Annotated in this window: 67 protein-coding genes and 1 pseudogene; 64 read left to right on the top strand and 4 right to left on the bottom strand. The window is 37.3% G+C overall.

Annotated features, from left to right (window positions below):
• Nucleotides 1-127 precede the first annotated feature (127 nt).
• Genes K0R93_RS06835 through gspM form a run of 4 tightly spaced genes read left to right on the top strand, consistent with a single transcriptional unit; the run spans nucleotide 128 to nucleotide 3737 of the window.
• Complete coding sequence (locus K0R93_RS06835) at nucleotides 128-886, top strand: prepilin peptidase (protein ID WP_300299308.1); 759 nt, start codon at nucleotides 128-130, stop codon at nucleotides 884-886.
• A gap of 22 nt (nucleotides 887-908) precedes the next feature.
• Nucleotides 909-1988 carry a type IV pilus assembly protein PilM gene (pilM, locus tag K0R93_RS06830; protein WP_300299306.1) on the top strand — a complete coding sequence of 360 codons (1080 nt, stop codon included), beginning with the start codon at nucleotides 909-911 and terminating at the stop codon, nucleotides 1986-1988.
• A gap of 14 nt (nucleotides 1989-2002) precedes the next feature.
• A complete protein-coding gene (locus K0R93_RS06825) occupies nucleotides 2003-2551 on the top strand; it encodes a PilN domain-containing protein (protein WP_300299304.1) in 549 nt (182 codons plus the stop codon).
• A 1-nt stretch (nucleotide 2552) separates the two neighbouring features.
• Nucleotides 2553-3737, top strand: coding sequence for a type II secretion system protein GspM (gspM, locus tag K0R93_RS06820; RefSeq protein WP_300299302.1), 1185 nt, complete (start codon nucleotides 2553-2555; stop codon nucleotides 3735-3737).
• A gap of 45 nt (nucleotides 3738-3782) precedes the next feature.
• Here the strand turns inward: gspM and K0R93_RS06815 are convergent, their stop codons facing one another.
• Nucleotides 3783-6017, bottom strand: coding sequence for a PAS domain S-box protein (locus K0R93_RS06815; protein WP_300299300.1), 2235 nt, complete (start codon nucleotides 6015-6017; stop codon nucleotides 3783-3785).
• Between the two features lie 207 nt (nucleotides 6018-6224).
• Here K0R93_RS06815 and K0R93_RS06810 point away from each other — a divergent pair, with 207 nt between their 5' ends.
• From K0R93_RS06810 to K0R93_RS06645, 34 genes are all read left to right on the top strand, one after another.
• Nucleotides 6225-6602, top strand: a complete 378-nt coding sequence (locus K0R93_RS06810; RefSeq protein WP_300299298.1) for a type IV pilus modification PilV family protein — start codon at nucleotides 6225-6227, stop codon at nucleotides 6600-6602.
• Nucleotides 6603-6616: 14 nt separating this feature from the next.
• Nucleotides 6617-7186 carry a hypothetical protein gene (locus K0R93_RS06805; protein WP_300299296.1) on the top strand — a complete coding sequence of 190 codons (570 nt, stop codon included), beginning with the start codon at nucleotides 6617-6619 and terminating at the stop codon, nucleotides 7184-7186.
• A 16-nt stretch (nucleotides 7187-7202) separates the two neighbouring features.
• A complete protein-coding gene (locus tag K0R93_RS06800; protein WP_300299294.1) occupies nucleotides 7203-7646 on the top strand; it encodes a pilus assembly FimT family protein in 444 nt (147 codons plus the stop codon).
• Complete coding sequence (locus K0R93_RS06795; RefSeq protein ID WP_300299293.1) at nucleotides 7627-8169, top strand: PulJ/GspJ family protein; 543 nt, start codon at nucleotides 7627-7629, stop codon at nucleotides 8167-8169. The genes K0R93_RS06800 and K0R93_RS06795 overlap by 20 nt, the downstream gene beginning before the upstream one ends.
• Before the next feature lie 127 nt (nucleotides 8170-8296).
• Nucleotides 8297-8560: a late competence development ComFB family protein gene (locus K0R93_RS06790; protein WP_300299291.1), complete on the top strand. Its 264-nt coding sequence runs from the start codon at nucleotides 8297-8299 to the stop codon at nucleotides 8558-8560.
• A gap of 169 nt (nucleotides 8561-8729) precedes the next feature.
• Nucleotides 8730-9791 carry a M24 family metallopeptidase gene (locus K0R93_RS06785; protein ID WP_300299289.1) on the top strand — a complete coding sequence of 354 codons (1062 nt, stop codon included), beginning with the start codon at nucleotides 8730-8732 and terminating at the stop codon, nucleotides 9789-9791.
• 87 nt (nucleotides 9792-9878) lie between these two features.
• Nucleotides 9879-10436, top strand: a complete 558-nt coding sequence (efp, locus tag K0R93_RS06780) for an elongation factor P (RefSeq protein ID WP_300299287.1) — start codon at nucleotides 9879-9881, stop codon at nucleotides 10434-10436.
• 42 nt (nucleotides 10437-10478) lie between these two features.
• Nucleotides 10479-10919, top strand: a complete 441-nt coding sequence (locus K0R93_RS06775) for a CD1247 N-terminal domain-containing protein (RefSeq protein ID WP_300299285.1) — start codon at nucleotides 10479-10481, stop codon at nucleotides 10917-10919.
• A gap of 123 nt (nucleotides 10920-11042) precedes the next feature.
• Complete coding sequence (spoIIIAA, locus tag K0R93_RS06770; protein WP_300299283.1) at nucleotides 11043-12050, top strand: stage III sporulation protein AA; 1008 nt, start codon at nucleotides 11043-11045, stop codon at nucleotides 12048-12050.
• Between the two features lie 32 nt (nucleotides 12051-12082).
• On the top strand, nucleotides 12083-12601 hold the full coding sequence (gene spoIIIAB, locus K0R93_RS06765; protein WP_300299281.1) for a stage III sporulation protein SpoIIIAB: 519 nt from the start codon (nucleotides 12083-12085) through the stop codon (nucleotides 12599-12601).
• Between the two features lie 28 nt (nucleotides 12602-12629).
• Nucleotides 12630-12833, top strand: coding sequence for a stage III sporulation protein AC (gene spoIIIAC, locus K0R93_RS06760; protein WP_300299279.1), 204 nt, complete (start codon nucleotides 12630-12632; stop codon nucleotides 12831-12833).
• Between the two features lie 19 nt (nucleotides 12834-12852).
• Nucleotides 12853-13239: a stage III sporulation protein AD gene (gene spoIIIAD / locus K0R93_RS06755; RefSeq protein ID WP_300299277.1), complete on the top strand. Its 387-nt coding sequence runs from the start codon at nucleotides 12853-12855 to the stop codon at nucleotides 13237-13239.
• Between the two features lie 12 nt (nucleotides 13240-13251).
• Nucleotides 13252-14433, top strand: coding sequence for a stage III sporulation protein AE (spoIIIAE, locus tag K0R93_RS06750; RefSeq protein ID WP_300299275.1), 1182 nt, complete (start codon nucleotides 13252-13254; stop codon nucleotides 14431-14433).
• Nucleotides 14434-14447: 14 nt separating this feature from the next.
• The gene (gene spoIIIAF / locus K0R93_RS06745) at nucleotides 14448-15080 is read left to right on the top strand and encodes a stage III sporulation protein AF (protein WP_300299273.1); all 633 of its coding nucleotides are present in this window, start codon (nucleotides 14448-14450) and stop codon (nucleotides 15078-15080) included.
• A 20-nt stretch (nucleotides 15081-15100) separates the two neighbouring features.
• Nucleotides 15101-15685, top strand: coding sequence for a stage III sporulation protein AG (gene spoIIIAG, locus K0R93_RS06740; RefSeq protein ID WP_300299271.1), 585 nt, complete (start codon nucleotides 15101-15103; stop codon nucleotides 15683-15685).
• Nucleotides 15686-15702: 17 nt separating this feature from the next.
• Nucleotides 15703-16389, top strand: coding sequence for a SpoIIIAH-like family protein (locus tag K0R93_RS06735; protein ID WP_300299269.1), 687 nt, complete (start codon nucleotides 15703-15705; stop codon nucleotides 16387-16389).
• A 77-nt stretch (nucleotides 16390-16466) separates the two neighbouring features.
• Entirely contained in the window at nucleotides 16467-16862 is a 396-nt protein-coding gene (locus K0R93_RS06730) for an Asp23/Gls24 family envelope stress response protein (RefSeq protein ID WP_300299267.1), read from the top strand.
• Nucleotides 16863-16927: 65 nt separating this feature from the next.
• On the top strand, nucleotides 16928-17464 hold the full coding sequence (gene amaP / locus K0R93_RS06725) for an alkaline shock response membrane anchor protein AmaP (RefSeq protein WP_300299265.1): 537 nt from the start codon (nucleotides 16928-16930) through the stop codon (nucleotides 17462-17464).
• Nucleotides 17465-17467: 3 nt separating this feature from the next.
• Entirely contained in the window at nucleotides 17468-17707 is a 240-nt protein-coding gene (locus K0R93_RS06720; protein ID WP_300299263.1) for a DUF2273 domain-containing protein, read from the top strand.
• Nucleotides 17708-17796: 89 nt separating this feature from the next.
• The gene (gene nusB, locus K0R93_RS06715; RefSeq protein WP_300299261.1) at nucleotides 17797-18195 is read left to right on the top strand and encodes a transcription antitermination factor NusB; all 399 of its coding nucleotides are present in this window, start codon (nucleotides 17797-17799) and stop codon (nucleotides 18193-18195) included.
• Between the two features lie 6 nt (nucleotides 18196-18201).
• Complete coding sequence (locus tag K0R93_RS06710) at nucleotides 18202-19143, top strand: O-sialoglycoprotein endopeptidase (protein WP_300299259.1); 942 nt, start codon at nucleotides 18202-18204, stop codon at nucleotides 19141-19143.
• Between the two features lie 22 nt (nucleotides 19144-19165).
• On the top strand, nucleotides 19166-20011 hold the full coding sequence (gene folD, locus K0R93_RS06705) for a bifunctional methylenetetrahydrofolate dehydrogenase/methenyltetrahydrofolate cyclohydrolase FolD (protein WP_300299257.1): 846 nt from the start codon (nucleotides 19166-19168) through the stop codon (nucleotides 20009-20011).
• Entirely contained in the window at nucleotides 20008-21249 is a 1242-nt protein-coding gene (gene xseA, locus K0R93_RS06700) for an exodeoxyribonuclease VII large subunit (RefSeq protein ID WP_300299255.1), read from the top strand. The genes folD and xseA overlap by 4 nt, the downstream gene beginning before the upstream one ends.
• Nucleotides 21224-21496, top strand: a complete 273-nt coding sequence (locus tag K0R93_RS06695; RefSeq protein WP_300299253.1) for an exodeoxyribonuclease VII small subunit — start codon at nucleotides 21224-21226, stop codon at nucleotides 21494-21496. The genes xseA and K0R93_RS06695 overlap by 26 nt, the downstream gene beginning before the upstream one ends.
• On the top strand, nucleotides 21486-22376 hold the full coding sequence (locus K0R93_RS06690; RefSeq protein ID WP_300299251.1) for a polyprenyl synthetase family protein: 891 nt from the start codon (nucleotides 21486-21488) through the stop codon (nucleotides 22374-22376). Before K0R93_RS06695 ends, K0R93_RS06690 begins: the two co-directional genes overlap by 11 nt.
• 17 nt (nucleotides 22377-22393) lie before the next feature.
• Complete coding sequence (locus K0R93_RS06685) at nucleotides 22394-22837, top strand: divergent PAP2 family protein (protein WP_330685064.1); 444 nt, start codon at nucleotides 22394-22396, stop codon at nucleotides 22835-22837.
• A 585-nt stretch (nucleotides 22838-23422) separates the two neighbouring features.
• Nucleotides 23423-24067, top strand: coding sequence for a hypothetical protein (locus K0R93_RS06680; protein ID WP_300299249.1), 645 nt, complete (start codon nucleotides 23423-23425; stop codon nucleotides 24065-24067).
• The gene (gene dxs / locus K0R93_RS06675) at nucleotides 24060-25940 is read left to right on the top strand and encodes a 1-deoxy-D-xylulose-5-phosphate synthase (RefSeq protein WP_300299247.1); all 1881 of its coding nucleotides are present in this window, start codon (nucleotides 24060-24062) and stop codon (nucleotides 25938-25940) included. Before K0R93_RS06680 ends, dxs begins: the two co-directional genes overlap by 8 nt.
• 12 nt (nucleotides 25941-25952) lie before the next feature.
• Nucleotides 25953-26765, top strand: a complete 813-nt coding sequence (locus K0R93_RS06670) for a TlyA family RNA methyltransferase (protein WP_300299245.1) — start codon at nucleotides 25953-25955, stop codon at nucleotides 26763-26765.
• A gap of 194 nt (nucleotides 26766-26959) precedes the next feature.
• A complete protein-coding gene (locus K0R93_RS06665; RefSeq protein WP_300299243.1) occupies nucleotides 26960-27409 on the top strand; it encodes an arginine repressor in 450 nt (149 codons plus the stop codon).
• A gap of 14 nt (nucleotides 27410-27423) precedes the next feature.
• The gene (recN, locus tag K0R93_RS06660; RefSeq protein WP_300299241.1) at nucleotides 27424-29157 is read left to right on the top strand and encodes a DNA repair protein RecN; all 1734 of its coding nucleotides are present in this window, start codon (nucleotides 27424-27426) and stop codon (nucleotides 29155-29157) included.
• 243 nt (nucleotides 29158-29400) lie between these two features.
• Nucleotides 29401-30714 (top strand): SpoIVB peptidase, encoded by a 1314-nt coding sequence (gene spoIVB, locus K0R93_RS06655; protein ID WP_300299239.1) that lies wholly within the window; start codon nucleotides 29401-29403, stop codon nucleotides 30712-30714.
• A 164-nt stretch (nucleotides 30715-30878) separates the two neighbouring features.
• Nucleotides 30879-31691 carry a sporulation transcription factor Spo0A gene (spo0A, locus tag K0R93_RS06650; RefSeq protein WP_300299237.1) on the top strand — a complete coding sequence of 271 codons (813 nt, stop codon included), beginning with the start codon at nucleotides 30879-30881 and terminating at the stop codon, nucleotides 31689-31691.
• A 581-nt stretch (nucleotides 31692-32272) separates the two neighbouring features.
• Entirely contained in the window at nucleotides 32273-32818 is a 546-nt protein-coding gene (locus tag K0R93_RS06645) for a site-specific integrase (protein WP_300299235.1), read from the top strand.
• Nucleotides 32819-32948: 130 nt separating this feature from the next.
• Here K0R93_RS06645 and K0R93_RS06640 read toward each other — a convergent pair whose 3' ends face one another.
• Nucleotides 32949-33128 carry a hypothetical protein gene (locus K0R93_RS06640; protein ID WP_300299233.1) on the bottom strand — a complete coding sequence of 60 codons (180 nt, stop codon included), beginning with the start codon at nucleotides 33126-33128 and terminating at the stop codon, nucleotides 32949-32951.
• Nucleotides 33129-33521: 393 nt separating this feature from the next.
• Between K0R93_RS06640 and steA the strand changes: the two genes are divergently transcribed.
• The 16 genes from steA (at nucleotide 33522) to scpB (ending at nucleotide 47899) form a co-directional block, all read left to right on the top strand.
• Nucleotides 33522-34643 (top strand): putative cytokinetic ring protein SteA, encoded by a 1122-nt coding sequence (gene steA / locus K0R93_RS06635; protein WP_300299231.1) that lies wholly within the window; start codon nucleotides 33522-33524, stop codon nucleotides 34641-34643.
• 15 nt (nucleotides 34644-34658) lie between these two features.
• Entirely contained in the window at nucleotides 34659-35546 is an 888-nt protein-coding gene (locus K0R93_RS06630) for a copper transporter (protein WP_300299229.1), read from the top strand.
• A gap of 11 nt (nucleotides 35547-35557) precedes the next feature.
• Nucleotides 35558-36238: a glycosyltransferase family 2 protein gene (locus tag K0R93_RS06625; RefSeq protein ID WP_300299227.1), complete on the top strand. Its 681-nt coding sequence runs from the start codon at nucleotides 35558-35560 to the stop codon at nucleotides 36236-36238.
• A gap of 4 nt (nucleotides 36239-36242) precedes the next feature.
• Nucleotides 36243-37055 (top strand): glycosyl transferase, encoded by an 813-nt coding sequence (locus tag K0R93_RS06620; RefSeq protein WP_300299225.1) that lies wholly within the window; start codon nucleotides 36243-36245, stop codon nucleotides 37053-37055.
• An 88-nt stretch (nucleotides 37056-37143) separates the two neighbouring features.
• Complete coding sequence (locus tag K0R93_RS06615) at nucleotides 37144-38241, top strand: DUF3866 family protein (protein WP_300299223.1); 1098 nt, start codon at nucleotides 37144-37146, stop codon at nucleotides 38239-38241.
• Between the two features lie 172 nt (nucleotides 38242-38413).
• Nucleotides 38414-38962 carry an NUDIX hydrolase gene (locus K0R93_RS06610; RefSeq protein ID WP_300299221.1) on the top strand — a complete coding sequence of 183 codons (549 nt, stop codon included), beginning with the start codon at nucleotides 38414-38416 and terminating at the stop codon, nucleotides 38960-38962.
• Nucleotides 38963-39053: 91 nt separating this feature from the next.
• Entirely contained in the window at nucleotides 39054-39689 is a 636-nt protein-coding gene (spoIIM, locus tag K0R93_RS06605; protein WP_300299219.1) for a stage II sporulation protein M, read from the top strand.
• Nucleotides 39690-39706: 17 nt separating this feature from the next.
• Complete coding sequence (locus K0R93_RS06600) at nucleotides 39707-39949, top strand: hypothetical protein (protein ID WP_300299217.1); 243 nt, start codon at nucleotides 39707-39709, stop codon at nucleotides 39947-39949.
• 76 nt (nucleotides 39950-40025) lie between these two features.
• Nucleotides 40026-40913: a site-specific tyrosine recombinase XerD gene (xerD, locus tag K0R93_RS06595; RefSeq protein WP_300299215.1), complete on the top strand. Its 888-nt coding sequence runs from the start codon at nucleotides 40026-40028 to the stop codon at nucleotides 40911-40913.
• Nucleotides 40914-41001: 88 nt separating this feature from the next.
• Complete coding sequence (locus tag K0R93_RS06590) at nucleotides 41002-42171, top strand: phosphopentomutase (RefSeq protein ID WP_300299213.1); 1170 nt, start codon at nucleotides 41002-41004, stop codon at nucleotides 42169-42171.
• A 13-nt stretch (nucleotides 42172-42184) separates the two neighbouring features.
• Complete coding sequence (locus tag K0R93_RS06585) at nucleotides 42185-43018, top strand: purine-nucleoside phosphorylase (protein WP_300299211.1); 834 nt, start codon at nucleotides 42185-42187, stop codon at nucleotides 43016-43018.
• Nucleotides 43018-43836, top strand: coding sequence for a purine-nucleoside phosphorylase (locus K0R93_RS06580; RefSeq protein ID WP_330685062.1), 819 nt, complete (start codon nucleotides 43018-43020; stop codon nucleotides 43834-43836). Before K0R93_RS06585 ends, K0R93_RS06580 begins: the two co-directional genes overlap by 1 nt.
• Complete coding sequence (locus tag K0R93_RS06575; RefSeq protein ID WP_300299209.1) at nucleotides 43836-45161, top strand: pyrimidine-nucleoside phosphorylase; 1326 nt, start codon at nucleotides 43836-43838, stop codon at nucleotides 45159-45161. Before K0R93_RS06580 ends, K0R93_RS06575 begins: the two co-directional genes overlap by 1 nt.
• Nucleotides 45162-45255: 94 nt before the next feature.
• Nucleotides 45256-46431, top strand: coding sequence for a D-alanyl-D-alanine carboxypeptidase family protein (locus K0R93_RS06570; RefSeq protein WP_300299207.1), 1176 nt, complete (start codon nucleotides 45256-45258; stop codon nucleotides 46429-46431).
• A gap of 153 nt (nucleotides 46432-46584) precedes the next feature.
• Nucleotides 46585-47337, top strand: a complete 753-nt coding sequence (locus K0R93_RS06565) for a segregation and condensation protein A (RefSeq protein WP_300299205.1) — start codon at nucleotides 46585-46587, stop codon at nucleotides 47335-47337.
• Nucleotides 47338-47341: 4 nt separating this feature from the next.
• Entirely contained in the window at nucleotides 47342-47899 is a 558-nt protein-coding gene (gene scpB / locus K0R93_RS06560; protein ID WP_300299203.1) for an SMC-Scp complex subunit ScpB, read from the top strand.
• 21 nt (nucleotides 47900-47920) lie between these two features.
• Here the strand turns inward: scpB and speB are convergent, their stop codons facing one another.
• Together speB and speE are read right to left on the bottom strand one after the other, a co-directional pair.
• The gene (speB, locus tag K0R93_RS06555; protein WP_300299201.1) at nucleotides 47921-48772 is read right to left on the bottom strand and encodes an agmatinase; all 852 of its coding nucleotides are present in this window, start codon (nucleotides 48770-48772) and stop codon (nucleotides 47921-47923) included.
• A complete protein-coding gene (speE, locus tag K0R93_RS06550) occupies nucleotides 48759-49613 on the bottom strand; it encodes a polyamine aminopropyltransferase (protein ID WP_300299199.1) in 855 nt (284 codons plus the stop codon). Before speE ends, speB begins: the two co-directional genes overlap by 14 nt.
• Nucleotides 49614-49962: 349 nt before the next feature.
• Between speE and K0R93_RS06545 the strand changes: the two genes are divergently transcribed.
• From K0R93_RS06545 to K0R93_RS06500, 10 genes and pseudogenes are all read left to right on the top strand, one after another.
• Nucleotides 49963-50625, top strand: a complete 663-nt coding sequence (locus K0R93_RS06545; protein ID WP_300299197.1) for a DUF2953 domain-containing protein — start codon at nucleotides 49963-49965, stop codon at nucleotides 50623-50625.
• Entirely contained in the window at nucleotides 50606-51055 is a 450-nt protein-coding gene (gene ytfJ / locus K0R93_RS06540) for a GerW family sporulation protein (RefSeq protein ID WP_300299195.1), read from the top strand. The genes K0R93_RS06545 and ytfJ overlap by 20 nt, the downstream gene beginning before the upstream one ends.
• 134 nt (nucleotides 51056-51189) lie before the next feature.
• Nucleotides 51190-51588 (top strand): MazG nucleotide pyrophosphohydrolase domain-containing protein, encoded by a 399-nt coding sequence (locus K0R93_RS06535; protein WP_300299193.1) that lies wholly within the window; start codon nucleotides 51190-51192, stop codon nucleotides 51586-51588.
• A gap of 91 nt (nucleotides 51589-51679) precedes the next feature.
• Nucleotides 51680-52789: a D-alanyl-D-alanine carboxypeptidase family protein gene (locus K0R93_RS06530; protein WP_300299191.1), complete on the top strand. Its 1110-nt coding sequence runs from the start codon at nucleotides 51680-51682 to the stop codon at nucleotides 52787-52789.
• Nucleotides 52790-52928: 139 nt separating this feature from the next.
• Nucleotides 52929-53903 carry a sulfide/dihydroorotate dehydrogenase-like FAD/NAD-binding protein gene (locus K0R93_RS06525; RefSeq protein WP_300299189.1) on the top strand — a complete coding sequence of 325 codons (975 nt, stop codon included), beginning with the start codon at nucleotides 52929-52931 and terminating at the stop codon, nucleotides 53901-53903.
• The gene (locus K0R93_RS06520) at nucleotides 53896-55176 is read left to right on the top strand and encodes an FAD-dependent oxidoreductase (RefSeq protein WP_300299187.1); all 1281 of its coding nucleotides are present in this window, start codon (nucleotides 53896-53898) and stop codon (nucleotides 55174-55176) included. The genes K0R93_RS06525 and K0R93_RS06520 overlap by 8 nt, the downstream gene beginning before the upstream one ends.
• A 42-nt stretch (nucleotides 55177-55218) precedes the next feature.
• A complete protein-coding gene (locus tag K0R93_RS06515; protein ID WP_300299185.1) occupies nucleotides 55219-55926 on the top strand; it encodes a pseudouridine synthase in 708 nt (235 codons plus the stop codon).
• A 159-nt stretch (nucleotides 55927-56085) separates the two neighbouring features.
• A complete protein-coding gene (locus K0R93_RS06510) occupies nucleotides 56086-56550 on the top strand; it encodes a GNAT family N-acetyltransferase (protein ID WP_300299183.1) in 465 nt (154 codons plus the stop codon).
• A gap of 18 nt (nucleotides 56551-56568) precedes the next feature.
• The gene (locus K0R93_RS06505; protein ID WP_300299181.1) at nucleotides 56569-57138 is read left to right on the top strand and encodes a tRNA (mnm(5)s(2)U34)-methyltransferase; all 570 of its coding nucleotides are present in this window, start codon (nucleotides 56569-56571) and stop codon (nucleotides 57136-57138) included.
• 122 nt (nucleotides 57139-57260) lie between these two features.
• A pseudogene (locus K0R93_RS06500) lies at nucleotides 57261-57671 on the top strand (oxaloacetate decarboxylase subunit alpha); the annotation flags it as partial.

Genomic DNA, 57671 nt, shown 5'->3' with positions numbered 1-57671 from the left:
TTTGTTCCTATTTGATTGTGATGGCTACTAATTTATGGTATAATTTTATAGTGAAATTTTGCTTTTAAGTAAGCTGTTTCCAATTTTCTTCACTGCATGAACTTTATAAAAAAGGGGGGACATATAGATGCATATCTTTGTATTCATATACGGGTTATTGATTGGTTCTTTCTTAAATGTGTGTATCTATCGGATACCGAATGATAAGTCCATCGTATATCCATCTTCTCACTGCCCTCAATGTGGTACCTTTCTTAAAGCCTTCGACCTAATCCCAGTGCTTAGCTATTTGTTTTATAGAGGCAAATGTAGATACTGCAGCAGCAAGATTTCTTTTCGCTATCCTTTCTTTGAACTATTCACAGGTTGTGTTTTCCTTTTGTTATATATTGTATTCGGACAAACCATGGATTTTATTGCTTACAGCTTGCTAGCCAGCCTCCTTATTGCCATCGCAGGTATTGATTTTGACCATCAAATCATTCCCGATGAAATGGTGGTTTGCGGATTCATTTTGGGTGGTATATATCTCTTATATGGATATTACATAGGTGCGTCTTCTATAACGCTATTCAGCAGAGCTGGTGGGTTTCTAATAGGAGGAGGTCTATTCCTGCTCATAGCCATATTATCTAATGGAGGTATGGGCGGCGGGGATATCAAGCTCATGGCCATGCTGGGATTTTGGTTAGGTATCCAAAGTATTCTTTTGATCATTTTGTTATCCTTTGTTATCGGGGCAGTAATATCTGTGTTTCTCTTGGCAGCGAAAATAAAAGGAAGGAAGGAAGCGATTCCCTTTGGCCCGTTTATTGCCATGGCTGCTTTTATCACCATATGTTTTCAAAATGAAATGATTTCTTGGTATTTACAAAGATTCATGTAATACGTTAAAAGGGGGAGCACACTTGAAGAAAAGAGCCATATCGCATAAATACACTGATGTACTGTCCTTGGATATCGGTGCCCACAGCATTAAGGCAGTGGTGGGAAAGCTGGACAAGGATAAGCTTGTCTTGGACAATGCTTTTATCATCCCCATGCCTGAGGATCTATACAAAGATGGACAATTTTACGACGGACAAAAGGTGAAGGATATTCTAGAAGAAACTTTGCATATGAATAAGGTCCGTACCCGAGCTGCCATATGCACCCTGGAAAGCAGCACCATTATCACCCGGGAGGTTGTACTGCCTTCTGCAAAGCCTCACGAGTTGAAAGAGATGGTGGGCTATGAGATTCAGCAATTCCTTCCGATTGAATTAGATCAATACATCATACAATATAAGCAGTTGGATGAGTTTATGGAAGGGGACACCAAGCACGTTAATTTACTGGTGGCTGCCTTGCCAAGGGGTATCGCCGAAAGTTACCTAAACCTCTTAGAAACCTTACATCTAAAGCCCATCGCCCTAGATGTCCATTCCAATGCAATCACCAAGTTGATTCATCCACAATCAGAGGTGAACCATGGAGACACGGTAGCTGGTAAGACTTCTGCTATTGTTGATTTGGGCCATAACCAAATCAATGTGTCCATCTTTGATAACGGAAATTTTAAGTTTAATCGTCTCTTAAATATAGGTGGTAAGGATATTGACCATAACCTTGCAAACTTCCTGGATTTTTCTTTAGAAGAGGCGAGAATCAAAAAAGTGGAATGTAGTGATATTTCGAAGTCCTTTGGAGAATACAACGATGAATCCAGATTTCTAAATATCATCAAGTCCAGTGTGGATACATGGATCGATGAAATCGAGCGGATTTTCAAATACCATATGACTAGAAATACAGGCAATCGACTGGATGTCATTTATCTATATGGGGGAAGTGCAAATCTAAATGGTATCGCTGGGTACATGGAGGAGGCCTTCAACATCCCAGTGAAAAAAATCAAAACCATCAGTTCCGTAAATACAGACAATATCAAGGGCAATATAGACCTTGGGCTTTATGCTAACGCCCTGGGTGCTATGGTCAGAAGATAAGGGGGGAAGCAACAGTGAAAGATTTTAACTTTTTTGAACCCTATATACAGCAGCATCAAGGAAAGGAAAAAAGGCAAAACTTATACTATGGCATGGCAGTAGTGTGCGTTGTGGCTGTTCTAGCTTTTCCTGTGTTCAACCTGGTTTATGCCCATAATATGAAAAAAGATATTGCCCAAATGCAGACGATACTGGAGTCTCCTGAAACCAAAGAAAAAATGGCAAGGGTCAATGAAAAACAAAGTAAGCTTGAAGAAATCACAGCAGTATTACCCATGGTGCAAAAGAGCGAGCTAGCGCTTCGAAAAATTGATGTATTAAGCGATGAATTGGTCCAGCTTATCGTAGATGCGATTCCTCCAGACTTAGAATTTATATCCTTTAACATAAGCCCTGAACAAATTACCATCAATGGTACCGCCAGGGATAAATCAGCCATTGCAGAAATTGAGTACAATCTCCGAGAGACAAAGGCATTTAAAGATTTATTTATTCCTTCCGTTTCTTTAAATGAAGGTCTATACAATTTTTCCATTCAATTCGCGTTAAAGGATGTGAATTAAGATGAAGCTGACGAGAAGAGAGCGCGTATTGGTTTCGGTTCTAGGTGCAGTGCTTTTCCTGTGGGTATATTATCAGTTTCTGATTACGCCGCAGCTGGTGGAGTTAGATAGCTTAAAACAGCAACGAGAGCAGTACAAAGCAGAAATGACGAAGGTGGAAAATGCTGCTGCCACCGAGAAAAAGCTGGATGAGAACATCACAGCCATGAATGAAAAGATCAAACTGATTACCAATAACTTCTTTACCACTACAGAGCAAGAAGAATTTATTTTACTTTTTAACGAAATGCTTCAGGATCCAAATCTTAATGTATCGGTAATATCCTTTACTCCATTCACCATAGAAAAGCTTGGTGAGACAGAATTAGAATCCATGAACGCCACCCTTTCTTACGAAGGGGATTATCCATCGCTGATGAACCTATTAAGATCTATGTGGAAATTCCAAAAGAAGATTATCGTGAAGAATATCAATATGGCTAGAACTGAAGGTGGCCGTTTAAGCGGCAGCTTCGAAATAGGTTTCTATAGAATGAAAAACAGTCCCGATTTAAAGGATGATTTGTTCCGATGGTACATTGACGAAGATTTTTATAAAGAAAATCCTTTTTCTTCCATGAGCCCATCAAATGGCTTGAAAATTAATTATCTTTTCATCGGCGGAGATCCATCAAAGCTGAAAACAGATACATATGTGAAGTTTACGGATATTGTTGGTCATTGGGCAGAAGCAGAGCTTAACGATTTTGGTGAGAAGAGGTATATCCAGGGCAATCAGGAAAATCAGTTTAAGCCGGATGAAGCCATCACAAGGGGAGATTTCATTATTTTGCTGGATAGGGTCTATCAGTGGCCTGTGCCAGAAGGCAAGGTGGATTTGACCAAGTTTGGTGATTATAGTACCTTGGGCAGCTATGAAAGCTCTATTGCCAAGGCTATTTTCAAAGGCTTTATCGGAGGATATGTGGCAGGATATACGGATAACACCCTACGTCCAAGGGAACCCATAACCTATGAGGAAGTGGAATATATCATGCGCCAAGTAAAGACAGATCCTGGTTTTAACTGGAATCAGGTTGGAGAGAAGGCAAAGACTGAAAAAGGGTTTGAGTCTGTAGGTCTTACCAACAAAACGGGATACCTTTCCAAAGGAGAAGCAGTTTATCTACTGTACCACTTCAAATAATATAAAAAATCGAGGATAACGACATCCTCGATTTTTTTATCTTTATTATTTCATCATCTTTATGAACACTTTAGAAAGAAAAGGATCAAACTGGGTGCCTGCGCAGCGGCTGATTTCTTTGAGGGCTTCTTTTTTGCTCATAGGTTCTTTATAGACCCTGGCGTTTGTCATCACATCATAGGCATCTACGATGGTGAGTATCCTCGAAAGCTTTGGAATCTCAAATTCCCTTAGACCTTTAGGGTAGCCCTTGCCATCCCAACGCTCATGATGGTACAGGATGTACTCAGAGATATGAGAAAGCTTCTTAGAAGACTCTGCAATACGATAGCCGATTTCAGGGTGCTTTTTCATGGTTTCCCATTCCTCAAAGGTAAGCTTGTCGGCCTTCATCAGAATACTATCGGCAATGGCAATCTTTCCTATGTCATGGAGAAGACAGCAGAGGCTCAAATCATCCTGTTCCTTTTCAGACAGGCCCACCTGAACGCCAAGATCATAGCAGGTTTTTCTCATTCGCTGGGCATGTTCCTCGGTTTCATGGCTTCTTTCGAAAAGCGTTTTTTCTAAAGAGGATATGATTACGCTCTGGTTGCTCTGGGTTTCCAAAAGCTTATGCTGGTACATGCGGTCCTCTGCCTCTTTAAGTATTTGGATGATTTCCTGGGATTGATCATGCTTGGTTGCACTACCCAATGAAATACTGGGTTTAATCAGTTCTCCATCATCCTGCAGACATGCTGCCTTGATCCTGGCGCAGATTTCCGCACTGGCTCTTTCATCGGTTTTTGGCAGGATGATGGCATATTCATCTCCGCCCCAGCGGGAGATAATGTCACTTTTTCGGCAGGAATTTTTCAAGATATCTCCAATACGTGTTAAAAGACGGTCTCCCACTGTATGTCCAAAAACATCGTTGGTGAGTTTAAGTCCATTAACATCTCCGATAATAACAGAAAGGGGTAAATGTCTCTCCGTATTTAATCGATTGAGCTCCTCTTCAAAATAGGCACGATTATAGAGTCCCGTTAACTTGTCATGGAAACTAAGATAATGAACCTCATCTTCAGCTTTTTTACGCTCTGTAATATCGGTGTGGGAGCCAGCCATACGAATGGCATTTCCATCTTCATCCCATATAGCCTGTGCGCGAGCATGTATCCATTTATGGGAACCATCCTTGCAGATCATCCGATGCTCTAAGCTATAAAAAGGAATCTTTTTATTCATATGATCATTTATGGCCTTCATTACACGACCGATATCATGGGGATGAATTAACTGGGTATAGCTGTGAAAGGTGTGATCGATTTCATCCTCTCCATATCCGAGCATTTCCTTCCAACGGGCAGAAAAGAAGGTTTCATTGGTTTTGATATTCCAGTCCCAAATCCCATCATTGTTTCCTCGGAGAGCCAGCTGCCAGCGCTCTTCACTTTCGCGAATGACTTCTTCGGCATTTTTATGGGCCGTGATATCAGAGACGTATTCCACCACCATTTCGATCTTTCCTTCATTATTATAGAGGGGAATACAGTTGAGCTCTGCCCAGGTGCCATTCCTTAGCTTGATCTGCTTGCCCATGAGAGGCGCCTGGGTTTCGAATACTGTCTTTGCCATACAGTAGGTATAATTTTCCTTGATATATTTACAGCTTCTAAAACACTTATCTTGTTGTATGATTTTAATATCCATCCCCGTATCAAATTGCGGCCAGTTGCTGTAGACAATATTATAATAGCGGTCGATGACCGACAACTCTCCAGGTATGGTAGATACCACATTCATTAGAAGCTTGTGTAGATTATTAAGCTTCTCATCGGCTTTCTTGCGATAGGTAAGATCCCGAACAAAGGCACAAATATATTCCTTGCCGTAATAGTTCATGTAGTCAAAAGTAATTTCTACAGGGACATAGGTATCCATCCGGGTCCTTAAGGAGGACTCAAAGGTCATGGTGTTTTGTCGGGTGATTTCTGTCCAATGATTTTCCCACAATGCTCTAGAGTAGGTGGGGTCTAAATCAAAAACCATCATCTTTAAAAAGTCTGTTTTGTGATAGCCTAAAGTCTTACAGGCTCCGTTGTTAGCGAAAAAAATCTTTCCTGTATAATCAATCCAAAAAATCATATCGTTGGTATTCTCTACAGTAAACTCAGCCAAGACATGGAGTTCATTGGAGGGTTTTTCAATACTATTTTTACCATGGTCATCCGTGGATATTTCCTTAGCACCATTGGAGAATAAAATATTTGTTTTGGTAAATAGAGTAGGTTGCATATATTTTTCCTCCTCAAAATATCAAAAAAAAGTTTTCCATTCTAAATATAATTCGGCATATGACAGTTTTTTCCTCTTTTTTCTTTAACAGCTAAAGAATTATTTCATAGAAACTGTTTTTATTTTCCAGTTTTTGAAGGATTGTGTAGATTTTTATCGAATAGTTTGAATATTTAGATCCGTTCAAATCACGAAGGGGTTGGGTTGATGGAAAAGAAGATGGATCAAGAAAAGGGTATGACCCTCATAGAAGTTATCATCGCATTGTGTATCATGGGAATTTTGTTTGTTCCCATATCCTCCATGTTTCTGTCTACAGTAAAACTACTCCAAGAGGCGAAGCAGCTGATGATCTATTCTCATCTAAGCCAGCAATATATGGAGAGAAGCAAATATGATCTCTATGTAGGTACCGGATTACATATTTATGACATAGAAGCGCTTCAGCTGCGGGTCGAAGTATCCATTGAACCCTTAGAAAGGGCCAACAATGATGCCAGACTAGAAAAGATTCAATTGATTGTGAAGGATATTGATGACACCCATGAACTGTCACGAATGGTTGGTCTTAGGAGACGAAATTAAAGGAGCTGTTGATGGTGAGAAACGCTAGGTTGGAAAAGAGGGGAGCTGCCTATATATTGGTCATTATCATTTTGGCCATTGTCGGAGCCTTAGGCACTGCCATATTCTCTGTCAGCATGATGAATTATAGAATGAAACAAATTGAACTTTATAGCAAAACTGCCTTTTATTTAGCCGAAGCAGGCTTGGAGGAAGCATACGGATTAATCGCCAAGGAGATTGACCATGCGGCAGCATTTGGGCAGCTAGAACGAGAAAAAGAAGGCGGAGGACATCATCAGTTCAAAACATCCTATACCACCTATCTTAATGAAAAATTGGTCTCGTCTTTAAGCAGTTATTCGTGTACGATATTAGATCCGACCCTAAGCAATGAAAGGCCCTCGCTGAAGGTTTTAGAGGTTGAACCATTTGTAAATGGGAACGACAAATTCTCCATAACAATCCAGTCTGTTTATAAATATAGAAATGTCTCCCATATGCCAAAGGCAATCTTTGAAATATCGGTGCCCAATGCTTCCTTATATCCGCTAGAACCAACGGACATAGAAGATATCCTCCATATGCGATATCTTTCTGAATAGCAGGTAGGTGAACGAGATGAAGAAAAACCACAGGCAGAAAGGTTTCACCCTGATTGAGGTGGTGGCTGTTATTGGATTGATGGTTATCCTTTCGTCCCTGGCGATGCCCACAATCAAGAAATCAAGCTTTACCATGAAATCCTATGCCCGACATCTATGTACGGACATACGGGAGGTGCGCATGTCGAAAATGACACTGGGTGGACAGTACAGCATTCTGCTTAGTAAAAAGTATTATAAGGTCTTAGACGGCACCCAGGAGCTAAAGAGTGTAGAGATCCCCGACCCGTTTGAGCTTCTTTATGGGAATGAAGAAGTCCGATTCAGTTACCAAGGCGTACCTACCCATGGAGGTGATACCATCACGATCTATAACAAAGATTCACGGCGATTCTACCAAATTACCATTGTTCCTGCCAGCGGCAGAGTATTGTTGTTAGATGAGCTATTTGGACCTTAATCGAAAAGGCTTCACCTATATGGAGCTGTTGATTGCCCTCGCCATTTTATGCATCATCATGACCAGCGTCTTTTCATTTTTTCAAGCTTATCAAAGGTATGGAGAGAAGATGGACGACCAGTTAGAGCTCCAGTATCAAGCCCAAATCGCTGTGAACGAATTTTTGAATAAGGTCATGTATAGTCAAGGGATTCAGCAAGTAAGCTTCCATGATGAATCCCAGCATAAAGTAAAAAAGATTGTTTTTAGAAATTCCCCTAAAGAGGATGAAATCCATCCTAAATATAAAAAGCTTGTATTTGAGCATAAAAGGGCCAGTGCCAGCCTTTGGTATGGTTATGGCAATGATGCTAACGTGCAATACGCCAACTATATTAAAGATTTTGTGATCATTCCCATCGATGGCGAATATAAGGAATGTAAAGGTATCCGTGTCATTATCACTTGTCAAAGAAGAGGTAAGACACTAACCATTGAAAATAGTGCATTCTTCCGAAATATTAAGTCAGCAGAAGATAAATAATACCTATAGCGTGTCGTATTTATACGAAAATTCTTCTATGTTGTAGAGGAATTTTCATTTTTGTATGGAAGATTAACCTTATAGTTATATGTTAATAAGTCTTTTATAGGATGAAGGAGGATATTCAATGCTTAAGAACTATATGGAGATTGTTGTGGATCATGTATTACCATCGATGTTGAAGGTGTTTCCAAATGTTTGTCAGTGTCCGCAGTGTCTAGATGACATTAGAGCCATCGCACTAAATCATTTGAAACCTCACTATGTGGTGTCGGAGAAGGGTGAGCTTTATTCAAGGGTCAATGAAATGAATATTCAGTTTGAAACAGATGTTATGAAAGCATTGATTGATGCTATTACCATCGTTTCCAAGAACCCAAGGCATAAATAAATCTCGTATATTGTAAAGAAGTTGTAAATATTGGGTATAATATTGTAAGAAACATGAAAAATTCTATCCAAATATATAAAATTATGTTATCATATTAAAGGATTGGGAATAGGTATGGTTTGGCATTTATGGAAACTTATAAACATCATGTTGGTGGGGGGTATCTGCAATGATTGCAAGGCTTGGTCGTTTTAGAGAGCTGTTGCGTGAAAAAAGTATTGATGGAGCCATCATATACAAACCTGAAAATAGAAGATACTTGAGTGGCTTTACTGGCAGCTCTGGGTATGTGTTAATTACCTTAAATGACGCTTATTTTATCACTGATTTTCGTTATATGGAGCAGGCTGCTAAGCAGTGCCACGGCTTTAAAGTTGTTGAACATACAAACCAGAATCCGTTACATATGATTTTGAACACATTCAATTTAAATACCATGGCCTTCGAAGATGATTTTGTTACCTTTGCCCAGTATAAGGAGTTCTCTGACAAGCTGGGGCAAACAAAGATGGTTCCTTTGGAAGGTGCCATGGGTAACCTTAGAAAGATCAAAGATGATGAAGAAATATCCATCATCGAAAAAGCTGCCCAAATTGCAGATCAGGCCTTTGTGTATATCCTTACATATATGAAAGCAGGTATGAAAGAAAATGAAGTTGCTTTGGAGCTGGAAAATTTCATGAAGAAAAGAGGAGCCAGTGGGTTATCCTTTGACAGCATCGTTGCATCTGGTATTCGTTCATCCTTACCCCATGGGGTTGCTTCAGATAAAATCATCGAGACAGGTGACTTTGTAACCTTGGATTTTGGATGTATTTATGAAGGGTATTGCTCTGACATGACGAGAACAATCGTAGTAGGAAAAGCCAGCGAAAAGCAAAAGAAGTTATATTCTATTGTTTTGGAGGCTCAAGAAAAGGCATTAGAAGCCATAAAACCTGGCATGACAGGGGTCGAAGTAGATAAGATTGCAAGAGATATTATCAGCGAAAATGGATATGGTGACTATTTTGGTCATGGTTTAGGTCATGGTGTTGGTTTGGAGGTCCATGAATCTCCGAGATTATCTCCATTAGGCCATGATACATTGAAGCCGGGAATGATTGTTACCGATGAACCAGGTATATACTTGCCCGGGTTTGGCGGTGTACGAATCGAAGATCTTGTAGTCGTTACTGAAGACGGTTGTAAGACCTTGTCCAAGTCACCAAAGGAACTCATAGAGTTATAAGATGTATACAACTACTGGCAATACACGAATACTACCAGTAGATAGCATAAATATTTTTTTATTTTTATAATTAATGGAGGGATAATAATGATTTCAGCATCAGATTTTAGAAAAGGTGTGACATTTGAAATAAATGGTGAACCTTTTGTAGTAGTGGACTTCCAACATGTTAAGCCTGGTAAGGGAGCTGCTTTCGTTAGAACAAAGTACAAGAGTGTTACAACTGGTTCTATCCGTGAAGAAGCTTTCAACCCAAATGACAAGTTCCCAAAAGCCCACATTGAGACGAAACAAATGCAGTATTTATACAATGATGGTGATTTGTATTATTTTATGGACAACGAGTCTTTTGAGCAATTGCCTCTGTCAAAGGAGCAAGTAGAAGAAGCAATTATTTACTTAAGAGAGAATGATTCAGCAACTGTTAAGTTCTTCAAGGGCAAAGCATTCCAAGTAGACCCACCAAACTTTGTTGAGCTTGTGGTAACCTATACTGAACCTGGTGTAAAGGGTGATACCGCTACAAACGTAACAAAGCCTGCAACTGTTGAAACAGGGGCTGTTATCCATGTGCCTTTTTTCATCAATGAAGGGGATAAAATTAAAATTGATACACGTACCGGTGACTATTTATCAAGAGCTTAGGCAATAATACTAAGGTATATTAAATAAAAGGAGGGTTTCACCATGAATTATCTTTACGAGAGAGTAGCATATTTGAGAGGACTTGCAGAGGGTTCTGAACTTACCGAAGAGACAAGGGAAGGCAAGATTCTTCTAAACATCATTGATATATTGGAAGATTTCGCTGATTCTATTGAAGAAGTTAAGCGGGAAGTTGAAGATCTAGATGAGTATGTAGAAGCGCTGGATGAGGATTTGGCTGTTGTTGAGGATGACGTATATGGTGAAATGGACGATGACGATGATGATGAGGATGACGAAGATGAATTTGGTTTCATCGAATTGGAGTGTCCAAACTGTCACGAAATAATATACCTTGACGAAGACGCAACAGATGACGATGATGACATAGAGGTTGTTTGCCCAAGCTGTCATGAAAAATTACATTTTGAAGATGCATGTGATGAAGAAGGCGGCTGCTGCGGTCATCACCATCACGAATAATATTAAAAAAACCTGATACATAATGTATCAGGTTTTTTTAATCCCTTTTTTGTCCCCAGAACAAATTTTAATCATATTATTGTCCTTTTCAAAATACATATTTATATAAAGGAGGGACAGGTTATGGATGGTTCAGGTAATATCAATTTTCTAAAGAAAACCTCTTCAGATCATTTACCAAGGAAGGAAATTCTCGATGCCCTTCCTTTACACCTCAGAGAATTGATTCAAGGTCTTCCTTCTTCATTATGGAATAGCATGGAGGAAATAAGGCTCCGTACGAATCAACCACTGTTGATTCACAGTCTAAATAAAGATATATTTGTCTATTCCAATGGGGGAATAGGTTCTGAGATCTCTAAGGCATATGTGGTTACAAAGTTAGACCTAGAAAAAACCTTCCAATTGGTCACTGATTACTCAGTTTATGCCTTGGAAGAGGATATTAAGAAAGGTTTTATTACGATACGGGGCGGCCATAGGGTAGGTATCAGCGGACGTACTGTCATGAACGGGTCAGCCATCAAAACCATCAAAGATATTAGCGGCTTAAACATTCGGATATCTAGGCAGAAAATCGGAATTTCAGATGCATATATGGAGCATATCGTAGCAAGTAATAATATTTTTAGAAACACACTAATCGTATCCCCCCCCCAATGCGGAAAAACAACATTGCTGCGAGATATGGTTCGGAATCTTAGTAATGGCATGATAAAAAGGGGGTTCCAGGGTTTTAAAGTAGGTGTCGTGGACGAACGTTCGGAGATTTGTGGAACCTATCAGGGCATCCCACAAAACGATATCGGAATCAGAACGGATATTTTGGATGCTTGTCCAAAGGCAGAGGGAATAATGATGCTGATTCGCTCCATGTCTCCCCAGATTATTGCCACCGATGAAATCGGTAAGCTTGATGACGTGTTGGCCATTGAGGAAGCATTAAATGCAGGGGTTAAAGTGCTGACCACAGTGCATGGCCATAGCTTGGACGAAGTCAGTAAACGGCCAAATCTAAGAAAAATGATGGAAGAAAATATATTCGAAAGAATCATTATTCTATCGAATCAACCCAGAGTAGGTACAATTCAATCGATCTTAGACGGCAAAACCAAGGTGCCTTTGTTATAAACCTACAGAAGTTAGCAGGGAGAGTGAATTCATTGGTTAAAGCGATTCTTTCCATCATTATTATTTTGAGTGCATCTTTTATTGGTTACATCCTTTCCTATAAATACGTTCAGCGTCCAAGACAAATTAAGCATCTTTTTTTATCTTTGCAGCTATTGGAGACTGAGATATTGTATCTGCTAACCCCATTGCCCCAGGCATTGAAAAAGGTTGGGGGAAAGTCTTCTATGGAGTTGAACAGAATCTTCACAGAGGCTAGTGAACTCCTGGAGAAGAAGGACGGCTTCTGTATTGAAGATGCTTGGAGACAATCGGTAGAAAAGCATTATCATTTTACTTCTTTGACAGAGGAAGATAAAGAGGCCCTTATCGACTTTGGCATGAGCCTTGGTACAGTAGATCGAGATCATCAATTAAAGAATTTTCATTTTATCTATGGACAGCTTAAAAAACAACAGCAATCTGCGGAAGAGCTTCGATCAAAAAATGAGCGAATGTATAGAAGCCTAGGTGTTCTGCTTGGTGTGGCAATCGTAATACTATTTCTATAAATGAAAGACAAAATAAGGGGGATTTAAAATGGGTACGAATGTTGATTTGATTTTTAAAATTGCAGGTATAGGGATTCTATTGGCTGTGCTTCATCAAGTATTGACACGATCTGGTAGAGATGAAATGGCAACCATGACCACCTTGGCAGGGATTATTGTTGTATTGTTCATGGTGATACAACTTGTTAACGATTTGTTTACAACGGTCAGAACAATGTTCCAACTCTACTAACATAAAAGGTGTGATTTCAATGGAGATATTTAAAATTGTAGGACTAGGCTTAATCGCAGCCATTCTTTCTGTGGTTTTGAGGAGCCAAAAACCAGAAATTTCATTGCAAATTAGTATTGTAACAGGGTTAATTATTTTCTTATTCATTGCGACAAGACTAAGTTATGTTATTGAAGTGTTAAGTCTAGTTGCACAAAAAATTGATATTGACCTGATTTATATTACCACCATCTTCAAAATTGTAGGGATTGCTTACATTTCTGAGTTTGGTGCCCAGGTGTGCCGAGATGCAGGGGAAGCTGCCATCGCATCTAAGATTGAATTTGCTGGTAAGGTACTCATTATGGTACTGGCAGTACCTATATTGATAGCGCTGCTAAATCTTCTCGTGAAACTAATGCCATAGGATGTGAAATTGATGAAAAAAATCGTATGCCTGGTTGTTTTTATAAGCATCTTTCTTGGGCAAGTATCCTTTGCCACGGAATCCAATCCTGACAATAGTTCCATTACCGACGAACTCATAATGGAACAACTAGATAAAATAGATACCCATAGCCTCAATCAAATTGTTGAGAGTATCAACGGGGATCTCAACCAATACTTGCCTGACATGGATCTTAAATCCCTGGTACAGTCTATTGTAAGAGGAGAAACCATATTTTCTATAAAAGATCTTCTGAATGGACTTTTAAAATATCTTTTTAAAGAAGTTGTAGCAAACTCTATGCTCCTGGTAAAGCTTATTGTGATAGCCGTATTGTGTGCCTTCCTCAGCAATCTTTCCAGTGCATTTGAAAGTGACGCTGTAGGAAAGCTGGCTTATAGCACATGTTACATCGTTATTATAGCCATGGCCATACAAAGCTTTTCCATTGCAACAAAAATCGGTGTAGAAGCTATCGATGAAATGGTTATGTTTATGCAGGCACTGCTGCCTATTCTTTTAACATTGCTGATGACCATGGGCGGCGTTACAGCTTCAGCGTTGTTTCAGCCTGTCATTATTGCCTCTGTAGGCATTATCAGCACCCTTATGAAAACCATCGTCATACCATTGATCTTTTTTTCAGTTATCTTATCCATTGTCAATTATCTGTCTTCGAAAATCCATGTATCTAAACTTGCCTCTTTATTGAAACAGGTTTGCGTTATACTCATGGGTTTGATGCTTACAGTATTCATAGGGATCATCACCATTCAAGGCGTAGCGGCTTCTGCTACAGATGGTGTCAGTATAAGGACAGCCAAGTTTGCCGTTGGATTGATTCCAGTGGTCGGCGGCTTCATATCTGATGCTGCCGATGCAATCCTGGGTTGTTCCCTTATATTGAAAAATGCGATTGGCGGAGTTGGATTATTTATATTGACTTTTATTGTCTTGATGCCGCTTTTAAAAATACTGGCCATGATTTTGATTTACAAGCTGGCCAGTGCATTAATAGAGCCCATTGTAGACAGTGATCTGCCTGATTGTTTAAGTGATCTGAGCAATGCTTTGGTCATGTTATTTGGTACTGTTTTATCTGTAGCCATCATGTTCTTTATGGCTGTAACGATGATTATAGGCGCTGGAAATATAAGCGCAATGATGCGATAAAAAGAGGTGAACTTATGACAGCCTTCTTAAGAACCTGGACGTTAAACATCGTCATGGTAGTTATTTTTATTTCATTTGTGGAGTTATTGCTCCCTAGCAGCAGTATGAAAAAGTATATAAAAATGGTAGTAGGTCTGTTGGTTATTCTAGTGATTCTAAATCCTATCATTGAGCTTCTGTATGGTGATATCAATGTTCAGGATGAAATCTTTAAATCTACGGTAATGATAGAAAGAGAGGCACTCTCCAAGGATGCCGCTGGCTTTCAAAAATCCCGTAATCAACAGATGATTGCAATGTATAAAGAAAAAATCTCAGAGCATCTACGAGATAAAATTGGTTATGAGTATGATGTAAGGCTAGAGAATGCCCGTATAGAAATTGAAGAAGACACGGAGAATAAGGACTTTGGAAAAATCAAAGAGATTCACCTCGTACTAACAGAGGGTAATAAGATGTCGGAAGAACAGATTGCCATTGAAAACATTGACCAAGTTTCTATCGCTGTAAATGGTGGTCCATCCAAAACGCCATCAAATAAGCCAGAAGATTTATATATCATTTCTGATATAAAAAATAGCATTTCTAGGTTCTATGATATCGAAGAAGATAATATTAATATTAGTATGAATAAGACAAGTCATTAGGATCAGGGGGGATAAGAGCCATGAAGATTTTTGAAAAATACAAAGAGATGATTAACAATACCAATTATAAAAAAATGATATATAACCTCGTAGCCATCATCATCGTTTGTGTAATCGCACTGCTGTCTTGGGATACTTTTTTTCCCAGCAGCAGGAGCAACCCAGAAACAAAGCTGGTTGGAAATGTAAAGGAGAAGGAAGAGACACAAGCGTCAGATTATAAAGATAGTCTAGAGCAACAATTAAAGCATATTCTAGGTCAGATTAAAGGTGTTGGTGCAGTTGAAGTAATGGTTACCTACGAAAGCACAGCAGAGGTTATCCCTGCCATCAACAAAACCCAATCTAATCAGATCACAGAAGAAAAGGATGCCCAAGGAGGGACGCGCACGACAAAACAAGATGATCAAAGTGAAAGCATCATTACATCTAACAATGGAACAGGGCAACTGATTGTATTGAAGGAGATCAAACCACAAATCAGGGGTGTTGTTGTGGTTGCTGAGGGTGCTGGAGATATCCAAGTAAAAACGGAGCTGATAGAAGCAGTGAAAACAATTTTTCAGGTGCCAGCCCATAAAGTCATGGTTTATGAAAAACAATAGGATAGGGAGGAAAAATTATGTATAGATTTAAGCGAAGAAACTATTTGGTACTTTCACTGGTGGCAGTGTTATGTTTTATAAGTTACTTGAATTATGCAATCAATAAGTACTCTCTGTTGGAAACATCCTCAGAATTTGCTCGATATGAGGAGATAAAATTAACAGAGGTAGATTTGGCAGATTCTGAATTACCTTCAGAAGAAGCTACTGAAGATGGTCAGTCATCTGCTGAAGAGCAAAAGCCCAAAAGCGATATTTCTTTGGTAGACAGCACTGATAATCATGTTGAGGATCTAGTTTCAGAGGCAAGTACAACCATTGCCAGCTCGATCACCAACAGCAAAACCATAAAAAGATCAAATTACTTTATGGAGTCTAGACTTAATACCACCATCGAGCGGGAAAAAATTGTTGGACTTCTCAATGAGATGATTAACAATGAAATGACCGATGAAAACAATCGTAAAGCAGCAAATGATCAAAAGTTAAAGTTGATTGATATCATGAACAAGGAAAAAATTATAGAAAACTTAATTAAGGCCAAAGGATTTGAAGAAGCCCTTGTGTTTATCACGGATAACTCTGTGAATGTTATTGTTGAAGCTGAAAAGCTAACAGACTCTGATATGGCGAAAATATTAGATATTGTGATGAGAGAAACAAAAGTTCCTTTTGATAATATAAAAATATTAAATAAATTTTAGTTAGATTTGTAAATTGAGTATGCTTTTGGTATAATATTCTTTAGAGATTTCCATTTATAGACGCAGGGGGTGTACCAATGGTCATTAATGATCTAGACAATTCTGATTATGGTCAAATTAAGATAGCCGATGAAGTTGTGGGAATAATTGCTGGTTTAGCTGCAACAGAAGTACCTGGTGTTGCAGGTATGAGCGGTGGTATCGCAGGCGGAATTGCCGAAATGCTTGGCCGTAAAAATCTGTCCAAAGGTGTGAAGGTGGAAGTAGGAGAAAAAGAGGCCGCCGTCGATATGTTTATCATCGTTGAGTATGGTATTAAAATTCCTGACGTGTCTTGGCAAATTCAAGAAAATGTTAAAAAAGCTGTTGAAACGATGACCGGTCTTAAGGTTATTGAAGTAAATATCCACGTTCAAGGTGTCAACATCGAGAAAGAGAATAAAGAAGAAGAAAACATCCAAAGAGTAAAATAAAACCTTAAACTAACCCTCTGAGTTTTCAGGGGGTTAGTTTAAATGTTTTCAGGGAGGAGCGTTTTATGAATATCATTGATCGTATGTTCTTAGCTTTGTACAGCTTGTTCATCGGCTTATTTTCTTTGATTCTTTTATTCGTACCCTTCTATGAGGAGGTCTACTGGTGGACAAGCCGTATTTTTGATATCTATCGATTTGACTGGCAATATGTTCTAATTCCTGGTTTCTTTTTCATCATGAGCGTTCGATTTCTCATGACAGGATTAAAGCGTCGCACTTCAAAAAACAGAGGTATCATAAAGCATACATCCTATGGCGAGATCAGAATCTCTTTGAATACGCTGGAAGGGATGGCACAAAAATCTGCTAGAGAAATCAATGGACTCCGTGAGATTAAGGCTGCGGTACATCCTTTGGCGGAAGGAATACTCATAAATGTTAATGCCCTTTGTGCACCTGATGTGAATATTCCTGAAGCAACAGTTATGATGCAGCAATCCATCAAAGAATATATTGAGAAGTATTCAGGTATTGAGGTCAGAGAGGTAAAGGTAAGCATAGAAAATATTGCTTCCGTCGGCAAAGGAAGGGTTGAGTAATATATGAGAAATATGTCTATTGATAAAGAAAAACTCATGGAAGTTCTTACCCCTCATAGGGGAAAAATAATAGGCATGCTGACTGGGTTGTTTTTTAGTGTTTTTGTCATATGGATTGGTATTATTAAAACCCTGTTTATTACCCTCTGTATTTATCTGGGATTCTTTATCGGCAAAAAGATTGATGATAAAGAGGATTTACTGATACTCCTGGATAAAATATTGCCCCCGGGGAAATTTTGATAGGTTTTACATACATATCCTATTTTGAGTTACAATATTGAAAAGAGTATAATTTGAATGCAAAGATTGATACAACTAGGAGGAAATATATGAGTAGAAAATTTGCCAGAGAAATGGCTATGAAATTGATCTATCAGATGGATATGCATGGAGAGTTTTCCGATACAATGATCCACCGTTTTATTAATGAACTGCCAGAAGATAAACAGGAGAATGACTATATTCAAAATATTGTAGGTATATATATATCCCACAAGAATGAAATAGATCAAATTATAGATGATCATGCCATAGATTGGAAGATAGATAGAATGCCAAAAGTTGATGCTGCAATACTTCGTCTTGCCATTGCAGAAATCAAGTATCGTGAGGATATACCTGAAAGCGTATCAATCAATGAAGCTGTAGAATTAGCGAAGCAATATAGCACAGATCATTCAGGTGGATTCATTAATGGTATATTGGGAAGCTTTGTGGAAAAGAAGTGATTTCATATGGGGCCATATTATTTAGGAATTGACACCAGTAATTATACAACGTCCGTAGCGGTAGTAGATGCTGCGGGTTCATTGATATATGAAAAAAGAAAATTGCTAGAGGTTAAACAAGGAGAGAGGGGATTAAGACAATCGGATGCCCTCTTTCAGCATGTTATGACGATGCCTGAATTATTTGACGATATTTCTAAACATGTAGCTGCCAGCAAAATCAAAAAGATTGTTGTCAGCAGCAGACCTCGCCCTGTGGAGGGTTCTTATATGCCAGTCTTTCGGGCTGGTCAATCCTATGGTAAAGTATTGGCTGCAACCCTCAATTGCAGTTATCAGGAATTTAGTCATCAAGAAAATCATATAAAAGCAGCAGAATGGTCAGCAGGTGTGAATTTAAATAATCATTTCATTGGGATCCACATCTCTGGGGGGACCACTGAAGTCTTAAAAATTGAAAAAAATCAGAGGGCTGGTTATGATATTATGGAAATTGGGGGTGCAAAGGATATCAGTATTGGCCAGTTGATTGATCGGGTAGGTGTAAGATTAGGCCTCTCCTTTCCAGCCGGTAAAGCCTTGGATCAAATGGCTTTACACAACAAATCCTTTGACTTTAAGCTCCCTATATCAGTTAAGGGCACCTATATGAACTTATCTGGGCCTGAAACCAAGGCAATGGGTGCAATTTCACAAGGGGGAAATCCCCATGAAATTGCTTGGGCCACATTTCAATGCATCGCTAAATCCTTAGAAGCAGCCATTTTAAATGCATGTCAAAATACGGTGCTCCATCAAGTGATCATTGTCGGAGGGGTGGCTTCTAGCGGCTATATTAGAGATTTTCTTCGTGATTCTCATAAACTTAAGGGTATAGACATATATTATGGGGATTCAAAATATTGCACAGATCATGCTGTGGGAACAGCTCTATTAGGAATAGACTAATTTTTATAGAAAGGGTGATTCCATGAAAGCAAAAATACTAGATGGAAAGAAGATTGCAAAAGAAATCAAGGAGAAGCTGGCGCGAGAGATCGAAGCCCTCCATAATAGCAGCGGCATTGTTCCAGGACTAGCTGTGGTTATTGCAGGAGCTGATGATGCTTCTCTTGTTTATGTGGACATGAAGGAAAAAGCATGTTCTGCCGTTGGCATGTATTCTAAGTCTTTTCGTCTCCCTTCTACAGTAACCCAATCTGAAATTTTAAACATTATCGATCAGTTAAATCATGATGAGCAAATTCATGGCATACTCATTCAACTGCCCTTGCCCGAAGGTATTGATGAAAAAGTGATAAGCAATAGAATTCATCCTGAAAAGGATATAGACGGATTTCATCCAGTAAATAATGGAAAACTTTTTTTGGGTGAAGATAGCTTGGCGCCATGCACACCTTTAGGGATCATTGAATTGATAAAGCATACGGGCATAGATATCTCAGGAAAGCATGCTGTGGTAATCGGCAGGAGTAATATTGTCGGTAAACCAGCTGGGATGCTGCTCTTACGAGAAAATGCCACAGTTACGCTATGTCATTCAAAAACCAAGGACTTGACTTCAGTTTTGAAGACAGCAGATATTATCGTATCAGCTGCAGGAATTCCAAATCTCGTAAGAGGAGATATGATCAAAGAAGATGCCATCGTAATAGATGCTGGTACAAGAGTTGTTGACAATAAATTGGTGGGTGATGTAAACTACAATGAGGCTGTAATGGTTGCCTCATGGATTACGCCTGTGCCTGGCGGGGTTGGTCCTATGACCATCGCTATGCTCTTACAAAACACCTTGAAGGCGGCGCTTAAAAAATGAAGCTTCGAACCCTAAGTGTTTCCGAATTGAATAAGTACATTAAGAGAATTATTAGTGCTGATCCTATTCTAAACAATATTCATCTGAAAGGTGAAGTCTCTAATTTTAAAATTCATCATAGCGGTCACGCGTATTTTTCTTTGAAAGATGATCGGAGCAAAATTAACTGCATCATGTTTAAGGATGATGTGCACAAGGTGAAATACAGGGTTACAGAAGGGTTAAATGTAATTGTAAAAGGGTATGTTTCAACCTATGAACGGGACGGACAATATCAGCTCTATGTTCATGAAATAGAGCCTGAAGGCATTGGCTCCCTCTACCTCGCCCTGCAGCAGTTAAAGGACAAACTTGAGAAAGAAGGCCTATTTGATAGAACATATAAAAGAACGATTCCTTCTTTTCCTAGAAAAATTGCTGTGATCACATCTTTGACTGGGGCAGCAATTCGCGATATTTTATCGGTTATTCAGCGGAGAAATCCTACTGTTCATGTGGTTATCGTACCCGTGACTGTCCAGGGTGAAACAGCAGGCGCTGAAATATCCCAAGCCATCGGGATGGTGAATCATCGTACAGATATTGATACCATCATTTTGGGAAGAGGTGGTGGGTCTATTGAAGAACTATGGGCTTTCAATGAGGAGATCGTAGTTCGAAGCATCTTTTCCTCACAAATCCCCATTATATCAGCAGTAGGCCATGAGAGTGATTACACCATAAGCGATCTTGTTGCAGACCTGAGAGCACCAACACCTTCTGCAGCAGCAGAACTAGCTGTACCTGTTTATATGGATCTAAAGAATCGTGTAGACACGTATATTTATCATATACATTTGGCCCTTGAAAAATATCTAACAGAAAAGCGAAATCGATTGGAAAGGTCTGATGTGCTTCAACTGGAGCGCAGACTGAAAAACAAACTTCGTGAAGATAGGCAGCACCTAGACATGGTTTTAAATAATTTGCATGTTCAGGCGAATCGCTTGATAGATAAAAACAAAAGTATTTTAGTTGGCTATGGCCATAAACTGGATGTACTAAATCCCTTTGCCACTTTAAGAAGGGGATATTCTATAACATTGCATCCTATAAATCGTAAAGCAATAACATCCGTTGAAAAGATCACTGTGGGTGACGATATAAATATTATGTTAACTGATGGTGAAATAGTTTGCAAAGTAGCCGATGTAGTTAGGGAGGAACAGGAATTTGAAAACACAGAAGACAAACAATGATAAACCAGATTTATCCTTTGAGGAAGCTATGTCTCGTTTGGATGAAATCGTAAAAATATTGGATGAGGGTAAACTTTCTTTAGATGATACTTTGGTTTTATATGAAGAGGGAATCAATCTTTACAGACGATGCAGTAACCTACTAGATAAGACGGAACAGCGGGTAAGTATATTAGGGAAGAATGATTCAGGAAAATATGAAGAATTTCAATACAAGGATCTTGAGGTGGATAAAAATGGACTTTAAAAATCTACTCCATAAAAAAGCAGAACAAATTGATCTTGCCCTTGAGGAAATTCTCCCAAAAGAAATAGGCCATCAAGACATTATTTTTCAATCTATGCGTTACAGTGTTTTTGCTGGTGGAAAGCGACTGCGTCCAATCCTTATGCTTGCCGCATCTGATTTTGTTGGGGGAAATGAAAAGGATGTTCTTCCTTTTTGCTGCGCTATAGAAATGATTCATACGTACTCTTTGATTCATGACGATCTACCTGCCATGGATAACGATGATTTTCGCAGGGGAAAGCTTACAAACCATAAAGTTTATGGAGAAGGAATTGCAGTACTTGCCGGTGATGGACTGCTAAACTATGCTTATGAAATTATGCTGAAATCCATTCTTCAAGGTGGTGCTGATTCAAAACGAAAGATTATGGCCATGGAAGAAATCACTAGAGCAGCAGGTATCTACGGCATGATCGGCGGCCAAGTTGTAGATTTGGCTTCTGAAAACAAGCAAATTGACGGGGAGACCCTAGACTATATTCATAATCATAAAACTGCAGCCTTGATTATCGCTGCCATCAGAGCCGGAGCAATCATCGGTGGTGCAGATGACCATACATTGAAATGCTTAACAGAGTATGGCAAGTGTATTGGATTAGGTTTTCAGATAACCGATGATTTATTGGATATCTTCGGCAATGAGGAAAAGCTAGGCAAAAAGATTGGAAGCGATATTGAAAACAATAAATCCACCTATCCATCTATTCATGGCATTGACCAATCTATTGCTAAGGTCAATGAACTATTTCACAGAAGCTTAGCAGTGCTTCAAGAATTCGATACAAAGTCTGCATTCTTTATGGAACTAGCAGATTATCTCGTAAAACGTGATTATTAGGTAAAGGAGGGAGAAAAGTGCACTTTTTCGAACTAATCATGAAAAATGATGTTTTTATCGTTGGACTCATTGCTTGGTTTATCGCTCAGGCGTTAAAAGTTATCCATAGCTTGATAAAGGATAAGAGATTAAATCTTTACCGGTTTGTTGGTTCTGGTGGTATGCCTAGCTCCCACTCATCTCTCGTCATGGGAATATCTACAGCAGTAGGCATTAAAAGTGGCTGGGACTCCGTTGCCTATGCTATTGCACTCTCTTTTTCGCTTATCATCATGTATGATGCTTCGGGCGTAAGAAGAGCAGTTGGCAAACAAGCCATTATTTTGAACAAAATGATTGAGGATCGTCATAAACACAAGCCCATTGGTGAACAGCGATTAAAAGAGTTAATCGGTCATACACCTGTTGAAGTTTTCGCTGGCGCTCTCTTGGGAATTGTGATAGCGAATATGCTTATTTGAATTAACTGCTGACGCCCAGTCGGGGGTCGGTGCTGGGAGTAAGGTGATGGGGGCGATCCACAATGGCATGTGGGCGATGACCCTCTTACCGTGGAGACCAAAGAGATGACCGATGGTCAGGTCTTTGGATAAACCTGCATAGTGGTTCCAATGCATTTTGGTTGTGTGCTACATGCAGCGTAGCCTGCCTTGAGTGGGATTTGGCGGATAATAGGTAACAGGCATTATGCTTATCGGCCAATAAGTATAATGTTATTGCTATTCGAAACCTTTTCTGCAAAAGAGGCTAAGAAATAGTTTGACTGTCGAGGAAAACTCCTAGACTGTTCCTTTAGAAGCATATTGGGGATTACAGTGCGGACTAAGTGGTAATCTAGTCTTATCTCTGGCAACAAGGTAAAAATAGATTTGAAGGGAAACCGCTGATTTGGCGACAAACCAGTATCTATTTGGGAAAGCCTACTAGACCTAAGCCGCAAAATTTACTCAATATGCTGCCACTTGATATACTGAACTCCCAGGCTGATAGCATTTGCTATCAGCCTTTATAGAGATAAACTAATCTAATTTGTGGGTGGATATAATATGAAAGAGCAATCTGGGGAAGCACCCCATCGAAGAAAACAAATGGGTAAGTCTTGGATTCGTTTATATAATTCAAAATGGGTAATACTCATAACAGTATGGACTTTCTTTCTAGCAATGGCCATGAGCTTTGTTTCTGATACAATATTGAGAAGTGTAAACCTGATTCTAGCATTTATCATACTTGTCACGATTGTATTTATAGGAATTTTTTTTGATCTCATCGGTATTGCAGTAGCTTCAGCCAGGGAGACGCCTTTTCACTCTATGGCTGCAAATAAGATTGCTGGTGCAAAGCACGCTGTAACTTTGGTGAGGAATGCTGGACCTGTAGCTAATTTTTGTAATGATGTCATCGGTGACATTTGCGGCATAGTAAGCGGCGCAGCTGGTGCTATATTGATATTAAAACTAAGCGATGTCAGTCAAATCAATATATCCCTCCTCGCCATCCTTGTAAGTGGTGCTGTAGCTGCAGTAACCGTCGGCGGTAAAGCTATTGCAAAGGAAATTGCCCTGAGAAAATCTAAAGAAATTGTTTTTTCGGTGGGAAAAGTACTATATTTCCTTCATTCAAAATTCAAAATAAATATTTTACCCAATAAAAAACGAAGTATAAAACATGAGAGAAAGAGAGATGAGTAATGTGAATGGCTTGATCTCAAAAATTGATTCACCTGCTGATCTAAAAAAAATGAGTAATAATGAACTTCAGGAACTCGGTAAAGAGGTTAGAAATTTTTTGATTGAAAGTGTTTCCAAAACAGGTGGTCACTTGGCTTCAAATCTAGGTGTAGTTGAACTAACAATTGCGATTCATCGTGTCTTTAACAGCCCCAAGGACAAAGTTATATGGGATGTTGGCCATCAGGCTTATGTACATAAACTTTTTACCGGAAGAAAGCATTTGTTTCACTCTTTAAGAAAACATAAAGGTATGAGTGGCTTTCCAAAACGATGTGAGAGTGAACATGATGCGTTTGAGACAGGCCACAGCAGCACCTCTATTTCTGCTGGATTGGGGATGGCAAAAGCAAGAGACATCTTAGGGGAGAAACATGCAGTCGTTTCTATCATTGGTGATGGTGCATTAACTGGAGGCATGGCTTTTGAAGCACTAAACCATGCAGGGCATGCAAATACAGATTTTATCGTGATACTTAACGACAATGAAATGTCTATTTCACAGAATGTTGGAGGGCTTTCAAAATATTTAAATCGTTTAAGATCTGATCCTGCCTATTTTAAAGTTAAAAATGATGTACAAAACATATTAAATAAAATTCCTGCTGTAGGTAAAGCTATGTTTAAGACAGCGGAAAAAGCTAAAGATAGTCTTAAGTACTTTTTGGTACCAGGGGTCATTTTCGAAGAATTAGGGTTTACTTATCTAGGACCTGTAAATGGTCATGATTTGAAGGAGCTAACCATTGTACTGAACCGAGCTAAAAACATACGCGGTCCTGTGTTCATACATGTACTCACCAAAAAGGGCAAAGGCTATGATTTTGCGGAAAAAAACCCTGACAAATTTCATGGTGTCAATCCTTTTAAGATCGAAACAGGTAAGGCTATCGCTGCACAATCGCGAGAAGGCTATTCCTCCGTATTTGGGAAAACTCTTTGCAATCTTGCGAAAGAAAATGAAAAAATTGTTGGAATTACAGCAGCCATGCCTTCAGGTACAGGTTTAAGTGAGTTTGCATCCATGTATCCTGAACGTTTTTTTGATGTTGGTATCGCAGAGCAGCATGCGGTTACCTTTGCTGCCGGCTTAGCTGCCAAGGGACTGCGACCCGTGTTTGCAGTTTATTCGACCTTTTTACAGCGAGCCTATGACCAAATTATCCATGATGTCTGTCTTCAGAATTTACCCGTACTGTTTTGTATAGATCGTGGAGGATTGGTAGGCAATGATGGGGAAACCCATCATGGTATTTTTGATTTTTCCTTTTTATCTCATGTCCCTAATATAGTGATCATGGCCCCAAAAGATGGCAAGGAACTTCAAGCAATGATGGAATTTTCTTTTAGCCACGATGGTCCGTCTGCAATTCGTTACCCTAGGGGTGAAAGCGATGATTTTTCAGAGATATCAGCAAATTATCAAATAGATTCACTGAAGGCTGAGACCCTTTTAAAGGGTAAGGACATCTGCATATTGGCTATAGGAAATATGGTCCGGACAGCTTATGAGGCAGCTTTACGACTGCAAAAAGACAATATAAATTGTACTGTCGTTAATGCTAGATTTGTAAAACCTTTGGATGAGGAAAGCATCTTAACTGAAGCTTCCGCTTGTGCCCATGTCATTACCTTAGAAGATAATCTGATAAAGGGTGGATTTGGGAGTCAAGTTTTGGAATTATTAAATGAAAATAAGATTTACAGAAACTTCAAGTTACTTGGTTTTCCAGATCAATTTATAGAGCATGGCGACAATGAAGACTTGTTTAAGCTCTATGGTTTGGATGTTGATGGCGTTGTCAGCCATGTTCGCGAGATGCTTGGAAAATAGGAGAGAAAAATAATGGGCGAAAAAAATAGAATTGATGTTGTACTCGTTGAAAAAGGCATATTTGATTCCCGAGAAAAGGCAAGAACTTCTATTATGGCAGGCCTTGTATTTGTCAATAACCACAGGGTCGACAAGTGTGGTACAAAAATTGATACTGATGCTGAAATAGAAGTAAAAGGTAAGGCTATCCCTTATGTTAGCAGAGGGGGATTAAAGCTTGCAAAAGCAATTCAACAGTTTAACATTGATTTGAAGGATAAAGTTGCCTTAGATATTGGTGCTTCCACTGGTGGATTTACAGACTGTATGCTCCAAAATCAAGCAAAAAAAGTGTATGCCATCGATGTAGGATATGGTCAGCTGGCTTGGAGTCTAAGACAAGACCCACGGGTTGTTGTCATGGAACGCACAAATATACGACATGTAAGCAAAGACAGCTTCCATGAAACGGTAGATTTTGCTTCAATTGATGTTTCATTTATTTCTTTGAGATTGGTTTTACCGGTTGTTAAGGAGCTTCTAAAAACAGGCGGTGAAATTGTGTGTTTAATTAAGCCACAATTTGAGGCGGGAAGAGAAAAGGTTGGAAAGAAAGGTGTAGTGAAAGATATTCAGGTTCATAAAGAGGTCATTCTTAAGATCCTTACTTTTGCCAAAGAAAACAACTTTTCTATAAAAGGGTTATCTTACTCACCAATCAAGGGACCTGAAGGAAATATCGAATATCTAGCCTATCTGACCAGTGATGATACTAGTATAGAGTATTCCACTGATACTGATCAACTCATAGAACAGGTTGTTCATCAATCCCATAGTCAACTGTAATAAGAGATAGCCAGCTTGGTTATCTTTTATTATATACTGGACTGGAAATATTAATGAAATGTATAAAAATTTTTTTTGATGAATAAAGGATAAACTAGAACAATGTAGAATAATGTTAGTGAGTGCTAATTATGTAGTATTATATGAATTTATTTATTTACATAATGAAAATTTAATATTTTAGGAGGTTTAGCATGAAATATTCTAGACATGCGAAGATACTTGAAATCATTGAGAATAATGAAATTGAAACCCAAGAAGATCTGGCAGATTTTTTGAAGAAAAGCGGCATTAATGTAACCCAGGCAACCGTTTCCAGAGATATTAAAGAGCTTCGTCTCATTAAAGTTCTTTCCAAGAGCGGCCGTTATAAGTATGCTTCATTAAAGCAACAGGAAAGCGCTATCTCTGATCGTTTGGTGAAAATTTTTAAGGATTCTATATTATCAATTGACAGCGCTGCGAATTTTGTTGTATTAAAGACCCTTTCTGGGGCTGCCAATGCTGCTGCTGCTGCAGTAGATGCATTGGATATAAAGGAGATTGTAGGCACTATTGCCGGGGATGACACAATTTTTATACTTATTCGTGACCAAGAATATGCCGGGTTAGTGGTCGATAAATTTAAGAAGCTCATAAAGTAACCGGAGGTATTAAAATGCTCTTAGATTTATATATAGAAAATTTTGCATTGATTGAAAAAATGCGTGTTAGTTTTACCAATGGTCTCAACATCTTAACGGGTGAGACTGGAGCAGGTAAATCTATATTAATCGACGCAGTAAATATGGCTATAGGGTTAAGAGCAGATAAGAATTTTATTCGAACAGGCTGTGAGAAATCAACGATTCAATTGATTTTTCAATGTAATCAGTCAGCGTTAAACGATGTTTTAAGGGATCATGGTATCGAATTTGAAAATGACCAAATTCTAATATTAACCCGAGAGCTATACATCAACGGTAGAAGTGTTTCGAGAATCAATGATAAAATAGTTACCGTTTCTTTGGTAAGAGAAATAAGCAAATACCTTATAGATATCCATGGACAGCATGAACATCAATCGCTTTTATATTCGGAAAATCATATAGATATCTTAGATTCTTTTGCTGATAAGGAAATCTATGCTTTAAAAGCTGAGATTGAAGAGAAATATCAACTCTTTAAGAATCAAGAACGAAAGCTTGCTAGTCTATATGGAAATGAAATAGAACGAGAAAGAAAAATTGATTTGCTTAGATTTCAAGTGAATGAAATAGATGCATGTAAGCTAATAAATAACGAAGAGGAGACACTATTGACAGAACGAAATTTACTGGCCAATAGTGAAAAAATACATGAAGTTGTATCTCAATCCTACGAATATTTATTTGATGGAACAGATCACAATAAATCTTTGATTGATATTCTGGGCCATATTGCCAGTGACTTTAGTCACATAAAAGACTATGACCCAACACTGGCTGATATTAGTCAGGGGCTTTATGAGATATTGTATAAGTTAGAGGATCTTACGCGAGATATTCGTCTATATCGAGATCGTATAGAATTCGATCCTCATGTTTTGAATGAAATTGAAAATAGATTAGACATTATCAATAGTTTGAAGAGGAAATATGGTAAGACCATCGATGATATTTTAAGCTATCGTCATCGCATTCATAGCGAATTGGAAGAAATACTAAATAGCGAAGAAATCATTCAATATTTACAGAAGGATATTGATCAATTAAGAGATGAACTGTTAGCCTTGAGTGAAAAACTCAGTGAAAAGCGTAAAGCAATTTCTAATGAGTTAGAGACCAAAGTAATGAAGGAATTATCCAGTTTGAACATGAAAAGTGTTACCTTCAAAGTTAATTTTTCTGTTCAGTTCGATAAAGAACATCGTCATATCTTCACAGCTAAAGGTATCGATCATATTGAATTTTTGATTTCTACAAATCCAGGTGAACCGTTAAAACCCTTATCCAAAATTGTTTCAGGTGGTGAGATGTCTAGGATCATGTTGGCCTTTAAGACAATTCTTGCTGCTGTCGACAATATACCAACGCTTATATTTGATGAGATTGATACAGGTATTAGCGGTCGTACTGCAACAATTGTTGGAGAAAAGCTGGCTTTGATTTCTTCAACCCACCAAATACTCTGTATAACTCACTTGCCACAAATTGCATTAATGGCGGATAACCATTTCTACATTGTAAAAAATAGTATTGAGGGTCACACAAAAACAAATGTAGAAAAGCTAAAAAATAATGAGCGCATTGATGAATTGGCTCGTTTGTTGGGTGGTGTTTCATTAACGCAGTTGACCATCGAACATGCTAAAGAAATGCTTGAACAAGGAAAAACTTTCAAGGAAAATTTAAAGGAAAAGATGAAAAAATAGGTTAATGAAACCTATTTTTTTTATGTAAAATTTTACTTTAATAGTACTACTTTAATGCTTAGCTAAGTGTTATTTGTTCTTAATAAGTCTTCATTGACAAGAAAACTCGACTGAAGTCTGGTCTTAATAACATTTTTTATGAAGCATAATAGACTTTAAATCAGGCTAATCTAACTATAGAAGTAAAAAAAAAATTGTGGAGGTGGAGAAAAAAATAAGGGGAAAAGAGGAGTGTGATCTTTATTGGATAAGGACAGAACAAAGCGCCTCATTTCGCTTTTCGTAGTTGCAGTTTTCATGACTGCATTTTACGTTTTTGTCTTGAATGAAATTATTCAATTTCCAACTGAACTTAGATTATTTGAAGGTGAAAGTCAATCTTTAAATGTTAAGTTTCCTTTAAAGGCAGAAAATAAACAAGATACCAACAATAGTATTCGTCTAATCAATCATGAAAAGAATAAGGATAATCAATCCATTTCCTTAAACCCAGTAAAATTAGGTAAGACAGATATACAGCTTAAGTTACTTGGTGTATTGCCAATTAAGACATTATCTGTTGAGGTAATACCTAAAGTTAAAGTGATTCCTGGTGGACAATCTATTGGCGTCAAATTAAATACAAAAGGTGTGCTTATTGTAGGCTTAGAAGAAATTGAAGGAATAGATGGAAAAAAATATAATCCTGGCTATACGGCAGGATTAAATATTGGTGATAGCATCTTGGAAATAGGCAGTGAAAAAGTTAGAGATGCTGAACATGTAACAAATTTAATCAATAACAACGGAAACAAGATGCTTCAGCTGCGAATAAAAAGAGGCGAGAAGCTGTTAGACATTAATATTCATCCAGTAAAATCTGCCGATGATGGAGAATTTCGATTGGGATTGTGGGTAAGAGATAAAACAGCTGGCGTAGGCACATTAACTTTTTATCACCCAGATTCCCAGAAATTTGGCGCCCTAGGTCATGCCATCACAGACATCGATACAGGTCTGTTATTGGCAGTCAATAGCGGGGAAGTTGTTAAGTCAAAAGTAGCTTCTGTTCAGCAAGGGAAGAAAGGAAAACCTGGTGAAATCAAAGGTATCTTTTATGAAACAACAAAACCTATTGGAAACCTAGAAAAGAATACACATTATGGGATTTATGGAAAAGCCTATGAAGATATTGAAAACCCCTTATATCATCAACCAATAGAAATTGGATTTCAACATCAGGTAAAGGAAGGGAAGGCTACTATCCTCACTACTGTTGATAGCAACGAAGTACAAGCCTATGAAATATCTATCGAAAAAGTAAATCATCAAAAAAATCCAAATGTAAAAAGTATGATTATTCGGGTAACTGATAAAAGACTTCTTGAAAAAAGCGGGGGTATTGTTCAAGGAATGAGTGGTAGTCCCATTATCCAAGATGGTAAGCTCATTGGAGCTGTGACCCATGTGTTTGTTCATGATCCTACAAAAGGATATGGTCTCTTTATTGAGTGGATGTTAAATGAATGTGGTGTAGATTTAACAAGCTACGGACAACTAGCAAATGGTAATGAATAGAAAGGGTGCCCATAAGGGCACTCTTTATTGTTAATACTTTTAAAGAATTTACATTAAAATGTTTGTTATTCTTTTCCAATAGAGAAGGAAATCTTATATCTTTGTCGAATAGTTAATTGAGAGAATATTAAAATATATATAAAGATTTTCAGGGGGGTAATTTAGTGAAAAACATTAATGTATTAATCGCAGACGATAATAAGGATTTCTGTGACATTTTGAGCGAGTATCTTGGGAAACAAGAGGATCTGGAGATTGTTGGAGTAGCAAAAGATGGTTTAGAAGCTATTGAATTAGTAGCAAAAAAATCACCAGATGTTTTGGTTTTAGATATTATTATGCCTCATTTAGATGGATTAGGAGTTCTTGAAAAGTTGAATTTAATGAATTTAGAAAAATTTCCGAAAGTTATCGTACTTTCTGCCGTTGGCCAAGATAAAATTACACAAAGAGCCATTAGCCTTGGGGCAGATTACTACGTGGTTAAACCGTTTGATTTTGAAATTTTTATCACTAGAATTAGACAATTGATGGGTAATAATGCTGCTTCTTCCGTATCAGAAAGAAAGAAAAACTATAGTGATTTGATGTTAAATACTTCTGTATCAGGTCCCCATAAAAATAGAACGCTCGAGGCAGAAATTACAAATATCATCCATGAAATTGGTGTGCCAGCTCACATCAAAGGATATCTATATTTGAGAGAAGCAATCACTATGGTTGTTGAAAACATCGAAATGTTAAGTGCTGTAACAAAAGAACTTTATCCTTCCATTGCGAAGAAGTTCAATACCACACCAAGTAGAGTGGAAAGAGCCATCCGACATGCCATTGAAGTTGCATGGAGCAGAGGAAAAGTGGATACTATCAATAATCTATTTGGTTATACAGTACATAATGATAAAGGCAAGCCAACAAATAGCGAATTTATTGCCATGGTTGCAGACAAGCTTAGAATAGAGCAAAAAGCGGTATAGGTGAGTTAATGCATTGATGCAAACTGTTGTAAAATTTTTAAATCGTTCTAATGATTGCTATTAACCCTATAAACTGTTTCTTATTAAACCTATAAACACCTCAAATCTATTGGTTATCATAATCAATATTTTTGGAGGTGTTTTTTGCATAAAATTGACCAGGTTAGCGTTCATACTGAAATTTTTTAGAATCTTATGGCATTCCATTCGATTACCCATACAAATAGTACCTTTGAGTAATGAATACAATTACCAATTTTTAGGTTGCGCTATTAATGTAATCACTCTCTTTTCAGAAGCCACAAAATCGATTGTAGGCCATTTATTTTGCATATTGGTAGTATACCTATACCCCACAGCAAATAAGACATTAAACAGAGTATATAAGGGTCTATCGAAATTCGAAGGTCAATGTAACAAAATAGTTATTGTGTTACATTGATCCTTGCGTCTGATCCGTTGAAAATTCAACATATCTATCTAAGCCTTATAAACAAAAGTAACATAATGTATTTGACTTTAACATTGAATGTAATATATTATTGAGTAGTATCATACCAGCATGTTAAAGGGGACAATACATGAAAACAGTACAGCCAATTAGGGATAAAAACAAAATTGAAGAAATGAAAAATGAATTATTGAAGTTAGGGTATAAGAATTATCTATTGTTCGTGGTAGGAATAAATACTGGCTTAAGGATAAGCGATATATTAAGTCTGAGGGTATATCATATACGAAAAAGAACCCATATAACCATAAAGGAAAAAAAGACTGGAAAAGAAAAACGCTTTTTAATAAATCATCAGTTAAAGAGGGATTTTGAAAAATATATATTCAATATGCAAGACACGGAATATGTTTTTAAAAGTAGGAAGGGGCATAATAGTCCGATATCAAGAGTACAAGCATACAGAATACTCAATAAAGCTTCGGACATTGTGGGCCTAGAGGAAATTGGAACCCATACCTTAAGGAAAACATTCGGATATTGGCATTATCAGATATATAAGGATGTGGCCATCCTTCAGGAGATTTTTAATCATTCGTCACCAAGCATTACACTAAGATACATAGGCATTAATCAAGATATTAAAGACAAGACCATTGAAGATTTCTACTTATAGTAAATCATAATACTTTGTTATACTGTACATAACGAAAAAACCAAGTCATCAAGCAGAGCACAGAAAACACCTTAAAGTTTTCGGTTTGAAGCCAGAAGCTTTAAGGTGTTTTTATGCTTTGGGATTGCTTTTATAAAGTTTGAACCACTAATTCATGGGTCATTTTATCCGTAAGCGTCAGATTTAAATCTTCCACAGCATAATGCTTGATCATTGCTATTTGAATAGGTATTGGAACCCTTTCCTTTTTTAATCTTTTTGAGAAATCTATCAGCAGACCTAATTTTATACGAAACATCATGATGCTCATGTGGTAACCTCCTATTTTTTCTACTAAAGAATTCGTAGGGCATTCAATTTTTAGGTAATATAAATTATTCCTTATTATTCCTCTAATGCCATATTTTATTAGTATTATAATAGTCTTATATAACTTACTTTTTTACATTAGTTGACTATACTAATATTACGTATACCATTTGATGGAACTTTAGACGGATTGTTCCGTCTAAAAAACTAAAAAGATGTTATTAATTGGTAAACTTCTTATTAAAATATCTAAAAACTGTTTATAATAGTCCATAATGCTTATCTGTTTATCATGGCTGTTGTATTATCTTGTACAATAGTGTAAAATGTTATAGGTTTATAAGGTTATTATTTCTGTGTAGTATTCACGAATGCTGATATGCTGGAGGTTATTATGATTATAAAGTCCATTGCAAGGAAGGATAGGAAAACAAAAGAGCTGGTTAATCGGTTGAATACTGGTGAAATAGCGGTCATCAACCATAAAGATATTGATGAAGTAGCTGCCAATTGTTTGGTCGATTGTAAACCTAAGCTCATTATCAATGCGGATCAATCGATTAGTGGTCGCTATCCCAATCTTGGTCCCAATGTTTTACAAAATGCTGGTATTCCCATATTAGATTATGTAGGCTTGAAAGTCTTTGAAATGATTCAGGAAGATGATATTTTGGAGATTATCGATGAAGAAATATATCGTAATGGTGAACTCCTTGGAAAGGGCCAGCTTTTAACAGAAGAACTTATTCAACTAAAACTAGCAGAAACCGAAAAAAACTTTGAACACGAACTTGAAAAATTTATTGAAAATACTTTGGATTATGCCAAGAAAGAAAAAGAATTTATCCTAGGCAGTTTAAAACTCCCTGAAATAAAAACCGTTTTTCAAGGCAGACATGTTCTTGTAGTTGTCAGAGGTCAAAATTATAAGGAAGACTTACATGCAATTAAATCCTATATTGATGAATTTAACCCTATTTTGATCGGTGTTGACGGTGGTGGTGATGCTTTGCTAGAGTTCGGCTATACTCCTGACATGATCGTTGGAGATATGGACAGTGTTTCAGACAAATGTCTTCTTTTATGTAAGGAAATCGTGGTGCATGCGTATCCTGATGGTAGAGCGCCTGGACTGACGAGGGTTGAATCATTGAATAGAACGGCTGTTGTTTTCCCGGCTCCAGGCACCAGTGAAGATATTGCAATGCTTCTTGCTTTTGATAAAGGTGCCGATTTGATTGTAGCTGTAGGCACTCATTCTAACATGGTAGATTTTTTAGAAAAAGGTAGGAAAGGAATGGCAAGTACCTTTCTTGTTCGACTTAAAGTTGGTTCAAAACTAATTGATGCCAAAGGCGTAAACAAGCTTTATAAAGAAAGTGTCAAAATAAAACATCTCGTAGGTCTTCTAATTGGTGCGATGATTCCAATCTTTATCGTTGGAATTATGGCTCCATCTGTTCAACAATTACTAAAACTTCTTCAAATCAAGCTGAAGTTTATTTTTGGAATGTAGATTAGGGGGTATAAAATGATCATTAATTTAAAATATTATGTTATCACCATCGTGGCTATTTTCTTAGCGATCGGCATAGGTATATTTATAGGAATCATGCTAGATGGACAGGAACTTATTGTTGAGCAGCAACAGCAGCTTGTTAGTCAACTTGAGAGTAAATTTGGCGATTTTAAAGCAAAACAAGATGAACAACAGCAGCGCATTGATTTCCTAAATGCTGAGAGAGAAAAAAATCTTAGATTTATAGATACTGCTTACCCTGAAATGGCTGCTAATAAATTAAAAGGTTTAGATGTTCTTATCCTTGAAACCAGTGAGGATTATGCTTACTCTGGCATTAGTGAACCTTTTAAGCTTGCAGGTGTACAAAGTGTGACCAATATTTTGATAAAAGACTCCTTTTTCTTAGCAGATGATGTTACCGCTCAGGAAGTAGCTGCAACCCTGCAATTAAAAGGTAGTTCTAAAGAAGAAATCCAAAAACAATTAATAAGAAGCTTTACCAATGCATTGGTTAAAGGTGATAATATCCATCTTTTGGAGTATCTAAACGAGCAAAAAATGATTGATTACCCAGAAGGAGTTTCCTTCCCTGTTGATCATATAGTAATTGCTGGTGGAAGCTCTACGGATGAGAAGGGTATTTTAAATTCACTAGAAGTACCTATGATTAATATAATTAAAGCCAGCAATATCCCTGTCATGGCAGTAGAAAAACTTAACGTAGGATTTTCCAATATCCCAGATTATAAAAAACTAAGAATTTCTACAGTAGATAATGTTGACACTATTATAGGAAAAATTTCTATGCTTATGGTCGTTAGCGGTCAAGAAGGCCATTTTGGCGAGAAAGAAACGGCTGAACAGCTACTGCCCGAAGAATTTATTACTGTGGAATAGGAGATGAGCTTGTGTCAAAAAACATTACTGTTATTTTACCTGCAAAGGATGAAGCTGATAGAATAGGCACAACGATTGAAGCTGTAAAATCATCAGCATTTGTAAATAGAATAATTGTCATTGATGATGGTTCCGCAGATCAAACATATCAGACTGCCGAAAACATGGGGGTCGAAACGTATCGTCTCTCAAAAAATTTTGGAAAAGGTTATGCAGTGAATTATGGCATAAGTAAGTCTATCCATAATAGTGAAATTATTGTGTTATTAGACGCTGATCTGGGAGATTCAGCCAGAGAGGTTGATAAACTCATTTATCCTGTTCTTCATAATGAAGCTGATGTAACCATTGCAAAATTTCCTCAAGCTCAGCGTAAAGGTGGTTTTGGTTTGGTTAAGAATTTGGCCAGATATGGTGTCCACTACCATACAGGACAAATGATTTATACCTCTTTATCCGGACAACGGGCCTTTAAATCAGATGTATTAGAACAATTGGGGAAATTTCCATTGGATTACGGTATCGAAATAGGCATGACCATTGATATCTTAAGAAAAGGTTATAAGATTAAAGAAGTGGAAGTAAATATGACCCATCGAGAAACTGGAAGAGATATGGCAGGTTTTCTACACCGTGGCAAGCAATTTTATCAAATATTTAAGGTTTTATTAAGGAAAGGGAGAAAGGAATGAATTCATGATTAGGGTAGTACTATTTTTGATTGCTTCATATGCCTTTACTATGGTGATCATCCCATTCTTTTTAAGTCTTCTTATGGATGCCCAGTGCTTAAGAAAGAATTATAGAGATGAATCTATTCCAGTATGTATGGGCCTAATTTTTGTACCTGCTACTGTGTTTATCGTTTTTTTATCTGTTATATTTGTTGGAAAAGGAAATATAAACCAATTGCTTATTTTGCTGGTAGGCGCACTATCTATGGGACTAGCTGGATTGGTTGATGATCTATTAGGCAATCGATCTGTTTCGGGACTAAAAGGTCACTTAAAGGCTATGCTTCATGGAAAGCTGACTACCGGTGGATTTAAAGCTGCCTTTGGGGGCGTAATTGCCCTACTTGTCAGTATGCTTCACGGGTATAGTCCTTTGAATATTTTTATAAATACTTTGCTGGTCGCACTATTTACAAATTTTATCAATCTTCTTGATTTAAGACCGGGAAGGGCGATCAAAGGATTTTCTATAAGTGCACTGTTTATACTATTTTTCACCTTTTCCCCTGTACACCATCTTTTTTTGGTTGCACTGCTAGGATCAGCCTTGGCGTATTTCCCTTATGATTTAAAAGCAAAAGCAATGATGGGAGATACGGGATCTAATATTTTAGGAATTTCCCTTGGTATTGCCAGTATTTATTCAGGCTTTGCTGTAAGGGTTGGTTTCCTATGTTTCTTAATCGCAATCCATCTATATGCTGAAAAATATTCGTTAACTACTTCGATTGAAAAGAATAAACTACTTCGATATATAGATTCATTAGGTAGATAATGAATCTATATATGAAACGATGAAGATCCTTAATTTAATTGAACTAGGCTAGGGAAGCAAAACCACATATCCAGAAAGAGGTTTCACTATGATGAATATAAAGTATGGAAGAGTAACGGAAGTAATTATTAAAAGGCAAAACATCACAGAGGTCTATGTCGTGGTTGAAGAAAAGAAGCAGAAGGCCATTAACTATAATCATCTAACCGGTGAGATTCAAATTGGCGATTCGGTTCTCTTGAATACCACTGCAATTGATTTAGCACTTGGAACTGGCGGATATCACTTTATTATATGTAATCTTAATCATCCTGAAAAGGCTACAGACGGCAGCGGACATATTATGAAGTTACGGTATACACCTTATCAACTGAAGGTTTTAGCAGCAGAAGAACAAGATAGCGAGCATCATCAAGTTTTTCATGATTTTGAATCTTTATATAACATGCCTGTGATCATCGGTACTTTACATAGCATGCTTGCTCCTGTTGTTGAAACACTTCTAGCTCTCGATAATACGATACGTATCGCTTATGTTATGACGGATGGTGCAGCATTGCCGCTGGCTCTCAGTAACTTAGTTTATGATTTAAGGACTAGTAATAAATTATGTGGAACAGTGACCATAGGCCATGCTTTTGGTGGTGACCTTGAATGCGTCAATATATATAATGGTCTTATCGCCGCAAAGGAGATTTTAAAAGCGGACATCACGATTGTTACCATGGGGCCAGGCATTGTTGGCACTGGTACAAAATATGGATTTACAGGGATTGAGCAAGGCAACATCATTGATGCTGTTACTAATTTGGGCGGTACACCTATTGCTATACCCCGTATCAGTTTTGCTGATCAACGGCCGCGTCATCAGGGAATCAGCCATCATTCTATTACAGTACTCGATATGATATGTAAAACGCCTGCCATTGTTGGAATTCCTATTTTCGATGATACAAAGCACCAATGTATCAAGAACCAGTTGAACCAAACGATGATTGAACAAAAGCATCAAGTTATTTTTAAGAAAAGTGATGATATTCAAGATTTTCTTGTAGCCTCACCTATAAAGATGAAAACCATGGGTAGAGGTCTAGACCAAGAAATGGAGTTTTTTACAACTGCAGGTCTTTCTGCAAAACTAGCTAATGAGCTTCTAACTGGGCGTCTATGTAAGCTTGTACGGTAGGATATGTATTAGATAAGTCTTCTAATACTTCTAATAAGTCTGATATTTTACCAATGAAATATACCTGCTTTTTTGATATAATTGTATACATCTATTCACAACACCTTTCATCGATTATTTATAATAGCCTATGACTTGTCCTTAAAAAATATGTTTGTTTGGAGGCGAAAAAATGACTCTTCGTGAAAACACAATTAATTCTAAGCGGATTTATGAAGGCAGGATCATCTCGTTACGAGTAGACACAGTTGAATTACCTGACAAGAAATACTCAACAAGAGAAATTATTGAGCACCCTGGCGCTGCTGTGGTTGTACCTATCACCAGTGAAGGGAAAATCATTATGGTAAAGCAATTTAGAAAGCCTGTGGAAGATTTTTTGCTCGAAGTTCCAGCAGGTAAATTGGATAAGGGAGAAGACCCGCTGCTTTGTGCTCATAGGGAATTGAAAGAGGAGACCGGTTATACAAGCGCCAATATGCAGCACCTATTTACTTTCTTTTCTTCACCTGGCTTTGCCAATGAGACAATGCATCTATTTTTAGCCAGAGATTTAACGGTAGGTGAAGCTGTTCCTGATGAAGATGAATACATTGAAATTGAAATGCATGACCTCGATCAACTTATTCATATGGTTTTCAACGGAGAGATTAAGGATGCCAAGAGTATTATTGCAATATTAGCTGTAAAGCAGTTTTTGCAATCAACACCAGATCTTTAAGGCTTTTGGACAAAATCCTTCGTAGTGTCATAATATCCCCTCGTCCAGCATACTATTTTATATGAAGTGGACAGGAAAAGGGGGTATTTTTTTGTTTAGAAAAATGCGTGAGATTGCAGGCAGACATATTCAAGGCAATCTTGTTATATACTTTATTGTTATTATGTTCTTACTTATTGGGATTTCAGCAGGTGCTTTTACTGTCAAGGCACTGTCAGATGTACAAAAACAGGAACTCATAGGTTATCTTCGCAGCTTCTTTCAGTTTATCAATGAAAATAGCTACGATACTTTTTCTATATTAAAGCAGTCATTATTAAACAATATACAAACAGGGGTACTGATTTGGCTCCTTGGTATTACCATTGTAGGAATTCCTTTTATACTACTATTAATCGCTTTGAGAGGGTTCATTATTGGCTTCACCGTTGGATTTCTTGTAGAGCAAATGGGTATTCAAGGCTTGTTTTTTGCGTTATGTGCTATTTTGCCCCAGAATATACTCATTATCCCATGTTTTATTTCTATTGCAGTGATAGGCATAAGTTTCTCTTTAATGATTATCAAAAATAAACTTATGAAAACGTACAAGACAGATATGATGAGACAGTTTGTCATTTATAGCACGATCATTGCATGTTTGTTTAGTATTATTCTATTAGGTGCACTTGTGGAGGCTTACATTACACCTATTTTGATGAAATTTGTTTCTAGCTATATGCAATAATGGAGGTAAATGTACATATGAGACAACAACTGTTTAAATCAAGCAATGTATATCATCTATGTATTGGGATTTTAGTCATTGCACTCATGGTATTTATTTCTACATCTACCCTATTCGATTCTTTTATGGAGCTCATTCGGCATAAGGATCAGGAGCAGTTGCCAAGAGAAAATAGTGTTTTGGTAATACAGCAATATCCTTCCAAACAGGAGATATTTAAAAATAATTTGCTGTTAATCATAAAATCAGCCTTGAAATGATAGAATTTAGAAGGAATTTTCATAAAGATGTGGAATAGTAGTTAAAGATGGATATAGAAATGAAGGGGACAAGTATATGAATATCTTGCTTGGTGCGTTTATTGATTATTTAGCAAATGTAAAAGAGTTGTCTCGAAATACTCTTGATTCATATAAAAGAGATATCTCGCAGTATATTTCTTTCTTAGATGAGAGAAATATTGATGACATACAGTATACCAATAAAACAACGATTATTACCTATTTGCTTTACATGCAGAAAAACGGTAAAGCTACCTCCACGATTTCAAGAAACCTTGCTTCCATAAGATCTTTTTACCAGTTTCTTCTTAATGAAAAATATATAGACAGAGATCCTACAATCAATCTAGAGTCGCCCAAATCCGAGAAGAAGCTGCCCAGCGTATTAACCCTAAATGAGGTAGAGTTACTCTTGACCCAGCCTAACGAAGGGAATGAAAAAGGTATACGAGACAAAGCCATGTTAGAGCTTCTATATGCCACAGGAATTCGTGTATCAGAATTAGTCTCTCTTAATTATTGTGATCTCAACTTAGATATGGGCTACATAAAATGTAAGAATAGCGGTACGAAGGAAAGAATTATTCCCATCGGCAGCATGGCAAGAAAAGCAGTCGAAAGATTTATAAAGGAATGTCGATTTAGTCTCGTAAGAGATGAATCAGAACAAGCTTTGTTTGTAAATTATCATGGGACGAGACTAACCAGACAGGGTTTTTGGAAGATTATCAAAATGTATACTCAGAAAGCAAAGATCGGCAAAAAGATTACTCCCCACACATTAAGGCATTCTTTTGCGACTCATTTGCTGCAAAATGGTGCTGATTTGAGATCCGTTCAGGAGATGTTAGGTCATTCAGATATTTCTACCACTCAAATTTACACTCAGATTACTAAAAATAAGATCAAAGAGGTATACAATAAGACCCATCCAAGAGCCTAAGCGGCTCTTTATATTTTTCTTAAAAAGTGCAACAATATTCCTATAAAAGTTAAATCACTTATTATAAAAACATGTAAGGAGGAGTCTGATGATTAATAGAGTCACAATTGTAGTTCTTGATAGTTTGGGAATCGGTGCATTGCCAGATTCGCCTGAGTATGGAGATTACAATGTAGATACTTTAGGTAACATTTCAAAAGTATGTCAAGGAATTCATCTTCCTAATTTAATACGGCTTGGTCTAGGTAATATTGAAGGCATCAAGGGTGTTGAAAGCATACAAGAACCTATAGGTTGTTTCGGAAAAGCAAACGAGGTATCGAAGGGAAAGGATACGATTACTGGACATTGGGAAATGACAGGACTTTATATTACAGAACCCTTTCAAACCTATCCAGATGGCTTTCCTTTAGAAATTATCCGCTGCTTCGAAGAAAAAATCGGAAAAAAAAGTTTGGGTAACAAAGCTGCCTCAGGTACTGAGATTATTGAAGCATTAGGTCAAGAACACATTGAAACAGGCTGCCCTATTGTTTATACATCTGCTGATAGTGTTTTTCAAATTGCCGCCCATGAGGAAATCGTTCCTTTGGATGAGCTTTACAAAATGTGTGAGATTGCTCGGAACTTACTAGTGGGAGAGCATCAGGTAGCTAGAGTAATCGCACGGCCATTTGCAGGTCAGCCTGGGAGCTTTGAAAGAACAGCAAATCGCAGAGATTATTCAATTTCACCAAATGGAACTACGATTCTTGATATTCTTGCCAATCATAATATGGAAGTGTATGCCATTGGCAAGATTGAGGATATCTTCAATGGGCAAGGTATTACAAAGGCAATTCATACCAAGGATAATATGGAAGGTGTCGATGAAACGATCAAGGCCCTTAGAGAGAATAGTAAAGGAATAATTTTTACAAATCTTGTTGATTTCGATGCTAAGTACGGTCATAGAAGGAATCCACAAGGATATAAAATTGCCCTTGAGGAATTTGACAAGAGGGTACCTGAATTGATAGAAGCGCTTCATGAAGATGATATTATTATTTTTACCGCAGACCATGGGAATGATCCAACTTACAGTGGTACAGATCATACTAGAGAATATATACCTATTGTCATTTATGGGCAAGCCGTTAAAAAATCTATAAATATAGGCACCAGAGACTCCTTTGCTGATATAGCAGCAACGATTGCTGATATTTTCCAGGTAAAAGGGTTACAATATGGCATCAGTTTTAAAGATTTAATATTTTAGAGGAGGATAGATTATGCAGAATCTACTCAGTAAGATTAATGAAGCAGTTCGTTATATTCAGCAGCAAACAGTTGTTTCTCCAAGGATTGGTTTGATTCTAGGCTCTGGTTTAGGATCATTAGCTGATGAAATTCAAGATTCCATACATATTCACTATTCGGATATCCCTAACTTTCCAATTTCTACGGTGAAAGGGCATGCAGGAAAGCTCGTACTTGGCAAACTCGAGGGCCACAGTGTGATTGCTATGCAGGGACGATTTCACTATTATGAAGGCTATTCTATGGAAGAGGTCACTTTTCCAGTTCGAGTAATGAAAGCCTTAGGTGTTGAAATCCTTATCGTTACCAATGCCGCCGGTGGTGTGAATACTGAATTCCAACCTGGTAATCTTATGATCATCCGTGATCATATAAACTGGGGATTTGATAATCCTCTTATCGGTAAAAATTTCGATGAGCTTGGTGTTCGCTTTCCTGATATTTCTCAAGTTTATGATAAGGAATTAATCGGACTTGCTTATCAGGCAGGGGATGAAATGGATCTAGTGTTAAAAGAAGGTGTTTATGCAATGTTTACAGGTCCTACGTACGAGACCCCTGCAGAGGTGAGAATGGCACGATTTTTAGGTGCTGATGCCGTTGGTATGTCCACAGTCCCAGAGGTCATTGTGGCAGCTCATAGTAAAATGAAGGTGTTAGGAATCTCTTGTATTACCAATATGGCTGCAGGCATTTTAGATCAACCATTGGATCATCATGAAGTTATTGAAACCGCAGATAAGGTAAGAAATGACTTTATCCTATTCATTAAGCGTTCTTTAATAAAGATGGGGAGGAATAAATAATGAAACAAAAAATATTTGAAGCAAGTGACTTTATAAAAAGTAGGATCGAAACAGCTCCAGAAATTGGACTTATTTTAGGTTCTGGTCTTGGGAGTCTTGCAAATGAAATAGAAAACCCTACCATTATACCCTATGACCAGATCCCCAATTTCCCTATTTCAACGGTAGAAGGCCATGAGGGTCAATTGGTTCTTGGGCAATTAGAAGGTAAAAGTGTCATTGCTATGCAGGGACGGTTCCATTTCTATGAAGGATATCCATTACAGGAGGTTACCTTCCCAGTACGGGTTATGAAAGAACTGGGAGTAAAAGTACTTGTTGTGACAAATGCGTGTGGAGGTATGAACCCAGATTTATACCCTGGAGCCCTTATGTTTATAGAGGATCACATCAACTTTACAGGAAGTAATCCTCTTATAGGTCCTAACGATGAAGATCTTGGACCAAGATTTCCTGATATGTCTACAGCCTATGATCGAGAGCTCATTAGCCTTGGACAGCAGGTGAGTGAAAAATTAGGAATCGAGACGAAGAAAGGTGTTTATGTTGCTATTAGTGGACCGAACTATATGTCCGCTGCAGAGTTAAAAATGTTACGAAAGTTTGGGGCAGATACTGTAGGTATGTCTACTGTTCCCGAAGTGATCGTAGCCCGTCATACAGGATTGCGTGTTTTAGGAATTTCATGTGTAACAGATATGGCCATTGCAGATACTTTAGAACCCCTCGAACATGAGCGTGTAGTTGAAATAGCAAATCAAACACGACCTAAATTTATTCGTCTTGTGAAAGGAATCCTGGGTGAGGTGAACATTTAATGAGAATATATGATATTATCTTGAAGAAAAGGAATGGCCATCCACTTACAAAGGATGAAATTAGCTACTTTATTCAAGAGTATACAAGGGGGAACATACCAGACTATCAGGCTGCCTCTCTGTTGATGGCAATATATTTCCAGAAAATGAATAAGGAAGAAACGGCCAATTTGACAGAAGCTATGATGAATTCTGGAGATGTGTTAGATTTGTCTAGAATCCATGGTATCAAAGTTGATAAGCACAGTACTGGTGGTGTGGGAGATACCACAACGCTGATTGTTGCACCTTTGGTTGCATCATGTAATGTTCCTGTAGCAAAGATGTCTGGAAGAGGACTCGGTCATACAGGGGGAACCATTGACAAGCTAGAATCTATAAAAGGGTTTCATGTAGAACTGACAAATGAACAATTTATTGGTAATGTTAATCAGCATAAAATTTCCGTTATTGGCCAGTCTGCCAATCTTGCCCCAGCAGATAAAAAATTATATGCCTTGAGGGACGTTACTGCTACTGTTGATAACCTATCCCTTATCGCCAGTAGTATTATGAGCAAAAAGCTAGCTGCTGGCTCAAATGCCATAATTCTCGATGTAAAAGTAGGCAGTGGTGCTTTTATGAAGGACTTGGAAAGTGGCATTGCATTAGCAAATGAAATGGTGGATATCGGTCATCATATGGGCAGAGAAACTGTAGCAATTCTAACAAGCATGGAACAACCTTTAGGATTTGCTATCGGAAACAGCCTTGAAATTGAAGAAGCTATTCAAACCCTTCAAGGATACGGCCCAGTAGATCTTACAGAATTGAGCATAACGTTGGCAAGCCATATGGTTCTATTGGCCAAGGAAGCTGCTGACATTGGTGCTGCCAGAGAGAAGGTAATGATGAAATTACAGTCGGGAGAAGCCTTGAATAAATTTAAAGAATTTGTAGAAGCGCAAGGTGGAGATCCTATGGTTATCACAGATACAAAGCTTCTTCCTCACGCTGCCTACAAAATGGATGTGGTTGCTCCAGAAAACGGTTATATTCAATCCATCCAAACTGATGATATGGGTGTCGCAGCCCTTGTTTTAGGGGCAGGTCGTGAGAATAAGGACTCACAGATAGACTTGTCCGCAGGAATTTTGATGCAGAAAAAAATTGGAGATTATATCTTAAAAGGTGAGGCCTATGCTACCTTGTATACAAATAAAAAGGACATGATAGAAAAAGCCAAAGATATCATCGTAAACGCAATTACCTTAACAAATGAGCCTGTAGATAAACCAAAGTTGATTAAAGCTATAGTTATGAAAGATCATGTAGAAATCATGTAATTTTTTACAGTGATGTATGAATGTCCTTCCTGTGCATAACGAAAGTAGTTGCTGGAAAAGCTAAAATTAACTTACAATGCAAGGAGGGCATGAGATGAAAGGAATATATAACAAGATCATCGTATCCATCATCTGTTTTACCTTGATTTTCAGTTCATTTTATATAATGGCCAGTGCGGAGGAATTCAATATTGATGCAAGGTCAGCAATCTTAATGGATGCTTCCACAGGTACAATATTATATGAAAAGAATATCCACGATAAGCTCCCACCAGCTAGCGTTACAAAGGTAATGACTATGCTTTTAACAATGGAAGCCTTAGATCAGAAGCAGATTGCTCTAGAAGATAAAGTTTTAATTAGTCAGCGATCTTCCAGTATGGGTGGAAGTCAGCTTTACTTAGAACCAGGTGAAGAAAAGACCATTGAGGAGCTGTTAAAAGGCATTTCTGTTGCATCTGCCAATGATGCATGTGTTGCTTTGGCTGAACATCTAAGTGGCACAGAAGAAATGTTTGTTAAACGGATGAATGAGCGCGCTAAGGAATTAGGTATGAATGATACTCAGTTTATGAATACCAATGGACTGCCGCAAGAAGGGCACTATACTAGTGCATATGATATTGCCATTATGTCGAAAGAGCTTCTAAAGTATCCTAAAATCCATGAGTGGCTTACAATATGGATGTCTACTATGAAAGTAGGACTTCCAGACAAAAAAATAACTACCTTAGAATTAACCAATACAAATAAGCTAATTAGAAGTTATCCTGGTGCTAATGGCATCAAGACAGGATTTACTTCAGATGCTATGTATTGTCTATCTGCTTCTGCTAGTAGAAACGGCTTAAATTTAATTGCTGTAATATTAGGCAGCCCCACCTCCCAAGTACGTTTTGAGGAAGCTAAAAAATTATTAAATTTCGGTTTTGCCACCTATAGTTCTGTACCGATCGTCAAAAAGAATCAAGTGGTTCAAGAAGTCACAGTAGAAAAGGGTAGAGAAGAGAAAGTAAATATTATCGCAAAAGACCAATTGAGCGCTCTTGTTAAAAAGGGTGATGAAAACAAGGTTCAAAAAGAGATAATATTACCTAAGAACATTAAAGCGCCATTGACTGCTGGACAAAAATTAGGTGAGATTGTATTAATGGTAGAAGGAAAAGAAATTCATCGCGTCGATCTAGTATCAGAAAAGGCGATTGAATCGGCTTCAGCCATTGATATGTTTGGTAAGATTATTCGTAAATCATTAAGATCAAAAAAATAGTTTAAAGGAGGTATTTGATATCAAATACCTCCTTTAACATTGTAGTAATACTTTTATACCCTTGGGAATAATCCCATCACATGGTGACATGAATTATGTTATAATAAAATGTGATGTCAATTTTCAATGAAATTTGTTAGGGGTAGATCTTTAATGACATATAATGTTAAGCTTGAAACCTTTGAGGGACCTTTCGATTTACTGTATCACCTCATTGAAAAAGCAGAAGTAGATATTTATAATATTCCAATTGCTCAAATCACTGACCAGTACATTCAATACATTCAAGATATGCAGAAATTCGATTTGGAAGTAACCAGTGAATTTCTCGTTATGGCGGCCACGCTAATAGAAATCAAGTCTAAAATGTTGCTTCCAAATAAGCACGAGGAACAACTGGCCATCGCCATCGATGAAATCGATCCAAGACAAGATTTGATTGCTCGACTTATCGAATATAAGAAATATAAAACTGCAGCTGAAGAATTTAAAAAGCGAGAAGATGTATTTAAAAAGATTTTTTATAAATCCCAAGAGCAACTTGATCAATACATCAAGTATGATGATATTGAGCTTGTGGAAATGGATTTAAACACGTTAATAAGCGCTTTTAATAAACTTCTTGAAAAAAGAAAAAATCATTCTAAACTGCAAGCTTATGTTGATGAGATTCAGCGAGACGAGGTGACTATTGAAGATAAAATTTCACAGATTCAACAATATCTCGAAATTCATCATGCTGTTGACTTTCATCATTTGTTTTCCGATTCTTGCTCTAAAAGTGAAATTGTCGTAACTTTTTTGGCATTACTTGAATTGATTAAACTAAATTTTTTAACAGTCCAGCAGAGTAGAATCTTCGATAAAATCATTATAAAGAAAATTGATTCAGTAAATGGGGTGTAATTTTATGGAAGATAAAGAGATTCAATCAATTATAGAATCCTTACTATTTATCTGGGGAGATCCTTTAAACGTAAAGAATATTTCTGAAGTTTTAGATTTTCCTCCGGAGTTTATTCGAAAAACGATTTTAGATTTAAAGAAACAATATGAGGCGGAAGATAGAGGCCTTCAAATTATTGAGATCAACAATAGTTTTCAGTTATGTACCAATACAAAGCACTACGATTATATACAGAAATTGTGTACGCCCACTCAAAATAAAGGACTTACTCAAGCTGCTCTTGAGGTATTAGCAATTATTGCTTACAAACAACCTATTACAAGACATGAGGTGGAAGGGATTCGTGGTGTAAAAAGCGATAAAGCCATTAGTACTTTGCTAGACAAAGAACTTATTTTAGAAAAAGGCAGATTAGAGAAAACTGGCCGACCTATTTTATATGGTACAACCGAGACCTTTCTAAAGGCCTTTGGACTTAGTTGTCTAGAGGATCTTCCTGCCATCGAGGATTTTGAGAAGTTGGATTTTGATGAGAATGAAATAAATAAAACCGATGAATGATGACATTCATCGGTTTTTTTGCTATAGAATCAACATTAATTCTCTCATGATCTTTGATGCTACAGCTGTTGAAACCCCAGTAGGATCATAGTCTGGCGCAAGTTCAACAACATCAGCGCCTACAATATTGAGTCCATCTAATGTTTTTAAAATATTTAACATATCCTGAAATGAAATACCACCTGGTTCTGGCGTACCTGTTCCAGGGAATATTGAAGGATCTAATATATCTAAATCAATAGTAACATACACAGGCTTGTCCTTTACTTTTTCCACAACTTCAGCCAGTTTATCATAACCGAACTTATTAATAAAAGTATGTCCTTCTTTTTCAGCCCAGTAGAATTCATCCTTTAGACCAGAACGAATACCGAATTGGTAAATTCTGTTATCTCCAAGGAAGTTCCATATTTGCTTGATAACGGTAGCATGGGATAATTCCTCACCCATGTAATCACCACGGAGGTCTGTATGGGCATCGAAATGAAGTATTACTAAATCCTTGTGCTTTTCATACATAGCCTTAACCACAGGAAGGGTAACAAGATGCTCTCCACCAATCATTAATGGCTTTTTATTATTATTTACTAAATACTGAGCATATTCTTGGATAGAATCTAACACCGCATACTTATTTCCGAAAATAAGATCAATATCTCCAGCATCGTGAACATTATGATCTTCTAAATCACGATCTAGATAAGGGCTATAGGTTTCTAGTCCATAGGAATCAATTCTTATTTTATTCGGTGCAAATCTTGAACCTGGTCTATAGGAGCATGTACCATCGAAGGGAGCACCGAAGATTACCACTTCACTTTCTTCAAAGGACTTCTCGCATCCTATAAAACAATATCTATTAAAGAGCTCCATTCTCAATCTTCTCCTTTACATAATTCGGAAGGGCAAAGCATCCTTTGTGAAGGTCTGTATTGTAATACTTTGTTTTAATTCCAAGTTGATTCCAGTCAGACTCTTTTAAATCTTGCGTTGGATGGAATTTTTTAGAAGCAAAGTTAAATAACCAGTACCCCCCTGGATAGGTTGGAATGTTGGCTTGATATACATGAACTATCGGAAACATTTTCTTAAGCTTTTTGTTAGAGCTGATACCTACTTCAAAAAACTTTTCATATACTGGCGTTTCATTTTGATTGATTAAGATACCATCTTCCGTTAGTGCTTTATAGCAATTGTTGTAAAAGTCAGTAGTAAATAAGCCTTCACCAGGTCCTATTGGATCAGTAGAATCAATGAGTATTAAGTCATATACACGCTCTTTACCTTGAATAAATTTAATACCATCCTCATAAAGAACTGTAACTCTAGGATTATCGACTTCACATGACACTGCTGGGAAGTATTTTCTAGAAGCATCTACAACCAGTTTATCAATTTCAACCATATCTACATGTTTAATGCTTGGATATTTCATTAGTTCTCGAACTGTGCCACCATCGCCGCCGCCAATTACTAGAACATTTTCTACGTTTGGATTTACTGCCATGGAAATATGTACAATCATATCATGATAAACAAACTCATCTTTTTCTGTAACCATTACGAGCCCATCCAGGGTCATTAGTTTTCCATATTCATGGGTATCTAAAATATCAAGCTTTTGAAATTCACTTTCTCCAGAAAACAAGTGCTCTTTTACCCTCAAAGAAAATCTAACATCATCCGTATGTTCTTCAGTATACCAAAATTCCATATTACATTCCTCCTTAGCAATTTATATGTTTTACATAAATAAAGATGGGAATCCTGCTCCCACCTTTATATTTAATTGTTGATCTAGTGAAATCCAAGAAGCTTTATTTTGGTTATAAATATTTCATCAAAGTATTTATCTCTCTTGTATTAAATATAACCATTTTTTGATCTTTTAATCTTTCACTTTACACATATTAAATATAAACTAAATAATTAAAATGTCAATGTTTTTTTCAAACTTTAAACCGAATCCAATGGAAATCTGTAGGTGTTTAATGATATGGGGTTTATTTTTCTTTGTTATTGGAAAAAATATACACTGTAAGAGAGTGAGTGAGGTGAAATTTTTGTATATCTTTTTATGGATATTTGCAATTCTTGTTGTTTTTTTTATAATTATCATGTTTACTTCTGTTATGGTAGAATTACAAATTTTAAAAGATAAAACAAACGATGAAATTGTCTTTCATGTTAAGGCGCTTTTTGGGCTTATTCATTACAAGTTGGAGCTACCCTTATTAGATCTTGTAGAGAAAAAGGATGGAAAATTCTCTTTGGAAGTTGATGGGGAAATTGAGTCAGAAAAGTCAAAGAAACTCATGCAAGAAAAAGAACAACTCTTCAGCTTATCTCAAATACAAGAAATACAAGACAAAACTGCAAAGCTTTATCATCAATATTACGATGTGCTTAATTATATTCGAAAAAAAGTATGTATATGTAATCTAGAATGGGAGACAGAATTTGGAACTGGAGATGCTGCGGTCACAGGGATTCTTTCAGGTGTATTTTGGGGAATCAAAGGTAATCTTTTTACAATTATGAAGCATCATACATACGCTGAACATATTTCTTTTAAAATCGTTCCTTATTTTGATAAGGAACTGTTCAAGACATATCTTCACTGTATAATTAAACTAAAAATAGGCTATGCTATAATTGCAACAGCAAAAACTGCATATCTATATTTAAAACGAGGTGATAAACAAAATGTCAAATCATCCAATTGAAGCCCTAATGCGAACTACAATGGAAAGCTTAAAAGATATGGTAGATGTAAATACAATAGTAGGAGATCCTGTGGAAACACCAGATGGTACAGTGATAATACCCATATCTAGAGTTTCTTTCGGTTTTGCCTCAGGCGGTGGAGAATACACAGCCACAACAAATGGTAAAGGCGATGAAGCAGGTGATAAATTAGATAAGCTTCCTTTCGCCGGAGGAACAGGTGCTGGAGTATCAGTACAACCAGTAGCTTTTATGGTCGTAGGAAATGGGCATATGAAACTTTTACCAGTAGATCAGAATGCTACAATGGTAGATAGTATCATTAATTTCACACCAAAGCTATTAGACAAGCTCCAAGCTATGAGTGAAAGAAGAAGTGAAAACAAATCTAAAAAAATAGAAGTTGAAAAGGAAATCATTATTGAATAAGAGCGATTATCATCGCTCTTTATTTTATATTGTTTCGTTTAAATAGTAGAATGGTAGATTGAAAGAATGAAGAAGGAAGTATACAATATAGATATAATATGTTTTATAGGAATATTCTAAAGGAGGTACACACCTTGGATATTAAGGATGCCGTAGAGCTTATATGGAACAATAGAAAATACATAACAGATGATCCCAAAAAAACCATAAGTCACTTAAATGAAGAAGTAGCTGAGTCTATGAAAGCTCTAATGAAAGGGGATAATGACAAAGCTCGTCGCGAACTTGAAGATGCTCTATCTTGCCTCTTTATTGCTTTAAAGGTTATGGATGTGGATATTGAAAAAGCTATACATAGCCAAATTCAGCAAATGAAGAAAAGAAATGAAAAATACATGATTATAAAAAAGGACAAAGTAGAAATCTTTGTAAATGACATTTTAAAGGGCGGTTGGTCCATATGGAGTGAAGAAGATTTAAAAGAAGCCGAGAAGTTAGCAAAAGAATTTGGGTGTGAGATTATAACTGAGTAAATAGATACTCCATTATTTTTGTTCCTTCGTATGAATTTCTTTTATTTAGAAAATACTATACAGGAATGACTTTAATAAATGGAGTGATAAAATGAAGAAATCCTTTCTATCAATTCTATTAATCACGTTCATATGCTTTCAAATCTCATTTTTTTCAGTATATGGGGAAGGGCCAAGTATTTCTGCATCTAGTGCCGTTGTTATGGATGTTCAAACAGGCAGAATCCTGTACGCTAAAAACATTCATGCAAAAAAACCAATGGCGAGCACCACAAAAATTATGACAGCTTTATTGGCCCTTGAAAATTCTTCGCCTGAAACAATAGTCAAAGTTCCGCGACAGGCGGTGGGTGTTGAGGGGTCATCCATATATTTGCAATATGACGAAAACATAAATATGGAAGATCTTGTGTACGGTCTTATGCTTCGCTCCGGCAACGACTCAGCAGTTGCTATTGCCAATCATGTTGCAGGATCTGTAGATGAGTTCAGTAAACTAATGAATCGCCGTTCGAAGGAACTAGGTGCCAATAATACAAATTTTGTGAATCCCCATGGACTTCATGATGATCAGCATTATACGACAGCTTATGACTTGGCATTGATTAGTAGGAAAGCTCTACTAAATAAAGAATTTAAGAAAATTGTTTCTACGAAGTTATGGACTGCAGATAGAGAAGGTTTTAAGTATTTCTACAATAAGAATAAAACCCTGACGCAATATGAGGGTGGCGATGGTGTTAAAACAGGATTCACAAAAAAATCCGGAAGATGTCTAGTGACATCTGCTACAAGGAACGGTATGCAGCTTGTTACAGTAGTTTTAAATGCACCAAACTGGTTTCAAGATAGTTATCACCTTCTTGATTATGCATTTGATCAATACAAACCCTATGATATTGTTAAACAAGATGCATATTTAAAATTTATTTCTGTTAAAGACGGAAAAAAATCTGAAACCGCTGTTATCGCAAAAGAAAATGTTATTATTCCCGTTACGGAAGAAGAAAAAGATAAAGTGGCTTCAGTTATAGAAGTTGATGAAGTTATAGAAGCTCCAGTTACTAGAAACACGAAAATTGGTAAATTAAAAGTCTTTCTTGATGGTAAGCTAATATATACGACGGATTTATATACCCGTGAAGACATTGAAAGAAAAGATTTTAAAGACAAAATTGTTGACTTCATTCAAGGTAATTAATTTACGAAAGAATAACTATAATCAAGTATAGTTATTCTTTTTTCTTATTCATGTTATACAGTTAGATATGTCACACTTTTCCCTATTCAGAAATACCCTATTATTATAGGGTTTTATGCTTAATAAGGAGGGGTGCAGTTTGTCAAAAAATAAAATCGTAACTTGTATAGATGCTGGCAGTGAATACTGCCCATGTTATCTGGCCGAAAGTGATGAATGTATTACCTGTTCTCAACTGCAAGGCAATAGTTTTTGTGATTGCAATTGGTCAGGTGTATGCATCTATCAAGAGTACGCTTGGTGCGGAATGAAAAAAAAGACGCCCCGTGAAGCCATTGAGTCAGAAATTATCGAAAGAAAACAAATTGGCGATGATGTTCTTGTATTAAGGATTGGGGTGTCAAAAACCTTAGCAAGACAGTTAAAACAGCCGGGATCTTATGTGTTTTTAAGGCATCCTGAAAAACCAATGATTTTTGATGTTCCTATGTCAATCATGGCCGCCGATGCTGAAAAAGGTGAAATAGCCATTGCTATTCATATCTTAGGGGTAAAAACAAAATCACTTCTGGCGTGTGATGATAAGATTCTGTTAAAAGGTCCTTATTGGAATGGTCTTATCGGATATAAAGATTTGAAAAATGTAACAAATCAGAATGTACTGGTTATTGGCAGAGGTATCGCTTTAGCTCCTGCAATCCTTGCTATCCAATATTTGCTTCATAATAAAAATAAGGTTACTTTTATTATTGATCAAGGAAGAACAGGCTCAGCGTTTATCAATGAATCTATCGCTGCATTAGAAATAGATCGACATTACTTAAACCTTCGTTCTACAGGCGGCCTTGAAAAACTGAATCAAATTCTAGCTGAAGGAACCTATAGTTTGGTATACAGCGGTGGTTCTGACTTTTTACATGAGGTTATTAAAGACCGGTTGAGCCGTTTAGGCCGACCTGTTAAAATGGTAGCCATTAATAATCATGAACTATGCTGTGGTGAGGGTGTATGTGGATCCTGTACGGCACGCACCCTAAACGGTCAAAGAGTAAAAATGTGTAAATCTCAAATAGATATTGAAGAGATGATTGAAGGGGGAAATTGCAATGGCTGATGTTGTAGTAATAGGTGGTGGTTGGGCAGGAGTTGCAGCAGCTATTACTGCCAAAAAAGCTGGAGCACACGTTACGATTATCGAAAGAATGGATATTCTTCTTGGCCTTGGTAATGTAGGGGGAATCATGCGCAATAATGGACGATTTACCGCTGCAGAAGAATGTGCCCTGCTGGGAGGAGGAGAATTATTCGCGGTAACAGATCGTGCATCACGGCATGCAGGCATAGATTTTCCAGGCCATACCCATGCGAGTCTGTATGACGTATGTAAAGTAGAGCCCATGGTTCGGGAATTATTACAAGAAATGGGCATTGAGCTCCGATTAAGATCAAGGGCGGTAGACGTTAAAAAGAATAATGATAAGATAGAAGGGATCACTTTATACAATGGGGAAATTATAGAAGGAGATGTATTTATTGAAACCACGGGATCTACGGGTCCCATGGGTAATTGCTTGAAATATGGCAATGGCTGTGCCATGTGCATTTTAAGATGTCCATCCTTTGGCCCTAGGGTAAGCTTATGTCAAAAAGCTGGTGTAGAGGATATCTTAGGCAAAAGGAGTGATGGGTCTTATGGCGCATTTAGCGGATCATGCAAGTTAAATAAGGACTCCCTAAGTCCATCCCTTGTCCATGAACTCAATGAAAAAGGTGTTGTTGTACTACCCGTTCCAAGTGAAGACATAAATCTAAAAAAATTGGAGATGAAAGTGTGCCAGCAATATGCACTAAAAGAGTATGCTGAAAATATTATTCTTCTTGATACAGGCCATGCAAAGCTTATGGCTCCGTTCTATCCCCTAGATAAGCTGCGCAGTATACCAGGATTAGAAAATGCTAGATATGAAGATCCCTATGCTGGCGGAGTTGGGAATTCTGTCAGATATCTATCCATAGCTCCTAGGAGTAACAGTATGAAAGTCTTAGGCCTTGACAATATGCTGTGTGCTGGGGAAAAATCCGGACTTTTTGTGGGTCATACAGAAGCCATTGTTACAGGCAGCCTTGCAGGTCATAATAGTGTCCGCTTAGTGAAGGGCATGCAGCTCCTTGAATTACCAGTGAACTTAGCTTGTGGGGATCTTATAGCCTTCGCCAATGAGCGGATTCAAACTGAAGAAGGATTAAAAACACGATATACGTTTGCAGGTGCAGACTATTTTCAACGGATGAAAGATTTGGATCTTTATATTACAGACCAAACAAAATTAAAGGCGAAAATCGAAAGAATGAATTTACTAAATATATTTCATGAAAAGTTAGTATAAAATATATAATATAGCTAGCAAATGAAAAAGGAGTTGTTTGGATTGAGATTGCAAAAATATATTGCCTTATCCGGTGTAGCTTCAAGACGAAAGGCAGAAGAACTTATTCAGGCTGGTCGTGTAAAAGTGAATGATGTTACTATCTCAGAGATGGGTGTCAATATCAATCCAGACGTAGATCATGTAACTGTCGACAATAAACCGATTCGCGTTGAAGATAAAAAAATTTACATTATGCTGCATAAGCCTGAAGGATATGTGACAACGGTAACTGACCAGTTTAATCGTCCAACCGTTATTGATCTCATTCAGGATATTCAAGAAAGAATTTATCCCGTTGGTCGTCTAGATTATGATACCTCCGGATTACTGCTCATGACAAATGATGGCGACCTAACATATCAATTAACCCATCCGAAGCACGAAATTTCTAAGACATATATTACAACTGTCAAAGGTCAGCTGAATGAAAAGGAGCAGAATCGTTTCAAATGCGGTATTGATATAGGCGGGTATACTACAGCGCCAGCTGAGCTCGAAGTATTAAAAGTAGATCGTTCTTTTTCAACGATAAAAGTAATTATTCGTGAGGGGAAAAATAGGCAGATAAGAAAAATGTTCGATGTATTAAATCATCCAGTTATAACACTCAAAAGGATTGCCATGGGCAATCTAGATATAGCTCAGCTTCCTAAAGGGAAATGGAGACATTTATCACCGGAAGAGGTTGCTTATTTGAAATTACTTTAAAATATTTGAAAAAGTCTATCAAATTTGATAGACTTTTTCATGTCTCATAAGTGCCAATATATTAAAGCGCGCTTTGCGTTCTTGATAGGTTCATGAACAAATGCTTTCACCGAAAAAAAATGGGTATAATAATTATAAAATGTAAAGGAGCGAAAATATTTGCTTACCATAAAAAATGCAATGAAAGAAGATATACTTCATATTGAAAATCTAGGGGATTGTTCCCCTTTGCATGGCATTGAGTTGCAAGATATCTTGGAAAACACTATGGTTGCCTATGAAGGTAATATTCCACTGGCTGCTGCAGGCTATGCGTCATTCGGCTCTATTGCCGTACTCCGTTTTGTTATTGTACATAAAGAACATCAGCGTGAATACCTTGGAGATGGGATTGTGAAAGCGCTCTTAAATTTGGCCGATAAAAGAGGTATTGAATTAATGCTGGTTGATACCCAGCATTGCACAGAATTCTTCGCAAAGGTAGGCTTTCAAGAATTAGATGAAGATCAAAAAAGTGACGTGAATATCAGCCAAGTTATTAATAACAACCTTAATGCTTATCATAAACTTTTTGCTGCAAAACTGCCTGATTTCTTTTTAAAAGCATGTAGATCAAATAAGTAATTTAAGTGAGGTATGTTGATGGGATCAAAATTTCTAACGAATGCTACAAATCTTTCCAAGCATATAGTTTCCCAAGTCGTAAAGGCTGGTGATTGTGTCATAGATGCAACTATGGGAAACGGCAATGATACATTATTCCTTCGAAAATTGGTTGGATCAAGTGGAAAAGTATTCGCTTTTGACATCCAAACTACAGCAATCAATAATACAAAAGCATTGCTTATGGTTCATGGCCTTCACGATTCAGTTGAACTTATACATGGAGGTCACGAAGACATGGATTTATATGTCCATGAAAACATAGCTGCTGCAATGTTTAATCTTGGATTTTTACCGAAGGGAGATCACCAGATTATTACAAATCCCCAAACCACCATTCAGGCCATTGAAAAGGCACTGCTGCTCCTTTTGCCGAACGGTATTATAACCATCTCCATATATTATGGACATGAGGGAGGGCTAGCTGAAAAGGATGCAGTTCTTCGTTTTGTCGAAGGACTTAATCAGCGTGAGTTTAGCGTCTTAAAACTTGATTTTATAAATCAGAAAAATTGTCCGCCAGTTTTGATAGCCATAGAAAAGCGTTAAGCTAAATCTATATTTCAGAACCAGGAAAAGGTTTGCAGTGACTATAAAAATTTTGTTATATGTTGCCCATAATAAGTGCTTTATTTGCATACTCAAATTTATAAATTACAAGGAGGAGTACAATGACAAAAATAAGAATTACTGAGACAGTTCTTAGAGATGCCCATCAATCTTTGGTTGCTACGAGAATGAAAACACAAGAGATGACACCGATTTTGGAGACCCTTGACAAAGTGGGTTATCATTCCCTTGAAATGTGGGGCGGAGCTACCTTTGATTCATCCTTAAGGTTTTTAAGCGAAGATCCATGGGAAAGATTACGATTGATCCGAAAAACCGTAAAAAATACAAAGCTTCAAATGCTGCTAAGGGGCCAAAATCTCCTTGGATACAAGCACTATGCCGATGATGTGGTTTCTGAGTTTGTAAAAAGGGCCATCGCCAACGGCATTGACATCATTCGAATCTTTGATGCCCTAAATGATGTAAGAAATCTAGAAGTTGCTTTAAAGACTACGAAAAAAGAGGGTGGC

The sequence above is a fragment of the Anaerosolibacter sp. genome, assembly GCF_029240175.1.
In the GTDB taxonomy this organism is placed as follows: Bacteria; Bacillota; Clostridia; order Peptostreptococcales; family Thermotaleaceae; genus Anaerosolibacter.
Note: the sequence above shows the minus strand (reverse complement) of the source record. Positions and strands in the feature narration are given on the sequence as shown.

What these genes read in the sequence shown, in the direction of transcription:
- K0R93_RS06835 (WP_300299308.1), top strand. Translation starts at nt 128, where the DNA reads ATGCATATCTTTGTATTCATATACGGGTTATTGATTGGTTCTTTCTTA.
- gspM (WP_300299302.1), top strand. Translation starts at nt 2,553, where the DNA reads ATGAAGCTGACGAGAAGAGAGCGCGTATTGGTTTCGGTTCTAGGTGCA.
- K0R93_RS06815 (WP_300299300.1), bottom strand. Translation starts at nt 6,017, where the DNA reads ATGCAACCTACTCTATTTACCAAAACAAATATTTTATTCTCCAATGGT.
- K0R93_RS06810 (WP_300299298.1), top strand. Translation starts at nt 6,225, where the DNA reads ATGGAAAAGAAGATGGATCAAGAAAAGGGTATGACCCTCATAGAAGTT.
- K0R93_RS06800 (WP_300299294.1), top strand. Translation starts at nt 7,203, where the DNA reads ATGAAGAAAAACCACAGGCAGAAAGGTTTCACCCTGATTGAGGTGGTG.
- K0R93_RS06795 (WP_300299293.1), top strand. Translation starts at nt 7,627, where the DNA reads ATGAGCTATTTGGACCTTAATCGAAAAGGCTTCACCTATATGGAGCTG.
- K0R93_RS06790 (WP_300299291.1), top strand. Translation starts at nt 8,297, where the DNA reads ATGCTTAAGAACTATATGGAGATTGTTGTGGATCATGTATTACCATCG.
- K0R93_RS06785 (WP_300299289.1), top strand. Translation starts at nt 8,730, where the DNA reads ATGATTGCAAGGCTTGGTCGTTTTAGAGAGCTGTTGCGTGAAAAAAGT.
- efp (WP_300299287.1), top strand. Translation starts at nt 9,879, where the DNA reads ATGATTTCAGCATCAGATTTTAGAAAAGGTGTGACATTTGAAATAAAT.
- K0R93_RS06775 (WP_300299285.1), top strand. Translation starts at nt 10,479, where the DNA reads ATGAATTATCTTTACGAGAGAGTAGCATATTTGAGAGGACTTGCAGAG.
- spoIIIAA (WP_300299283.1), top strand. Translation starts at nt 11,043, where the DNA reads ATGGATGGTTCAGGTAATATCAATTTTCTAAAGAAAACCTCTTCAGAT.
- spoIIIAC (WP_300299279.1), top strand. Translation starts at nt 12,630, where the DNA reads ATGGGTACGAATGTTGATTTGATTTTTAAAATTGCAGGTATAGGGATT.
- spoIIIAD (WP_300299277.1), top strand. Translation starts at nt 12,853, where the DNA reads ATGGAGATATTTAAAATTGTAGGACTAGGCTTAATCGCAGCCATTCTT.
- spoIIIAE (WP_300299275.1), top strand. Translation starts at nt 13,252, where the DNA reads ATGAAAAAAATCGTATGCCTGGTTGTTTTTATAAGCATCTTTCTTGGG.
- spoIIIAF (WP_300299273.1), top strand. Translation starts at nt 14,448, where the DNA reads ATGACAGCCTTCTTAAGAACCTGGACGTTAAACATCGTCATGGTAGTT.
- spoIIIAG (WP_300299271.1), top strand. Translation starts at nt 15,101, where the DNA reads ATGAAGATTTTTGAAAAATACAAAGAGATGATTAACAATACCAATTAT.
- K0R93_RS06735 (WP_300299269.1), top strand. Translation starts at nt 15,703, where the DNA reads ATGTATAGATTTAAGCGAAGAAACTATTTGGTACTTTCACTGGTGGCA.
- K0R93_RS06730 (WP_300299267.1), top strand. Translation starts at nt 16,467, where the DNA reads ATGGTCATTAATGATCTAGACAATTCTGATTATGGTCAAATTAAGATA.
- amaP (WP_300299265.1), top strand. Translation starts at nt 16,928, where the DNA reads ATGAATATCATTGATCGTATGTTCTTAGCTTTGTACAGCTTGTTCATC.
- K0R93_RS06720 (WP_300299263.1), top strand. Translation starts at nt 17,468, where the DNA reads ATGAGAAATATGTCTATTGATAAAGAAAAACTCATGGAAGTTCTTACC.
- nusB (WP_300299261.1), top strand. Translation starts at nt 17,797, where the DNA reads ATGAGTAGAAAATTTGCCAGAGAAATGGCTATGAAATTGATCTATCAG.
- K0R93_RS06710 (WP_300299259.1), top strand. Translation starts at nt 18,202, where the DNA reads ATGGGGCCATATTATTTAGGAATTGACACCAGTAATTATACAACGTCC.
- folD (WP_300299257.1), top strand. Translation starts at nt 19,166, where the DNA reads ATGAAAGCAAAAATACTAGATGGAAAGAAGATTGCAAAAGAAATCAAG.
- xseA (WP_300299255.1), top strand. Translation starts at nt 20,008, where the DNA reads ATGAAGCTTCGAACCCTAAGTGTTTCCGAATTGAATAAGTACATTAAG.
- K0R93_RS06690 (WP_300299251.1), top strand. Translation starts at nt 21,486, where the DNA reads ATGGACTTTAAAAATCTACTCCATAAAAAAGCAGAACAAATTGATCTT.
- K0R93_RS06680 (WP_300299249.1), top strand. Translation starts at nt 23,423, where the DNA reads ATGAAAGAGCAATCTGGGGAAGCACCCCATCGAAGAAAACAAATGGGT.
- dxs (WP_300299247.1), top strand. Translation starts at nt 24,060, where the DNA reads ATGAGTAATGTGAATGGCTTGATCTCAAAAATTGATTCACCTGCTGAT.
- K0R93_RS06670 (WP_300299245.1), top strand. Translation starts at nt 25,953, where the DNA reads ATGGGCGAAAAAAATAGAATTGATGTTGTACTCGTTGAAAAAGGCATA.
- K0R93_RS06665 (WP_300299243.1), top strand. Translation starts at nt 26,960, where the DNA reads ATGAAATATTCTAGACATGCGAAGATACTTGAAATCATTGAGAATAAT.
- recN (WP_300299241.1), top strand. Translation starts at nt 27,424, where the DNA reads ATGCTCTTAGATTTATATATAGAAAATTTTGCATTGATTGAAAAAATG.
- K0R93_RS06645 (WP_300299235.1), top strand. Translation starts at nt 32,273, where the DNA reads ATGAAAACAGTACAGCCAATTAGGGATAAAAACAAAATTGAAGAAATG.
- K0R93_RS06640 (WP_300299233.1), bottom strand. Translation starts at nt 33,128, where the DNA reads ATGAGCATCATGATGTTTCGTATAAAATTAGGTCTGCTGATAGATTTC.
- steA (WP_300299231.1), top strand. Translation starts at nt 33,522, where the DNA reads ATGATTATAAAGTCCATTGCAAGGAAGGATAGGAAAACAAAAGAGCTG.
- K0R93_RS06630 (WP_300299229.1), top strand. Translation starts at nt 34,659, where the DNA reads ATGATCATTAATTTAAAATATTATGTTATCACCATCGTGGCTATTTTC.
- K0R93_RS06620 (WP_300299225.1), top strand. Translation starts at nt 36,243, where the DNA reads ATGATTAGGGTAGTACTATTTTTGATTGCTTCATATGCCTTTACTATG.
- K0R93_RS06615 (WP_300299223.1), top strand. Translation starts at nt 37,144, where the DNA reads ATGATGAATATAAAGTATGGAAGAGTAACGGAAGTAATTATTAAAAGG.
- K0R93_RS06610 (WP_300299221.1), top strand. Translation starts at nt 38,414, where the DNA reads ATGACTCTTCGTGAAAACACAATTAATTCTAAGCGGATTTATGAAGGC.
- K0R93_RS06600 (WP_300299217.1), top strand. Translation starts at nt 39,707, where the DNA reads ATGAGACAACAACTGTTTAAATCAAGCAATGTATATCATCTATGTATT.
- xerD (WP_300299215.1), top strand. Translation starts at nt 40,026, where the DNA reads ATGAATATCTTGCTTGGTGCGTTTATTGATTATTTAGCAAATGTAAAA.
- K0R93_RS06590 (WP_300299213.1), top strand. Translation starts at nt 41,002, where the DNA reads ATGATTAATAGAGTCACAATTGTAGTTCTTGATAGTTTGGGAATCGGT.
- K0R93_RS06585 (WP_300299211.1), top strand. Translation starts at nt 42,185, where the DNA reads ATGCAGAATCTACTCAGTAAGATTAATGAAGCAGTTCGTTATATTCAG.
- K0R93_RS06580 (WP_330685062.1), top strand. Translation starts at nt 43,018, where the DNA reads ATGAAACAAAAAATATTTGAAGCAAGTGACTTTATAAAAAGTAGGATC.
- K0R93_RS06575 (WP_300299209.1), top strand. Translation starts at nt 43,836, where the DNA reads ATGAGAATATATGATATTATCTTGAAGAAAAGGAATGGCCATCCACTT.
- K0R93_RS06570 (WP_300299207.1), top strand. Translation starts at nt 45,256, where the DNA reads ATGAAAGGAATATATAACAAGATCATCGTATCCATCATCTGTTTTACC.
- K0R93_RS06565 (WP_300299205.1), top strand. Translation starts at nt 46,585, where the DNA reads ATGACATATAATGTTAAGCTTGAAACCTTTGAGGGACCTTTCGATTTA.
- scpB (WP_300299203.1), top strand. Translation starts at nt 47,342, where the DNA reads ATGGAAGATAAAGAGATTCAATCAATTATAGAATCCTTACTATTTATC.
- speB (WP_300299201.1), bottom strand. Translation starts at nt 48,772, where the DNA reads ATGGAGCTCTTTAATAGATATTGTTTTATAGGATGCGAGAAGTCCTTT.
- speE (WP_300299199.1), bottom strand. Translation starts at nt 49,613, where the DNA reads ATGGAATTTTGGTATACTGAAGAACATACGGATGATGTTAGATTTTCT.
- ytfJ (WP_300299195.1), top strand. Translation starts at nt 50,606, where the DNA reads ATGTCAAATCATCCAATTGAAGCCCTAATGCGAACTACAATGGAAAGC.
- K0R93_RS06530 (WP_300299191.1), top strand. Translation starts at nt 51,680, where the DNA reads ATGAAGAAATCCTTTCTATCAATTCTATTAATCACGTTCATATGCTTT.
- K0R93_RS06520 (WP_300299187.1), top strand. Translation starts at nt 53,896, where the DNA reads ATGGCTGATGTTGTAGTAATAGGTGGTGGTTGGGCAGGAGTTGCAGCA.
- K0R93_RS06505 (WP_300299181.1), top strand. Translation starts at nt 56,569, where the DNA reads ATGGGATCAAAATTTCTAACGAATGCTACAAATCTTTCCAAGCATATA.